General features: G+C 69.9%; 47 protein-coding genes and 6 pseudogenes. 31 read left to right on the top strand and 22 right to left on the bottom strand.

Translation table 11 applies throughout. The features are described from left to right. Positions 1-56 precede the first annotated feature (56 nt). Positions 57-713 carry a TetR/AcrR family transcriptional regulator gene (locus tag ABZ027_RS25485; protein WP_356772148.1) on the top strand — a complete coding sequence of 219 codons (657 nt, stop codon included), beginning with the start codon at positions 57-59 and terminating at the stop codon, positions 711-713. A gap of 29 nt (positions 714-742) precedes the next feature. Here the strand turns inward: ABZ027_RS25485 and ABZ027_RS25480 are convergent, their stop codons facing one another. Next, a complete protein-coding gene (locus ABZ027_RS25480; RefSeq protein ID WP_356772146.1) occupies positions 743-1,756 on the bottom strand; it encodes an NADP-dependent oxidoreductase in 1,014 nt (337 codons plus the stop codon). A gap of 157 nt (positions 1,757-1,913) precedes the next feature. Here ABZ027_RS25480 and ABZ027_RS25475 point away from each other — a divergent pair, with 157 nt between their 5' ends. Further along, entirely contained in the window at positions 1,914-2,423 is a 510-nt protein-coding gene (locus tag ABZ027_RS25475) for a helix-turn-helix domain-containing protein (RefSeq protein ID WP_356772144.1), read from the top strand. Between the two features lie 375 nt (positions 2,424-2,798). On the opposite strand, the gene ABZ027_RS25470 is transcribed toward ABZ027_RS25475, so the two are convergent. The 4 genes from ABZ027_RS25470 to ABZ027_RS25455 all read right to left on the bottom strand — a co-directional run bounded on the left by ABZ027_RS25470 (position 2,799) and on the right by ABZ027_RS25455 (position 5,983). Further along, entirely contained in the window at positions 2,799-3,995 is a 1,197-nt protein-coding gene (locus ABZ027_RS25470) for an SfnB family sulfur acquisition oxidoreductase (protein ID WP_356772142.1), read from the bottom strand. Further along, complete coding sequence (gene ssuE / locus ABZ027_RS25465) at positions 3,992-4,549, bottom strand: NADPH-dependent FMN reductase (protein WP_356772140.1); 558 nt, start codon at positions 4,547-4,549, stop codon at positions 3,992-3,994. Before ssuE ends, ABZ027_RS25470 begins: the two co-directional genes overlap by 4 nt. A gap of 41 nt (positions 4,550-4,590) precedes the next feature. Next, positions 4,591-5,727, bottom strand: a complete 1,137-nt coding sequence (sfnG, locus tag ABZ027_RS25460) for a dimethylsulfone monooxygenase SfnG (RefSeq protein WP_356772138.1) — start codon at positions 5,725-5,727, stop codon at positions 4,591-4,593. A 175-nt stretch (positions 5,728-5,902) separates the two neighbouring features. After that, entirely contained in the window at positions 5,903-5,983 is an 81-nt protein-coding gene (locus ABZ027_RS25455) for a putative leader peptide (RefSeq protein WP_351225063.1), read from the bottom strand. Between the two features lie 137 nt (positions 5,984-6,120). On the opposite strand from ABZ027_RS25455, the gene ABZ027_RS25450 reads away from it, so the two are divergent. Both ABZ027_RS25450 and ABZ027_RS25445 read left to right on the top strand, forming a co-directional pair. Then, positions 6,121-7,047 carry a LysR family transcriptional regulator gene (locus ABZ027_RS25450; RefSeq protein ID WP_356772136.1) on the top strand — a complete coding sequence of 309 codons (927 nt, stop codon included), beginning with the start codon at positions 6,121-6,123 and terminating at the stop codon, positions 7,045-7,047. A 16-nt stretch (positions 7,048-7,063) separates the two neighbouring features. Continuing rightward, positions 7,064-7,246, top strand: coding sequence for an AAA family ATPase (locus tag ABZ027_RS25445; protein WP_356772263.1), 183 nt, complete (start codon positions 7,064-7,066; stop codon positions 7,244-7,246). Between the two features lie 624 nt (positions 7,247-7,870). On the opposite strand, the gene ABZ027_RS25440 is transcribed toward ABZ027_RS25445, so the two are convergent. Then, entirely contained in the window at positions 7,871-8,842 is a 972-nt protein-coding gene (locus tag ABZ027_RS25440; RefSeq protein WP_356772134.1) for a TauD/TfdA family dioxygenase, read from the bottom strand. 378 nt (positions 8,843-9,220) lie between these two features. Here ABZ027_RS25440 and ABZ027_RS25435 point away from each other — a divergent pair, with 378 nt between their 5' ends. The 11 genes and pseudogenes from ABZ027_RS25435 (at position 9,221) to ABZ027_RS25385 (ending at position 19,122) form a co-directional block, all read left to right on the top strand. Further along, positions 9,221-10,450 carry an ROK family transcriptional regulator gene (locus tag ABZ027_RS25435; protein ID WP_356772132.1) on the top strand — a complete coding sequence of 410 codons (1,230 nt, stop codon included), beginning with the start codon at positions 9,221-9,223 and terminating at the stop codon, positions 10,448-10,450. Between the two features lie 61 nt (positions 10,451-10,511). Beyond that, the gene (locus tag ABZ027_RS25430; RefSeq protein ID WP_356772261.1) at positions 10,512-10,595 is read left to right on the top strand and encodes a putative leader peptide; all 84 of its coding nucleotides are present in this window, start codon (positions 10,512-10,514) and stop codon (positions 10,593-10,595) included. Positions 10,596-10,744: 149 nt separating this feature from the next. Beyond that, positions 10,745-12,334, top strand: coding sequence for an ABC transporter substrate-binding protein (locus ABZ027_RS25425; protein WP_356772130.1), 1,590 nt, complete (start codon positions 10,745-10,747; stop codon positions 12,332-12,334). 2 nt (positions 12,335-12,336) lie between these two features. Next, positions 12,337-13,281, top strand: a complete 945-nt coding sequence (locus tag ABZ027_RS25420; RefSeq protein WP_356772128.1) for an ABC transporter permease — start codon at positions 12,337-12,339, stop codon at positions 13,279-13,281. An 8-nt stretch (positions 13,282-13,289) separates the two neighbouring features. Continuing rightward, entirely contained in the window at positions 13,290-14,144 is an 855-nt protein-coding gene (locus ABZ027_RS25415) for an ABC transporter permease (RefSeq protein ID WP_356772126.1), read from the top strand. Continuing rightward, entirely contained in the window at positions 14,141-15,943 is a 1,803-nt protein-coding gene (locus ABZ027_RS25410; protein WP_356772124.1) for an ABC transporter ATP-binding protein, read from the top strand. The genes ABZ027_RS25415 and ABZ027_RS25410 overlap by 4 nt, the downstream gene beginning before the upstream one ends. Positions 15,944-16,062: 119 nt before the next feature. Beyond that, positions 16,063-16,677: pseudogene (locus ABZ027_RS25405) on the top strand (SUMF1/EgtB/PvdO family nonheme iron enzyme); the annotation flags it as partial. Position 16,678: 1 nt separating this feature from the next. After that, a pseudogene (locus ABZ027_RS25400) lies at positions 16,679-16,909 on the top strand (sulfatase-like hydrolase/transferase); the annotation flags it as partial. A 2-nt stretch (positions 16,910-16,911) separates the two neighbouring features. Beyond that, positions 16,912-17,322 (top strand): annotated as a pseudogene (locus ABZ027_RS25395) (LLM class flavin-dependent oxidoreductase); the annotation flags it as partial. Positions 17,323-17,401: 79 nt separating this feature from the next. Then, positions 17,402-18,226 carry a DUF1684 domain-containing protein gene (locus ABZ027_RS25390; RefSeq protein ID WP_356772122.1) on the top strand — a complete coding sequence of 275 codons (825 nt, stop codon included), beginning with the start codon at positions 17,402-17,404 and terminating at the stop codon, positions 18,224-18,226. Between the two features lie 302 nt (positions 18,227-18,528). After that, on the top strand, positions 18,529-19,122 hold the full coding sequence (locus ABZ027_RS25385; RefSeq protein WP_356772120.1) for a CGNR zinc finger domain-containing protein: 594 nt from the start codon (positions 18,529-18,531) through the stop codon (positions 19,120-19,122). Between the two features lie 37 nt (positions 19,123-19,159). Here ABZ027_RS25385 and ABZ027_RS25380 read toward each other — a convergent pair whose 3' ends face one another. Beyond that, the gene (locus ABZ027_RS25380; protein WP_356772118.1) at positions 19,160-20,008 is read right to left on the bottom strand and encodes an MBL fold metallo-hydrolase; all 849 of its coding nucleotides are present in this window, start codon (positions 20,006-20,008) and stop codon (positions 19,160-19,162) included. A gap of 221 nt (positions 20,009-20,229) precedes the next feature. Between ABZ027_RS25380 and ABZ027_RS25375 the strand changes: the two genes are divergently transcribed. From ABZ027_RS25375 to ABZ027_RS25365, 3 genes and pseudogenes are all read left to right on the top strand, one after another. Then, positions 20,230-21,405 carry an alpha/beta hydrolase gene (locus tag ABZ027_RS25375; RefSeq protein WP_356772116.1) on the top strand — a complete coding sequence of 392 codons (1,176 nt, stop codon included), beginning with the start codon at positions 20,230-20,232 and terminating at the stop codon, positions 21,403-21,405. A gap of 2 nt (positions 21,406-21,407) precedes the next feature. Next, positions 21,408-22,325: an alpha/beta hydrolase gene (locus tag ABZ027_RS25370; RefSeq protein WP_356772114.1), complete on the top strand. Its 918-nt coding sequence runs from the start codon at positions 21,408-21,410 to the stop codon at positions 22,323-22,325. 98 nt (positions 22,326-22,423) lie between these two features. Next, positions 22,424-22,639, top strand: a pseudogene (locus tag ABZ027_RS25365) (transposase); the annotation flags it as partial. A 792-nt stretch (positions 22,640-23,431) separates the two neighbouring features. Here the strand turns inward: ABZ027_RS25365 and ABZ027_RS25360 are convergent. Further along, positions 23,432-24,817 (bottom strand): MFS transporter, encoded by a 1,386-nt coding sequence (locus ABZ027_RS25360; RefSeq protein ID WP_356772259.1) that lies wholly within the window; start codon positions 24,815-24,817, stop codon positions 23,432-23,434. A 50-nt stretch (positions 24,818-24,867) separates the two neighbouring features. Then, positions 24,868-25,326, bottom strand: coding sequence for a MarR family transcriptional regulator (locus ABZ027_RS25355; protein ID WP_356772112.1), 459 nt, complete (start codon positions 25,324-25,326; stop codon positions 24,868-24,870). Here ABZ027_RS25355 and nadC point away from each other — a divergent pair. Beyond that, positions 25,325-26,293, top strand: coding sequence for a carboxylating nicotinate-nucleotide diphosphorylase (nadC, locus tag ABZ027_RS25350; protein ID WP_356772110.1), 969 nt, complete (start codon positions 25,325-25,327; stop codon positions 26,291-26,293). The genes ABZ027_RS25355 and nadC overlap by 2 nt on opposite strands. 283 nt (positions 26,294-26,576) lie before the next feature. Beyond that, positions 26,577-26,870: a DUF1330 domain-containing protein gene (locus ABZ027_RS25345; RefSeq protein ID WP_356772108.1), complete on the top strand. Its 294-nt coding sequence runs from the start codon at positions 26,577-26,579 to the stop codon at positions 26,868-26,870. Positions 26,871-26,955: 85 nt separating this feature from the next. Here the strand turns inward: ABZ027_RS25345 and ABZ027_RS25340 are convergent. The 3 genes and pseudogenes from ABZ027_RS25340 to ABZ027_RS25330 all read right to left on the bottom strand — a co-directional run. Next, a pseudogene (locus ABZ027_RS25340) lies at positions 26,956-27,000 on the bottom strand (hypothetical protein); the annotation flags it as partial. Between the two features lie 382 nt (positions 27,001-27,382). Further along, complete coding sequence (locus tag ABZ027_RS25335) at positions 27,383-28,192, bottom strand: SDR family oxidoreductase (protein WP_356772106.1); 810 nt, start codon at positions 28,190-28,192, stop codon at positions 27,383-27,385. Between the two features lie 196 nt (positions 28,193-28,388). Then, entirely contained in the window at positions 28,389-29,810 is a 1,422-nt protein-coding gene (locus tag ABZ027_RS25330; RefSeq protein ID WP_356772104.1) for an aldehyde dehydrogenase family protein, read from the bottom strand. A 158-nt stretch (positions 29,811-29,968) separates the two neighbouring features. Here ABZ027_RS25330 and ABZ027_RS25325 point away from each other — a divergent pair, with 158 nt between their 5' ends. Together ABZ027_RS25325 and ABZ027_RS25320 are read left to right on the top strand one after the other, a co-directional pair. Beyond that, on the top strand, positions 29,969-30,586 hold the full coding sequence (locus ABZ027_RS25325) for a TetR/AcrR family transcriptional regulator (RefSeq protein ID WP_356772102.1): 618 nt from the start codon (positions 29,969-29,971) through the stop codon (positions 30,584-30,586). A 240-nt stretch (positions 30,587-30,826) separates the two neighbouring features. After that, complete coding sequence (locus ABZ027_RS25320) at positions 30,827-31,276, top strand: nuclear transport factor 2 family protein (protein ID WP_356772100.1); 450 nt, start codon at positions 30,827-30,829, stop codon at positions 31,274-31,276. On the opposite strand, the gene ABZ027_RS25315 is transcribed toward ABZ027_RS25320, so the two are convergent. Then, positions 31,249-31,860 carry a CGNR zinc finger domain-containing protein gene (locus ABZ027_RS25315; RefSeq protein WP_356772099.1) on the bottom strand — a complete coding sequence of 204 codons (612 nt, stop codon included), beginning with the start codon at positions 31,858-31,860 and terminating at the stop codon, positions 31,249-31,251. The genes ABZ027_RS25320 and ABZ027_RS25315 overlap by 28 nt on opposite strands. A 541-nt stretch (positions 31,861-32,401) precedes the next feature. Here ABZ027_RS25315 and ABZ027_RS25310 point away from each other — a divergent pair. Then, a complete protein-coding gene (locus ABZ027_RS25310) occupies positions 32,402-33,190 on the top strand; it encodes an enoyl-CoA hydratase/isomerase family protein (protein ID WP_356772097.1) in 789 nt (262 codons plus the stop codon). A 50-nt stretch (positions 33,191-33,240) separates the two neighbouring features. Then, entirely contained in the window at positions 33,241-33,957 is a 717-nt protein-coding gene (locus ABZ027_RS25305; RefSeq protein ID WP_356772095.1) for a flavin reductase family protein, read from the top strand. A gap of 266 nt (positions 33,958-34,223) precedes the next feature. Here the strand turns inward: ABZ027_RS25305 and ABZ027_RS25300 are convergent, their stop codons facing one another. The 3 genes from ABZ027_RS25300 to ABZ027_RS25290 all read right to left on the bottom strand — a co-directional run bounded on the left by ABZ027_RS25300 (position 34,224) and on the right by ABZ027_RS25290 (position 37,160). Next, the gene (locus ABZ027_RS25300) at positions 34,224-34,793 is read right to left on the bottom strand and encodes a TetR/AcrR family transcriptional regulator (RefSeq protein WP_356772093.1); all 570 of its coding nucleotides are present in this window, start codon (positions 34,791-34,793) and stop codon (positions 34,224-34,226) included. 226 nt (positions 34,794-35,019) lie between these two features. After that, entirely contained in the window at positions 35,020-36,318 is a 1,299-nt protein-coding gene (locus ABZ027_RS25295) for an SNG1 family protein (protein ID WP_356772091.1), read from the bottom strand. Positions 36,319-36,536: 218 nt separating this feature from the next. Next, positions 36,537-37,160, bottom strand: coding sequence for a TetR/AcrR family transcriptional regulator (locus tag ABZ027_RS25290; protein WP_356772089.1), 624 nt, complete (start codon positions 37,158-37,160; stop codon positions 36,537-36,539). A 541-nt stretch (positions 37,161-37,701) separates the two neighbouring features. Between ABZ027_RS25290 and car the strand changes: the two genes are divergently transcribed. Then, complete coding sequence (car, locus tag ABZ027_RS25285; RefSeq protein ID WP_356772087.1) at positions 37,702-41,199, top strand: carboxylic acid reductase; 3,498 nt, start codon at positions 37,702-37,704, stop codon at positions 41,197-41,199. Between the two features lie 118 nt (positions 41,200-41,317). On the opposite strand, the gene ABZ027_RS25280 is transcribed toward car, so the two are convergent. The 5 genes and pseudogenes from ABZ027_RS25280 to ABZ027_RS25260 form a co-directional block, all read right to left on the bottom strand. Then, positions 41,318-41,875: an XRE family transcriptional regulator gene (locus ABZ027_RS25280; protein ID WP_356772085.1), complete on the bottom strand. Its 558-nt coding sequence runs from the start codon at positions 41,873-41,875 to the stop codon at positions 41,318-41,320. Positions 41,876-41,887: 12 nt separating this feature from the next. Next, positions 41,888-44,131, bottom strand: coding sequence for a helix-turn-helix transcriptional regulator (locus ABZ027_RS25275; RefSeq protein ID WP_356772084.1), 2,244 nt, complete (start codon positions 44,129-44,131; stop codon positions 41,888-41,890). Between the two features lie 174 nt (positions 44,132-44,305). Beyond that, positions 44,306-44,746, bottom strand: a complete 441-nt coding sequence (locus ABZ027_RS25270; protein WP_356772082.1) for a VOC family protein — start codon at positions 44,744-44,746, stop codon at positions 44,306-44,308. Between the two features lie 63 nt (positions 44,747-44,809). Then, positions 44,810-44,941, bottom strand: a pseudogene (locus ABZ027_RS25265) (IS30 family transposase); the annotation flags it as partial. Positions 44,942-44,983: 42 nt separating this feature from the next. Further along, entirely contained in the window at positions 44,984-45,871 is an 888-nt protein-coding gene (locus ABZ027_RS25260) for an NAD(P)-binding domain-containing protein (protein ID WP_356772080.1), read from the bottom strand. Between the two features lie 52 nt (positions 45,872-45,923). Between ABZ027_RS25260 and ABZ027_RS25255 the strand changes: the two genes are divergently transcribed. From ABZ027_RS25255 to ABZ027_RS25245, 3 genes are all read left to right on the top strand, one after another. Continuing rightward, positions 45,924-46,274, top strand: a complete 351-nt coding sequence (locus ABZ027_RS25255; RefSeq protein ID WP_356772078.1) for a helix-turn-helix domain-containing protein — start codon at positions 45,924-45,926, stop codon at positions 46,272-46,274. A 639-nt stretch (positions 46,275-46,913) separates the two neighbouring features. Continuing rightward, the gene (locus tag ABZ027_RS25250) at positions 46,914-47,606 is read left to right on the top strand and encodes a response regulator transcription factor (RefSeq protein WP_356772076.1); all 693 of its coding nucleotides are present in this window, start codon (positions 46,914-46,916) and stop codon (positions 47,604-47,606) included. Further along, positions 47,603-49,051, top strand: a complete 1,449-nt coding sequence (locus ABZ027_RS25245) for a HAMP domain-containing sensor histidine kinase (RefSeq protein ID WP_356772074.1) — start codon at positions 47,603-47,605, stop codon at positions 49,049-49,051. Before ABZ027_RS25250 ends, ABZ027_RS25245 begins: the two co-directional genes overlap by 4 nt. A gap of 558 nt (positions 49,052-49,609) precedes the next feature. Here ABZ027_RS25245 and ABZ027_RS25240 read toward each other — a convergent pair. Continuing rightward, positions 49,610-51,760: an MMPL family transporter gene (locus ABZ027_RS25240; RefSeq protein WP_356772072.1), complete on the bottom strand. Its 2,151-nt coding sequence runs from the start codon at positions 51,758-51,760 to the stop codon at positions 49,610-49,612. Positions 51,761-52,275: 515 nt separating this feature from the next. Here ABZ027_RS25240 and ABZ027_RS25235 point away from each other — a divergent pair. The 3 genes from ABZ027_RS25235 to uidA are packed head-to-tail and all read left to right on the top strand — an operon-like array spanning position 52,276 to position 56,184. Beyond that, entirely contained in the window at positions 52,276-53,478 is a 1,203-nt protein-coding gene (locus ABZ027_RS25235) for a family 1 glycosylhydrolase (protein WP_356772070.1), read from the top strand. 27 nt (positions 53,479-53,505) lie between these two features. Then, the gene (locus tag ABZ027_RS25230; RefSeq protein WP_356772068.1) at positions 53,506-54,321 is read left to right on the top strand and encodes a glucose 1-dehydrogenase; all 816 of its coding nucleotides are present in this window, start codon (positions 53,506-53,508) and stop codon (positions 54,319-54,321) included. 51 nt (positions 54,322-54,372) lie between these two features. Continuing rightward, positions 54,373-56,184: a beta-glucuronidase gene (gene uidA / locus ABZ027_RS25225; protein ID WP_356772066.1), complete on the top strand. Its 1,812-nt coding sequence runs from the start codon at positions 54,373-54,375 to the stop codon at positions 56,182-56,184. Positions 56,185-56,372 lie beyond the last annotated feature (188 nt).

Below are 56,372 nucleotides of genomic sequence, written 5' to 3'. Positions count from 1 at the left end.
TACAGTGAGGGAGCCGGATCAAGGGCGAGCGGTCCTTCCGGCGAGTGAAGGAGCGTGTGATGCGATATGGGAGCGAGCACAAGCAGGCGACCAGGCGGCGGATCATCGAGACAGCCGGTCGCCGGTTCAAGCAACACGGCATCGACGGTTCGGGCATCTCGGCGCTGATGAAGGACGCAGGCCTGACCAACGGCGCCTTCTACACGCACTTCACTTCCAAGGACGACCTCGTCGCCACCGCCGTCGCCGACCAACTGCAGGCACAGAACGCGGACATCGTCGCGCACGCCGCCCCCGGTCGTGCCGGGGTCGAGCAGATCGTGCGTTGGTATCTGTCCCCACAGCATCGAGACAGCCCGGATGACGGTTGCCCCTCCGCCGCCCTGCTCGACGAGATAGGGCGCTGCACGGACCCGATCAAGCAGGCGTACACCGACGGCGCGCTCATGGTCACCGACGGCATCGCCGCCCGCCTCGCACCGGACGATCCGCTGTCGGTCCGCACCAAGACGCTCAGTGCATACGCCATGATGGCCGGGACGCTGCAGCTCTCCCGAGCCCTCGCGGACAGGCAGCTCGCCGATGAGCTCCTCGAGCAGGGCATCCACAACGCATTCGGACTGTTGGGCGTCGACATGAGCACGGGGGCAGTGAACGGACTGAAGTTTCCCCGTGATCTTGGACTCGCCTGTTATGCCGCGAGGGCGTGTTGATGCCGCTGCCTGGACAGGCGGGCTTGGTCTCAGCCGTTCTCGGGCACCATCGAGACCACGACCTTGCCGGCCTTGGTGCGGCCCTGCTCGACGAACGCCATCGCCTCGAGCGTCTGGTCGAAGGGGAAGGTGCTGTCGATGACAGGGCGGAGTTTCCCGCTGTCGTAGAGGGCGCCGAGTTTGCGCAGCTGGGAGCCGTTGGCCTGCATGAAGAAGAACTCGTAGCGCACGCCCAGCGCCTTGGCCCGCTTGCGGATCTTGCGGCTGAGGGTGTTCATGACCAGGCCCAGGACGGAGGGGGCGCCGAGCTGCTTGGCGAAAGCGGCGTCGGGCGGGCCGACGACACTGATGGCCAGGCCGCCGGGCTTCAGCACGGTCAGCGACTTCTCGAGGTTCGCCCCGCCCACGGAGTCCAGCACCAGGTCGTAGCCGGACAGGACCTGTGAGAAGTCTTCCTTGGTGTAGTCGACGACGAGGTCGGCGCCGAGGCTCCTGACCAGGTCCTCGGCCCTGGTGTTCGCGGTCGTCGCCACCGTGGCACCGAGGTGCTTGGCGAGCTGGATGACCGTCGACCCGAGGCCGCCGGCTCCGGCGTGGACGAGCACCTTCTGCCCCGGCTTCACGTGCGCCCGCTCGACGAGGATCTGCCAGGCGGCCAGGGCCACCAGCGGCACTGCGGCTGCCTCCTCCAGGGACAGTGAGGCCGGCTTGGGCGCGACATCCTCCGCGTCGATCGCGATGAACTCCGCGAAGCCCCCCACTCGCAGGTCGCGCGGACGGGCGTAGACCTCGTCACCGACCTCGAAGCCGCGTACGGCGGAGCCGACCTGTGTCACGACACCCGCCACGTCGTGGCCGAGCACAAACGGGCGCTTGTACTTCAGGAGCTGCTTGAACTCCCCGTTGCGGACCATCTTGTCCAGCGGGTTGATGCTGGCGGCGCTCACTCTGACCAGGACGTCACGGTCTCCGACGGTGGGCTCGGGTACGTCTGCGGCGCGGGCGCCGTCCTTGCCGTACTTCTCGACGACGAATGCCTTCATGTCGGCCGCCTTTGCGCGTGGGTGTCTCGGTGTCGGAGTGATTCTTCGGGCGGGTCCCCTGCGCGCCTGTTTCTCGCTGCGCCCGGGTTGATGTGCCGACCATGACGCTACTTGCTGAGTATAGGAAAGTAAACTTAGCTGAGGTTAGGATCCCCCCATGGATGCAACGACCGAAGCTCTGCAGGACGCCGGCGTGGACCCCCGTCTCGACCGGGACACGTCGAACTGCTCGATCGCCCGGACCCTTGAGGTCGTGGGCGAGAAGTGGACGATCCTGATCCTGCGCGAGGTCTGGTACGGCTCGTCCCGTTTCGGTGAGTTCGAACGCGTCCTGGGTTGCCCTCGCAACCTCCTCGCGGCGCGGCTGCGGATGCTCGTGGAGGAAGGGATCCTGGCCACCGAGACCTACAAGGAGCCGGGATCGCGGAGTCGGCCGAAGTACGTGATCACGCCCAAGGGCGTGGATCTGGTCCCGGCCGTGATGGGGCTCCTGCAGTGGGGTGACCGCTACCGCGCCGACCCGGAGGGCCCGGCCATGCTGTCCCGGCACCGTGGATGCGGCGCGCACGTCGACGCCCGGATCCGCTGCGACCGGGGCCACGCCGTACAGCCGGAAGACATCGAGAGCGTCCCCGGCCCGGCCTTTCGTCTCAGGCCCGCCGAGTGAACTGAGCGCGGTGGCGCCAGGAGCTCGTGATGGGCTCAGTCTGCCGAGGTGCGCCGGCCCCGTCTGGCCCGGGCCCGGTGGAGACGGTCTTTGCGCGGTCGCCTCAGCGGGACGTCGAGCACCAGCGGCGGCCCGGGTGCGGGTCCTGAACGCCGCAGGTCGGCGTGAGCGCGCCGACGCGAAGCCCAGGTCTTCGGCGGCGCGGGCGGTCTGGCTCAGGTGGGCGACCGTCGGCGGCCGGTCGCGCCCGGACTCGGTGGCGGGGGTGCCGTGGCCGCCGACGACGGCATGTCGGTTGTCTCCGTTGGTCGGCGGGAACCCGTGGAAGCTGAGGGACAGGCGGGGCTCCGGTCAGAGGGTGTTCCTCGGCGCTCGTCAGAGGAGGCCGTGCCGGGGCGGCCTGGTGCCGTTCAGGACGTAGCGGCCGATGTGCTGGACCTTCCAGCGGGCCGGGTCGTGCAGCGTGTGGGTGCGCGCGTCGCGCCAGTGACGGTGCAGGCCCAGGGAGTCGAGCGCGGAGCGGGTGCCGGCCACCTCGAAGAGGGCGCTGCCTACCTCCACGGCGGCCTCTGCCGCCGTCACCTTGGCCGCGGCCACCGCGATCGAGGCCTCGGCGACCGAGTGGTCGGTCAGGTCGGCGCGGGCGGCGTCCACGGACCTCGCCGCGGCGGTGAGCAGCGCGTCGGCGGCTCGTACCCGGATCGCCAGTTCGCCGAACCGCTGGATCAGCAGCGGGTCCTCGGCTGCGGTCTCGTGTCCCTCGTCGACACTCTCGAACCAGGGGCGGCTCTTCGTGCGAACGAACTCCACCGCCTCGGTCAGCGCTCCGGAGGCGAGTCCGGCGTCGATGGCCGCGTGCAGCAACTGGGCGACGGCTCCATGGAGTTGCGGGCCGTGGAAGGTGAGGTGGTGCGGCACGACCCGGTCGGCCGGGACGGGCACCGACTCCAGGCGGACGGTTCCGCTGGCGGTGGTGCGCTGTCCCATGCCGTCCCAGTCGTCGACGACGGTGAGGCCGGGTGCGTCCCGCGGGACGTACGCCACGTGCAGGGTGTCGTCCTCGGTGCGGGCAAGAACAGGGATCCAGTGGGCGAACAGCGCGCCGGTGGAGTAGTTCTTGACGCCGTCGAGGACGTACGACCCGTCCGGGCGCAGTGTGAGCCGCGTGCGGATGTCCTGGACGTGCTGGGTGCCCGCCTCGGACTGGGCGTTGCCGAACCGCTTGCCCCGCAGCACCTCTCCCAGGAAGAACTCCTGTTGTTCGCGCGTACCCTGTTTGCGCAGCACGTTGACGTACACGAAGTGGCTCTGCGGGATCTGGGCGAGGCTGGCGTCGGCGGCGGCGAGCAGCCGGAAGATCTCGGCGAGCGTGTCCGCACCGACGTCCGCGCCGCCGAACTCGGCGGGCACGGTCACCGCGAGCAGCCCGGAGGCGGACAGCCGCTCCAGCTCCGCGCGGGGGAGCCTGCGCCGAGCGTCCCGCTCGGCGGCGCCCTTGCGGAAGCCGGCGGCCAGCTCGGCGGCGACGGCAAGAGCCTCGGCGTCATCCGCGACGACGTGCGCGACGCTCATCCGGCGGCCGCCAGCAGCGTCGTACGGCCGCCCAGCGCTGCCGAGAACTGATCCGTGACCTGTGCCAGAGCGTCGGCAGAGCCCGGCGCGACAGTCAGCGTGCCGTCCTCGCCCACCGTGATGTCCTTGTCCAGCGTGAACCAACCCTGCGTGATGTGCGCAGCGCCCATGGAGGCAAGGACCGGACGCAGTGCGTAGTCGATGGCCAGCACGTGGGCGACGCTGCCCCCGGTGGCCAGAGGGAGGACGGTCTTGCCCGCGAGGGCGTACTGCGGCAGCAGGTCGAGCAGGGACTTCATCAGACCGGAGTAGGCGGCCTTGTAGACGGGGGTACCGATCACCACCCCGTCCGCCTGCTCGAACAGGGCGGTGGCGCGGACGATCGCCGGGTGGGCGAAGTCGGCCCCGAGCAGCGCCTCGGCGGGGAGCGTACGCACGTCCAGCGGGATCACCTGGTGACCCTGCGCGAGGAGCCGCTCGTCCAGGTGGCGCAGCAGCCGAGCGGTACGTGAGGCGGCGGAGGGGCTCCCGGAGACGGACAGGACGGTGGCCATGGGAGGGCCTTTCGGTTCGTCGTTTCGTGTGCGGGCGGCGGTCAGGCGTGGGAGGTGACGGGCTCGGCCCGGGCTTCCTGTGCCTCCAGTTCGCGCACCAGGGGCAGCACCCGCTTGCCGAAGTACTCGACCTCCTCCAGGTAGTGCAGGAAGCCGAGGAGGAAGAGGTCGACGCCGAGCCGCTTGTAGGCGACGATCCGCTCGGCGATCTGCTCGGGAGTGCCGATCAGCCCCGTACGGAAGCCGTCGTTGTACTGGACGAGGTCCTCGAAACTGGAGTCCTGCCACATGCCCTTGCCGTCGCCGGTGGACGGGCCGGCCTGCTGGACGGCGTCGCGGAAACCGTGGACGGCCTGGGTGTCGGCGTGGGCGACGATCTCGCGGAGCGTCTCGTGGGCCTCCGCCTCGGTGTCGCGGGCGATGAGGAAGCCGTTGAGGCCGAACTTCGGCGGCGTGCGGCCTGCTTGGGCTGCGGAGGCCCGGACGTCGTTGATCTGCTCGGTGACGCCGTCGAAGTCCTTGCCGTTGCTGAAGTACCAGTCGGAGACGCGGCCCGCCATGGCTCGGGCGGCGGTGGAGTTGCCGCCCTGGAAGATCTCCGGGTGTGGACGCTCTGGGGTGTTGAGCGGCTTGGGCTTGAGGGAGAAGTCACGCAACCGGTAGAAGTCACCGGCGAGTTCGGCGTGGTCCTCGGTCCAGATCTTTCGGAGGGCGCGGATGAACTCCTCCGAGCGCCGGTAGCGTTCGTCGTGCTCCAGCCAGGGCTCGCCCAGCGCGGTGAACTCGCCCTTGAACCAGCCACTGACGACGTTGACGGCGAAGCGGCCGTGCGACAGGTGATCAGCGGTGGCGCCGAGTTTGGCGAGCACACCCGGGTGCCACAGGCCGGGGTGCACGGCGGCGATGACCTTGAGCCGCTGCGTGGCGAGCAGCAGGGCGAGGCTGAAACTGGTCGACTCGTGCTGGTACTCGGCGCCGTAGCTGGCCATGTAGCGGACCTGGCTGAGGGCGTAGTCGAAGCCGTTGTTCTCGGCGAGGACGGCGAGTTCGCGGTTGTAGTCGTAGCCCCAGTCGGTGCGCTGCTCGATGGTGCTGGTGACCAGGCCGCCACTGACGTTGGGGACCCAGTAGGCGAAGCGGACGGGATCGGATCCACGGGACACGGGGGACTCGGACATGGAGACTCCTGGGCAGAAGAATGCTGCGCGGGCAGGACGAATGAGTTCCGCTGAATTCAGGCGCGCTGGAGCGGCGTTTCCGGGAAATCCCTCGTCACGACGGACAGGGGCCGGGAACGGATTCACGGAAAGAAGTCACAGAGGGAGCGAGTGGGAGGGTTTCCCTCGGGTGCGCTCAGACCCGACAGCGACAGAAGGCGCTGGAGACACGCGCAAGGTCGACGTGGCGTCGCCGCGTGAGGTCCTGTCGCTTCATGCCACCGATCGAACCAGGGAGGAGTCCGGCCGGTCAAGAATGCCCGGAGGTGATTCCACATGCTGAGAGTCGGTATTCACGAGGTTGTGACAGGGATTCCCTTGAGCCGGTCCCCGGGAGGGCGCAGTCTCCTGTTCGTGCGCATCGAACAGCTCGAATACATCACTGCCGTCACACGGCTCGGCTCGCTGCGGCGCGCCGCCGAGGAGTTGCATCTGTCCCAGCCGGCGCTCAGCGAGACCGTACGCAATCTGGAGCGCGAGCTCGGCGTCGACCTGTTGGAGCGCAAGCGGTCCGGGGCGAAGATGAGCGACGAGGGACGGGAGTTGCTGCCGCACATCATGAGCGTGCTGGACGCGGTGGACCGGCTGCGCGGCGCTGCCGGCGACCAGCACCGCATCAGCCGCATGGTCCGGCTCGGCACGGTGAACACGGCCACTGTGCCGCTGGTCATCCCGACCGTGCGCGAGTTCCAGGCCTCGCATCCGGTCACGCAGGTGGAGTTGGTCGGCGCGCAGCAGGCCGACATCCACCGCGGGCTGCTGGAGGGTGCGTTCGATCTGGGATTGGTGAACTACCTCCGGGGTGACGACCTGCCGCCCGGCTTCGAGACGACGGAGCTGCTCTGCGGCCGGCCGGTGGTGTGCGTGCGTCCGGACAGTCCGTTGGCGGCCCTGGACGCGGTGGACGCGGACAGCCTCCTGACCGAGCCGCTGGTCGTGATGCGGTCCGGCTATGTCATGCACCGTTTCGTGCACCGGCTGCTCCGGGGCCGGGCACCGTCCTTCTCGTATTCCACGGACGGCGCGGAGATGGGCAAGCTGATGGTCGCCGAGGGCCTGGGGGCCACGGTGCTGCCGGACTTCAGCGTCGTCGGCGACCCTCTGGAACGACGGGGCGCGATCACCATGCGGCCGCTCGCGGGCGATGCGACCGACGTGCTGCTGGTCCTGCAGCGCCGCCATTCCGGCTCCGTTCCGCGGGCGGTCCGCGACCTGCACGAGCTCTTCGTGCGCAACGCCCAGGCGTACGGCGCCTCTTGGCGACGGCCGACGGAGGGATGATCCTGTGCTCATCGTCATGGGCGGCCTGCCCGGCGCCGGCAAGACCACGCTCGCCCGTCTCCTGGCGGCCCGGATCGGTGCGGTCCGTCTGCGGGTCGACACCATCGAGCAGGCGATCGTCCGTTCCGGGCCGGCCCGGCACCCGGCCCGAAGGACGCGCCATCCGGTATCTCCAGGTCGAGCCCGGCCACCGCCGTGAAGCCGTCCTCGTACGTCTTGCGCAGGCCCTCGACCCGCAGCGCGGGCGGACTCCCGCCGCTTCGGGAAGTGGAAGCGGCGGAAGGGAGCGGGAACCAGGCGATGATCGTGTCCGCCACCTGTTCGGGTGTGCCGACGAACTCGAAGTGACCGCGGCCGCCCCCGAGCCGGGAGATGACCTGCCGGACCGTCAGCCGCTCACGCACCGCGAGATCGATGATCAGGTCGGAACGGCTCCGCGAGCCCTCCAGCTTCGGCCTCGCCAGGATGAACTTTGGCAGCGGCTGGTCGAGTTCGAAGTCCGACGGCTCGGTCTTGAACACCGCGGCCAGCTGACGCAGCCCGTACTCCGGGACGCGCAGCTTCGTCGAACTGCCGGGCAAGCGCCCGGGCTTCCTCCTCGGTGGAGCCGCTGTGCGGGACGACAGATCGATGTGGCGCCGCCGAGTGAGGTCCACGCGCGGGTTCACAAGACGGGAGTTCAGCAGAGGCCCGCCACGTCGGTCAATAAACCGCCGGACAGGTCTTGCATTGCAGACACGCCGCGAGGGGCACGCACGCTGGGCAGGGCTGATCGCCCGTTCCAGGTGCGTGCCCCTCGCGGGGGATCCGTTCGAAGCGCGTTTCAGGCCTGGGCGACCGCCCCGTCGGTGGATGCTCCGGAGGCGACCCCGTACACCGGCTCCGGTACGGACTCGGGGGTGAGCAGCACCGAGCGGCCGCCGTCGACGCCCACCGGTACGGTCCCGTCGATGGTGACGCGGCGCAGGGTTCGCTCGTGGTCGTCGGAGTCGTCCACGCCGTAGTGCTGGGTGGCGCGGTTGTCCCAGAGGGCGACGTCTCCCACGCGCCACTGCCAGCGGACGGTGTTCTCCGGACGTTCGATGTGCGACTGGAAGACGTTGATGAGGGCACGTGAGTCATTGCCGCGCAGACCGGCGAGCCGCTGCACGAAGTTGCCGAGCAGCAGGACCCGTTCGCCGGTCTCCGGGTGGACGCGCACCACGGGGTGCTCGGTCTCGAACTTGGTCGAGGTGAACACCTTCCGGAACCGGCTCTGTTCGGTCGACGGTGCGTCGGGGCGTACGGCGGCATAGTCGTAGTCGTTGGTGTGGACGGCTTGCAGGTTCTCGGCCAACAGCTTGAGGGCGTCGGGGAGTTCGGCGTAGGCGGCGGCGGTGTTGGCCCACAGGGTGTTGCCGCCGTAGGACGGGACGACCTCGGCGCGCAGGATGGAGAAGGCTGGGTAGGCGGGCACGAAGGTGACGTCGGTGTGCCACTGGTTGGCGCGGCCGCCGTGGTCGTTGTCGACGGCGAAGGCGTACTTGCCGTCGGCGGCGGGCACGGTGGGGTGGGCGACGGGCTCGCCGAGCAGACGGCCGAACGCCTCGTGGCTGTCGGCGTCGAGGTGGTGCTGGTCGCGGAAGAAGACGACCTTGTGTTCCAGGGCCGCGGCGCGGATCGCGGCGACGGTGGGCTCGTCGAGGTCGCCGCCGAGGCGGACACCGGTGATCAGGGCGCCGATCCGGCCGCCGATCTTCTCGACGGTGAGGGTGGTGTTCTCCGGGGCGGGCGCGGCGGTTGCGGTGGACGTCATGAGGGGGCCCCTTCGGCGGTGGCTGTTGGTTGCTTGTTAATTGCTGTCGGAGAGGAAGGAATTTCTCGCTGAGGAAAACCCGGCCGAACCCCGGCGGCAGGAGAGTGGGGGGATGCCGCCGTCAGCGGCAGGGACACGCGGCCGGGGCGGGGTACCACCCCAGGCCGGCCGGGAGCCGGGGAACGAGAGGATGCCGCGCGGTCATGTCCACGAGCTTGGGCACACACCGTCGGGCCGGTCAAGGCTCCCCGGGACCGCTTCACGAGGCTGCAACACACCGGTCACAGCCGCCGTGGCCCTGGCCACTACCGGTCGCCAAAGCACCTTGCCGCACGGCATGTTGGATCCGCCCATCAGCGCACAGCAGGAAGGACCGCGATGTCGACCACCACTCCCCCGGGTACACGCACGTCCGGTGACGGTCGCCGTGACGCCAACGCCGCGTCGGTGCTGCGAGCCGTGCTCGACCACGGTCCGGTCGCCCGCAGCGGTATCGCCCGGCTGTCCGGGCTGAGCCCGGCGGCCGTCTCCCGGCAGTGCACCGACCTGACCCGCCTCGGCCTGGTGCGGGAGGTGCCGCACCTGGTCGCGGCGAGCGGGGTGGGCAGGCCGCAGATCCCGATCGACCTCGACACCGAGGAGACCGGGCCTCTCGTCGCGGGGGTGCACATCGGGGTCCCGCGGACGGCCTTCGGGCTGACGGACCTGCGCGGCACCCTCCTGGTCCGGCGCGACTTCCGGTACGACGGTGTACCGGCCGCCGAGCTTGCGGACCACATCGGCCGGGGGCTGACCGCGTTCATCGCGGAGCACACGCCGGCCGGCCGCAGGGTCGTCGGGGTGGGCGCCGCCATCGGCGGCTGGGTGGACCCGACGACGGCGACCGTCGTGCGGCATGACGCGCTCGGCTGGCACCAGCGGCCCCTCGGAGCGGAGCTGCGGCGGCACACCGGACTGCCCGTCCGTGTCGACAACCACGCCCGCGCCGTCGCCCGGTCCGAGCTGCTGTTCGGACGGCCCGCGGCCCGGCGCTCCCTGCTCCACCTGTTCGTCGGCAACGTGGTGGACGCCGCTCTCTCGGTCGCAGGCGTGGTGCACAGCGGACCGGGCTCGGGCGCCGGAGACGTGGCGCATCTGCCGGTTCCGGACAGCTCCACGCCGTGCCCGTGCGGCCGTACCGGCTGCCTGGAGGCGACGGTGTCCGACACGGTGCTCACCCGGCGCGCCGTGGAGCTCGGCATCGTCCCCGAGCCGCTCATCGGCCTGGTCGTCGATGCCGCGGCGGCCGGTGACCGGCGTGCCGACGCGCTGCTGCGGGAGCGGGCGAACGCGGTCGGCCGGGCGACGGCGCTGCTCCTCGACGTCCTCAACCCCGACCTGGTGGTGATCACCGAACAGTCGAGCCTGCTGCACTCCGCGTACCTGGACGAGATCCGGGCGGCGGCGATCGACCGTTCACACGTCTGCGACGACCCCGAGCGCATCCAGGTCCCACATGCTGGACCGGCTGTCCTTCTCGTGGCGGCCGCCACGATCGTCCTGAACCCCCTGTTCAGCAGCCCGCTGCAAGCTTTCGGCAATACGGCCGCAATGCTCCCGACAGACTGACAATTTCCCTGCGCCAGGCCGCTGTTGACCCTCGTGGACAACCGCTGTCATTCTGCTCCGCATGACCCCGGACCTGCGCCTCGCATCCCGCCGGCACGTCGACCTCCGTCGACAGGCCAGCGCGATCTGTGCTGTCTGTTGTTGATTCACCGCTGAATTCCCGGCCCCCTTCTTCTGCCCGAGTTCCCCTCGTCGGCCGTTTTTCATCCGCAGTGCCGCTCGAGCAGCGGCTGTCTGCGCGTTCTCACGCGGACCATTACTTCCTTCCGCAGCGAAAAGAACAGGTCTTCCACCATGCCCATCCCCCCACCCCTGCCTCCGGACCTCCCCTCCCGGCGCGCAGCGCTGCGCGCCGCCGGTACCGGCGCCCTGCTGCTCGGAGCGAGCGGTGTGCTGGCGGGTTGCCGCTCGGCCGTCTCCGCGGACGAGAAGGCATCGGCCGGGCCCCGGCGCGGCGGCAGCCTCACCATCGCGATCAATCAGGACGTCACGCCCGCCCTGCTCTTCACGCAGAGCGGCGAGTCGCTGCACAACCGGCTGATCTACAACACGCTCACCCGCTACGACGACCAGCTCAAACCCCGGCCGGAGCTGGCCACTTCCTGGCAGTACGCCGCCGACGGCAAGAGCATCACGCTCAAGCTTCGTGACGACGTGACCTACCACGACGGTCGCGCCTTCACCGCGGACGACGTCATCTTCGCCGTGCGGAACCTCCTGAAGCCGGAGCGCTCGGCCCAACTCGCCTCCACCGCCAAGACGGTGACCGGCTTCGAGAAGCGCGGCGACCACGAGCTCGTGCTCAAACTCGCGCACCCGGTGAGCAATCTCTTCGATCTCTTCGAATTCATGATCATCACCGACCGGCACACCGTCGACCAGGCTGTGAAGGGCACGAAGCTCAACGGCACGGGCCCGTTCAAGTTCGTCAAGTGGAGCCCGGGGGCGGGCCTGAGTTTGACCCGCAACGACAAGTACTGGCTCCCCGACCGCCCTTACCTCGACAAGGTCGAACTGCGCGTCTACACCCAGCCCGACGCCCTGCTCTCCGCCCTCCGCTCCGGCCAGGCGCAGCTGTCGTACCAGGTGCCGGGTAAGCAACTGGCCACACTCAAGGGCAACTCGGCCTTCGACATCAAGGAGTACGACACCGGCAGCGGCGCCGTGTACGTCGGCGCCTCCGTCACCACGGCGCCGGCAAACAACAAGGACTTCCGGCAGGCCGTCGCGTGGGCGGTGGACCGCGACCGGATCGTCTCCCAGGCCCTCGGCGGCTATGGCCTCCCCTCCGCCGCGCCCTGGCCCAAGTCCTCACCCGCCTACAGCGAGGCCAACCGCACCCACTACACGCACGACCCGGCCACGGCGCGCGAACTGCTGAAGTCCTCCGGCTTCTCGACGAGGCAGACCGTGCCGCTGGGGCATCCGACCACGCCGCTGCACGTCGCCATAGCCGAGATCGTGCAGTACGACCTCAAGCAGATCGGCATCAGGACGGAACTTGAGCCCTCCGACCCGGCCGCGTTCCAGAAGAAGCTGATTTCCGGCACGATGCCGACGCTGTGGATCAACAGCCACAGCTTCTCGCAGGTGCACCCCGCGACGCTGGCCGTCAGCGCGTACCCCTTCAACCAGGCCAGGAACACCTCGCACTTCAGCTCCCCGGAGTACACGGAGGCCGTCCAGGCGGCCTGGCGTCGCAAGGACGCCGACGGGGCCGGGGCGAACGCCCTCTACCAGAAGGTCTCCGACCTGCTGCTCGACGAGGCGTTCATCATCGACCTCGCCGTCCTGGACTCGGTGCAGGTCGCGGCCAGCAAGCTGCACGGACCCGACCTCACCCCGTTCAGCTATCTCAACCTCGACCACGCCTACCTGGACTGATCATGCGCGGCTACCTCGTCAAGAAGATCCCGTCCGCACTCCTGGTCCTGCTGCTCGCCTCCTTCCTGATCTTCGGCATCCTGCGCCTGGTCCCCGGCGACGCGGCCGAGACCCTCGCCGGGCCCGACGCCACGACGGCGACGGTCGAGGCGATCCGTCACCAACTCGGCTTGGACCAACCCCTGTTCACCCAGTACGCCAGTTGGATCGGCGACCTGGTTCGCGGTGACCTCGGGCCGTCGTACGCCATCGGCGGCCAGGTCGCCGACCTCATCGGCAGCGGCCTCGGCGCGACCGCCGAACTCACCGTCGGCGCCCTGTTCTTCACCGTCGTCATCGGCCTCGCCCTGGGCGTGCTCGGGGCCACCTCACGGCGCCGCGCCGTCCAGACGGTCGTACGAGCGCTCACCACCGCCGCCCTTGCAGTGCCGCCGTTCGTGACCGGCGTGATCCTCGTGCTGGTCTTCGCGGTGGGACTGGGCGTGCTGCCGTCCGGAGGCCGGATCGGGCTCCTCGAAGCACCCGACCTGGAACTGCAGTACCTGCTGCTGCCCTCGCTGTGCCTGGCCCTGCCCAGCGCGGCCGTGCTCGGCCGCTACCTCAAGGACGGCCTGGAACGCGCCCTCGCCGAGGACTACATCCGCACCGCCACCGCGTCCGGCGTCCCCGCGCGCAGGCTGTTGTGGCGGCACGCGCTCCCGGGCGCCCTGCCGCCCGTCGTCACGCTGCTCGGCATGCAGACCGGCCAACTCCTCGGCGGCGCCGTCCTGGTGGAGGCGATCTTCGCCTGGCCGGGCCTCGGCCAGCTCGCCGAACAGGCACTCAACCGTCGCGACTACCCCGTCGTACAGGATCTGCTGCTGCTCCTCGTGTCGGTCTTCGTCCTGGTGCAACTGCTGACGGACGTCCTGTACGCCCTGCTCGACCCGCGCATCCGGTGGGAGTGACCGCCGCCATGACCACGCTCTCCTTCGCACACGTCCGCAGGCGGGCCGCCCGCCACCCCTACGTAACCGCCCTCGCCACCACCCGCGGCCGCATCGGTCTCGTGCTGGTCGGGCTGGTGGTCCTCGCCGGACTGCTGGCGCCCCTGCTGGTCTCCCAGGACCCGACCGACCAGAGCGGCGGAGCGCTCCTCGCGCCCGGCAGCCCCGGGCACCTCCTGGGGACCGACGACCTGGGCCGCGATTCTCTGAGCCGGCTTCTGTACGGCACCCGTGCCGACCTGGAGGTGATCGCGCTCGGAGTGCCGCTGGGCGCCCTGCTGGGCTGCGCGCTCGCACTGCTCGCCGCGGTGCATCCGGTACTGGACACGGTGGTGCAGCGACTCTTCGACCTGGTGCTGGCCTTCCCCGGGCTGATCCTGGCGCTCGCCATCACAGCCGTGCTGGGACCGGGCCGGCTGCCTGTGATCGTAGTGATCGCGCTGGCCGAAGTCCCGGTGTTCGGACGCCAGTTGCGCGCAGGCATCCTCGTCCAGCGCGAGCGCGAGTACGCCGTCGCCGCGCGCGTCGGCGGCACCGGCCGGGCCAGGCTGCTGCTGCGGCACATCCTGCCGAACACGGCCGATCCTCTGGTGGTGCAGATCGCCGTCTCCCTCACCATCGCCGTCTTCCTCGAGGGCGCGATGAGCTTCCTCGGCGTCGGGATCCGGCCGCCGGAACCGACGCTCGGAAGCATGCTCAGTCAGGCCCTGCCCTACCTCGCCCAGGCCCCGTACTTCGCCGCCGGGCCGCTGCTCACCGTCACCCTGCTAGTCCTCGGTTTCTCGCTGCTGTCCGAGGCCCTGAACCGGGAGATACGCCGATGACCTTGTTGGATGTGCGCGGACTCAGCGTCGGCTTCCGCACACCGGACGGACGGACCGTACACGCCGTACGAGACGTCGACTTCACCCTCCGGCGCGGCGAAACCCTCGCCGTGGTCGGCGAGTCCGGCTCCGGCAAGTCCACCACGGCGCTGGCCCTGACGCGGATGCTGCCGGGGACGGGACGGATCACCGCGGGGTCGGTGCGGCTGGACGGCACCGAGCTGACGACGGCCGACGAGGAGGAGCTGCGCGCGGTGCGCGGCGCCCGGATCGGGATGATCTTCCAGGACCCGATGACCTCCCTCAACCCCGTCCTGTCCGTCCGCACCCAGCTGGACGAGGTGCTGCGCGCCCACGGCCACGGCGACCGCGCGGCCCGCCGGGAGCGCGCCGCGGAGCTCCTCGGGCTGGTCGGCATCCCGGACCCGCGGCGCCGGCTGGACGACCACCCGCACCGGTTCTCCGGCGGCCAGCGTCAGCGCATCCTCATCGCGATGGCCCTCGCGAACGAACCCGACGTCCTGCTCGCCGACGAACCGACCACGGCCCTGGACGCCACGGTCCAGGAGCAGATCCTCCAGCTCCTGGCCAAGCTCAACGAGGAGACCGGGACGGCCCTGCTCCTCATCACCCACAACATGGGCGTGGTCGCCCGTTCCTGCGCACGCGTGCTGGTGATGTACGGCGGGACGGTCGTCGAGGACGGCCCCACGGAGGACATCCTCACCCGGCCCCGCCACCCCTACACCGCCGGGCTGCTGGCCGCCGTACCCCGGCTGTCGTCTCCCTCCGGCACCCGGCTGACCGGCATCCCGGGCACACCGCCCGACCTGTCGCTGCCGCTCGCCGGGTGCGCGTTCGCGGCGCGGTGCGCGCTGGCGGACGAGCGGTGCGGCCGCGAAACGCCGCCCCTGGAAGCGGGAGTGGCGTGCTGGCATGCCGGCGACCAGTTGCCGGTCGCGGCGGCCGAGCCCGCCGCCGAGCGAGCCCCGGCCGTCACGGACGCGCCGGTGCTGGAGGTCGCCGACCTGCGCAAGGAGTTCCGCGGGCGGCGCCGCAGCCGCCTGGTCGCTGTCGACGGGGTGTCGCTGAAGCTCCACGCGGGCGAAACCCTCGGAATCGTCGGCGAGTCCGGCTCCGGCAAATCCACTCTGGCCCGCCTGCTGGCCCACGCCCACCCCGCCGACGGCGGCACGATCAGTCTCCGCGGGGAGGTTGTGACCCGCCCCTCCCGTGCGGCCCTGCGCACGCTGCGCCGGCAGGTGCAGATGGTCTTCCAGGACCCCTATGCCTCCCTCAACCCCCGCATGACGGTGGGCGACATCGTCGGCGAGCCGCTCCTCGTGCACGGGCTGCGTCCGGACCGGGCGGCGCGCGAGGCACGGGTCGCCGAACTCCTGGAGCTCGTCGGGCTGGATGCGGCCGCCGCCGACCGTCACCCACGCGCCTTCTCCGGAGGCCAGCGCCAGCGCATCGGCATCGCCCGCGCGCTGGCCCCGGAGCCGTCCGTCCTGCTGTGCGACGAGCCGGTCTCGGCGCTGGACGTCTCGGTGCAGGCGCAGATCGTCAACCTGCTGGCCGACCTGCAGCACGACCTCGGTCTCGCGCTGCTGTTCATCGCCCATGACCTGGCGGTCGTACGGCAGGTCAGTCACCGCATCGCGGTGATGCACCGGGGCCGGATCGTCGAGACGGGCCCCGTCGACGAGCTGTGCGAGAACCCGCAACACCCTTACACCAGCGCCCTGTTGGCCGCCGCGCCCGACCCCGTCCCGAGTCCTTCCCTGAACACCGCATGAGCGAACTCCCCATCGCCGCACCCGGACGCCACGAGACGGCCCCCGCTCCTCCCCTGCCGGCCGGCCACAGAGGAGCTCACGCCACGCCGCTCGTCGAACTGCCCGGTGGAGCCTTCCTCATGGGCGACGCCTTCGACGAGGGCTATCGGGGCGACCACGAGGGCCCGGCGGGCGAAGTGACGCTCGCCCCCTTCGCCATCTCCTCGACCGCCGTCACCAACGCCGAGTTCGCCGCCTTCGTCGACGCCACCGGTCACGTCACCGACGCCGAGCGGTTCGGCGACTCCTTCGTGTTCCACCTGTTGGTGCGTCCGGAGGCCCGCGTCCTCGGCCAGGTCGCCCAGGCGCCTTGGTGGTCGAGTGTGCGAGGAGCCACCTGGCGCACCCCGGAAGGCCCCGGTTCGGGCATCGACGACCGCGCCGACCACCCCGTCGTGCACGTCTCCCACGCGGACGCCCTGGCGTACTGCGCCTGGGCCGGTGCTCGGCTGCCGAGCGAGGCCGAGTGGGAGTACGCGGCCCGTGGCGGCCTGGAGGGCAGGCGTTACCCCTGGAGCGACGACCTCATACCTGGCGGCCGGGAGCGCTGCAACTCCTGGCACGGCGAGTTCCCACACCGCTCCGACCGGCCCGGCGGTCGCACCGGCACCGTCCCCGTAGCGGCGTACGAGCCGAACGGCTTCGGCCTGTACAACACCTGCGGGAACGTATGGGAGTGGCGTGCCGACTGCTTCGATCGGCGACCCGCGCAGCCTGGTGCACCACTCGCGCGGCTGGGCGACGGCGTCGAACACCCCGTTCCGGCTGTACAAGCGGCACACGTACGCGGGTGGGGCCCGGGTCCCGTTCCTGATCTCCTGGCCACGGGGCCTGCGCCGCCCCCCTGGCGACGACGGCATCCGCCACCAGTACCAGTACGTGACCGATCTGGCGCCAACCCTGTTGGAACTGGCCGGAGTCGAGCGCCTCTGCGGGCGAGCGGCGAGTTGGCCGACGGGATCCTGCCCTATCTGGCGGGACCGCGCCCTGGCGGACCACATCGTGCCCGCCCTGACCGCCGCGGCCGACGCCGCGGGCCGCCCCGCGCCCCGGATCGTGGCCCTGGTGCCCGGCGTGGTCACGGACGACGTCGACGCGGCGCGGGCCAAGGCCATCGAGAACCTTGCCTGCTACGAACAGATCCCGTCCTACGCACGGGTCATCGAACTCTCCGACGGGCCGCCGACCTGGCCGTGATCGGCGACGAGAAGACAGTCGAGGCCGAGGTACGCCGTTACCGCGACGCCGGCGCCACCGAGGTCGTGTTCTCGGTCACCGAGATCGCGGGAGAATCCGATCGCCGACGCACCTGGCGACTCCTCGGCGAACTGGCCGGCTGAGTACACCGTCGACTCACCAACCCCCTGCATCCCCCACATCCCCTACCCGAAGGCACTTCCGACACAAAGGAGATTCCCCATGACCACCGAGGCCACCACCACGGACCTCCATGCCTTCACCGAGACCTGGCTGGAGTGGTACCGCGCCCAGGAGGCCCGGCTCGCCGCCCCGCACGGGTTCCTGGCGATCACCGGCCTGCACTGGCTCGACGACCGACCCCAGCGCTTCCCGGACGCGCCCGGCGCGTGGCGCACCGGCCCCGAAGGCGTCGTTGTAGACCTCGACGAGGGCGAGGAACTGGTCGTCGACGGGACGCCGGTGCGCGGCGAGCACCGCTTCGGCGTGCTTCCAGAGCGCGGCGGCGTCGACGCCGTCTGGGGAGACGCCGTCATCGAGGTCGCCAAGCGCGGCGGCCAGGACATCGTGCGCCCCCGGCATCCGGACGCGCCGCTGCGCACGGCTTTCACCGGGACGCCCTCCTACGCCCCCGACCCGCGCTGGGCCGCAACAGGCCGCTACATCCCCTTCGACACTCCGCGGCCGACCACCGTGGGTGCCGCGGTCGAGGGCCTTGAGCACGTCTACGACGCTCCGGGCCGGGTCGAGTTCGAGCTGGACGGGCAGGAGTTGTCGCTGACCGCGTTTCCCGGCCATGGTCCGGGCCGGCTGATGGTGCTGTTCACCGACGCGACCTCCGGGGTCACCACCTACGCCGCCAACCGCTCCCTCGCCCTCGATCCGCCCGCCGCCGACGGTACGGTCGTCCTGGACTTCAACCGTGCCACCAACCTGCCGTGCGCCTACACGGACCTGGCCACCTGCCCGCTGCCCCCGGCCGAGAACCGCCTCCCGGTGGCGATCGAGGCGGGCCAGAAGATCCCCCGCGAGCGCGGCGGGTCCTGAGGCCGGACGCGGTCTCGCTGAGACCCCCTTGCTTGGCGTCCCTTTGCGGCACCATGGGCGTCTCGCGCAGGGGTGGACGAGCGTGAAGTGCGGCGCCCCTCGACCAGCCGCCCACAGGTGAGGGTCGAGCGCCGAGTGCGGCCGGGGCAGGGGTATCCATCGCCTGGCTGGCCGGGTCATACGGTCACCGCGCGATGCCGGGCACTCGCGGTGCGTCGAACGCATGGCGTCGCCGTTAGGGTCTTTTCGGCGGTAATTCCGTTCTCCTCGTCAATGAAGACTGGAGCTAATAAACTATGCCTATGTCTGAACTCGCGAGCGAACGCTACACCGACCGCATCGCCACCGGGCCGCTCATCCTCGTCCAGGAGGTTTTGAACACCCGTGCCGCCGGCAAGCCCGCGCTCGAGGACCTGCTCTCGACGCCGGGTTCTGCGATCTCGTGGCTCTCCAGCGCACTGGCGGAATGGAGTCGACGTACCGGGGCGGAGGCGCCGGCGATCGAGGTCGATGAACCGGGGCTGGTGCGGCTTCAGCAGCTACGCGCGTCGCTGCAGCTGACGGTGTCGGGTGCGGTGCGCGACGCTCCGGTCCGATCCGCGCCGAAGGGGGTGAGCGGTGCGCTCGAGGTGCGGATCGACGCCGAGGGCGTCTTCTCGCTGGCGCCGCGCGGCAAGGACGTCGGGTGGGTCGTCGCGGCCGTGCTCAACGAGATCACGAACGCCCAACTGACGGGTGCGTGGCGTCGTTTGAAGATGTGCCGCAACCGGGTCTGCTCGGTTGCGTTCTACGACGGCACGAACCCCAACAACGGCGTCTGGCATGACGTGCGCATCTGCGGTAACGCCGTGAACCTGCGGGCCTCGCGGCAGCGTCGGGCGGCCGCGCGCGCGTAGCGCGCCGCCCGACCGACGCTGCCGACGCGCTGCCTGCTCAGCCTTTCGCTGCCCGGCAGGAGCCCCACAGTGCACCGGGATTGATGCGCGACGGGTGACGCTCCAGCATGTACTCGTAGAGCTCGAGAGTGCTGCCGGTGCGACGCACCCCGCTGTCGAAATCAAGGATGTAGCGGCGGGTCTCCTCTATGTGACGGGGATCGTCGTCAGCGGCCGGATCCTTGTGGCCCGCGACGATCGCGGTCGGCGCTAGCGCCTCGACCGTGTCGAGAGCCCTCAGCCACTCGGCTCGCCCGTCCGCGTCCGAGGCCGCCAGCATGAGGTGCACGTTGTTGTAGATCACGTCGCCCGCGACGACCAGCCCCAGGTCGGGCACGTGCAGGCAGGTGGTGTTGTCGCTGTCGGTGTGCCCCAGGCGGACCGGGCGGACCTCCGCCCCTGCGACGCTCAGGACCTCGCCCTCGAGGGGTTCGGCGAGGACGAGTCGCTCAGGGATCTGCTCGGGGAACCAGGCGCGCCAGACCGCCTTGAGGACCTCGGGCGAGGACTGGTAGGCCATGTCCTCGACGACCTCGGGCAGCGCGAAGGCGCGCGCACCGGGGTACTGCTGCAGAACGGCTCCGAGACCGAACCAGTGGTCCCCGTGGCCGTGCGTCACGTACACACTCGTCACCGGGGCGTCACGCTCACTGAGCCACCGCAGCAGGCCCTCCGACTGCGCGATCGTGAAGAGCGGATCCACCAGCAGCGCCTCTCCCCCGTTTGAGATGAGCGTGCTCGACGTCGGTGACCAGGAACGCTCGCCCTGATCGGGCGGCACGTCGGAGTTGGTGGTCGGCATGCCGTCCGCGATGTGCACGGCGTAGGTCAAGGCGTTCGACGTCATGGGTGGACTCCTCTGATTCTCGGGTGGTCGCTTCCGCTCTGGGCCTGGAACGCGGAGGGAGTCGGAAGGACCGGTCCTCATCCCGTCGATCACAGAGCGATGACATTGACGTAAGCATAGACCCTATGCTTACGTCATAGAGCTCGCGTCGGCCGAGGATCTCGAGAGCAACTGCCTCCGATTCGTCGCCGCAAGAGAGCGATCGTCAAAGGAGACACGAGATGAACAGCCCAGCGACGAAGGCGCCGACCGCGGTGCTGGTCCACGGATACCTGGACGACGGCGCCATCTGGAACAGCGTTCGCACCGTCCTCGACGAGCGGTCGGTCCCCTCGATCGCGTTCGAGCTCGCCGGCATGGGTGCGCGCGCCTCGGATCAGGGGCCGTTCACGCTCGCCCGTTGGGCCGACGACCTCGAGAGCGTCGTGCGCACGACGGAAGGCCCCGTCGTACTCGTCGGGCACAGCATGGGAGGCCAGATCGCCGAACTCGTCGCCGCCCGCTTGGCCGAGCAGGTGCGCTCGCTCGTCCTGATCAATCCGATCCCGCTGGCGGGCACTCACCTGCCCCCCGAGCAGATCACCCCCTTCCAGGCACCGGATCTCGGGCTCGACGCACAGCGCGCCTTCCGCGGCGCGCTCGCCACCGCGTTCCCGGCCGAGGAGAGTGACCGGCTCGCCCAAGTGGCGCTGCACGTCGCCCCGTCGACGATCGCCGACACGGCGACGGCATGGAACAACGGCCACCCCGACGGACAGCAGCCCAGCAAGTACCACGGGAGCGTCACCGTCCTGCGCGGCGTGAACGACCCCTTCGTCACGGAGGAGATCGTCTCCGCGTATGTGGCGCCTCGCTTCTCCGGCGCCACCTCGCAGGCGATCGCCGGCGCAGGTCACTGGGCGCACGCCGAGAACCCGGCGGCGGTCGCCGCCGTCCTCCTTACGGTCGTCGAGGAGACCGCGTCGAACCCCGCCGACGGGCGCCCGGCCAAGGCCTGGACGAGTGCGTTCGAGCAGCGCACCGAGGAGTCCTTCGCGGCGGCCCTCTCGCCGAACGTGCGGATGGAGGCGAGCGCGCTCGCCAAGCCGCTGGAGCGCAAGGAGCAGGTCGAGGCCCTCATGGCCGCGGTGAGCTCACTGTACGAACGGCTCGAGTTCGTCCGGAAGGTGCAGGACGGTCCGCGGACGTATCTGGAGTGGGAGGCCAGCGCGTTCGGTGGCTTCGAGATGAAGGGGATCACGATCCTCACGCGTGATGACGAGGGGCTCATCACGGAGATCGCCATCCACCACCGCCCTCTCGGCGCCGTGGTGCAGATCAACCAGAAGGCCGGGGGACCCCTCATCGAGGCCGGCCTCATCCCCGCTGAGTACTTCAACTTCACGGAAGGCGAATGACCATGACAGAGCGCATCGACGTGGAGTTCACGGCGGACGGGGGCGTGACTCTGCGGGGCTGGCTCTACCTGCCGGAAGCCGAGGGCCCGCGCCCCGCGATCACGATGGCGCACGGATTCGGCGCCAACCGGGAGATGGGCCTCGACCGGTACGCGCGCACATTCGCGGACGCCGGGTTCGTGGTACTCGTCCACGATCACCGCACGTTCGGTGCGAGCGACGGCGAGCCCCGCAACGACGTCGACCCGTGGCGGCAGATCGCGGACTGGCGCCGCGCGATCAGCTTCCTGGAAGCCCGGCCCGAGGTCGACGCGGACCGCATCGGGGTGTGGGGTACGAGCTTCGCGGGCGGTCATGCGATCGTGCTCGGTGCTACCGAAGTGCGGATCAAGTGCGTGGTGTCGCAGGTGCCCACCATCAGCGGATTCGAGCAGTGGCAGCGCAAGGTCCCGCCAGAGCGCATCGCCGCCTTCGAACTCGCCCAGGCCGACGAAGAACGTGCCCAGGCCGCCGGCGGTGAACTGCGGTACCAGACCTCCATCGGCGACGATCCTGCCGACCCGGCCCTGTACAGCAGCCCGGATGCAGTGCGCTTCTACCGTGACCTGGTTCCGCCGGGTCGCTCGAACAACACGGTGACGATGCGCTCCAGCCGGGCCGCGCGGCTGTACGAGCCGGGCGGCTGGATCACCCGAATCTCACCGAAGCCGCTCATGATGATCGTCGAGACCGGCGAGACGGTGATCCCGACCGACCTCCAACTGACCGCTTTCGAGCGGGCGTTGCCCCCGAAGGAGCTGGTGCTGCTGCCCGGCGGGCACTTCGACGCCTACAAGGTGCACTTCGAGGAGTCCAGCGGCGCCGCGCTGTCGTGGTTCCGCACTCACCTCGACCCGGTCGCGGCCTCGACCGGCTCGTGAAATGGAGGCGGTTCCAACTGATGCTGGAACCGCCTTTCCAGGCGGGTGACTGCCACCTCGCTCCCTGGCGGAGCGCTCGGGACCGTGGCAGTCACGTTCGTCTGCGCTCGGACCGGGTGACGCGCCGGCCGACACCGCCGCGTGTCTACGACTCCAAGGGCGGCCGACCGCCCAAGCACGGCGGCGAGTTCGTCTTCGGCGACCCCGGCGCCTGGGGCGAAGAGCAGGCTACGACCGTCACCGACACCCGCCTCTACGGAAAGGCCACCGCGCAGGCGTGGGGCCAGCTGCGCCCGCGTCTGACCCGACGCGCAGTAGGAACCGACAGTTCACGACACCTACGACCACCGATGCGCCTCGTGCCAGGCAAAATGAGCGGCATGGTCAACGAGGGGAACATCAGCTGCACGCTGCCGCGGGGGGCGACAGGCTTCTTCCGGCCGAAGGACGGCCCGCTCCCAGAGACTGACCTGCGGGCGTTCCGCGCCGCTCTGTATGCCGCTGCCCGCGTCGCCGGAGGCGAAGTGGGCGAGGTGGAGGAACAGGCACACCCCCGGACTTTCCATACCGCAACGATCGTCACACGCGCAGGCGAGAACATAGTCCTGTGTCACGCTCATCACCCCTGGATCGCCTTCGCCCAGACGCGTCGGGACTGGTATGGAGAGGAGTTCCTCGCACCGCCGCCGTGGGCTCACGCTTTCACCGACGCGGGCTTCGTGGTCCTTGGTTGTGAACAACTCGCCACACCGCTCTCCAACGTGGACACCTCAGTGCTCACACAGGGCGAGTGGCGTGACGTGCGCTTCTACGGCGTCACCACGTTGGGTGGAGTGCTCTTCAACGCGTGGGACTGACATCCACACGGGAGGCCGCGATCGACGCGGGCCCCTCATGTCCAGATCCGTCAATCGCGCCGATGTTGGTTCGCACAGCCATGCCTCTGTGGTTCGTTCCGGCATGGTTGAGGCAGGCCGCGCATGCTGCCGGCCGAGTCAGGTCCACCTGTTTCTCTCGTCTCAGCAGGCCATGGGCGCTGGCGATCGTCGATATGTCTCCTCGGCGCCGACCAGGGCGACGGGGCCGCCGCCCTTCCGGCGAGCCGGTCATCGGCTCGACCGGCCCTGACTCGGCACGCTGGCCGTGGCCGCAATGGGGTTGATCTCGGGCGGGCGTAGGCGGGCGAGAGCGGTGGCGGTCAGGGCGGTGACCGCCATCGCGGCGATGCCGACCAACGCTGCGGTGGTGTAGGCGTGGTCGTTCGGGAAGAGATGACCGGTGTCGGTGCCGGTGGCCAGGACCAGGCCGCCTATCGCGCTGCCCAGGGAGTACCCGACGCTGCGGACGACATAGTTGAAGCTCATCGCGCTCGACGTCTCGCTCTTGGGCGTGACGGCCAGGATGACGCCGGGCATCGCGGCCGAGAAGCTGCCGACGCCGAAGCCCAGCACACCCATCGCGACGAGCAGCTCGGCCAGGTTCGACCGAACCACGGCGAAGAGGACGAACCCGATGACGGCGCTGCCGGCCAGGATCACCGGTGCGTCGATCAGCGTCCGAACCCGGGGCGTGAGCTTGCCGGCGACGAACCCCAGCACCGAGAACGGGACGAGGACCAGCCCGGCGACGAAGGTGGTCAGCCCGAAGCCGTAGCCGGCGCTGTGCGGCGTCTGCGCGTACCGCGTGATGAGCGTGAGCAGGAGGTACATGCCGCTCCCGCCGACGAACATGGCGATGTTCGCTCCGGCGACCGCAGGGTGCCGTACCGCCCGGACATCGACCAGGGGCGCCTTGCTGCGCAGCTCGGAGGCGGTCCAGACGCACAGCAGGAGCACGGCGACGACGGCGAGGATCACCGCCACGGCGAGGTGACGGCTCCACAGGCTCCGCTGGCCGGCCAGGAACAGGACGAGGAACAGCCCGCCCGACAGGACGAGCGCGCCCGCCACGTTCACGTGGGCGGAGCGGCCTTCGGGAGCCACGGGTAGGGAACGCCACGCGGTCAGGAAGGCGACAGCGGTGACGAACAGACCGAAGCCGTAGGCAGCCCGTACGCCGCCGATCTCGGCGAGAAGCGCGGTGAGCGGGTAGCCGACGCCGGCACCGATGATCGAGACCACCGAGATCAGGGCGATCGCCGCCGTGCTGCGCTCCTCGGGAAGGTGGTCCCGGGCCACGCCCATCATCAGCGCCGTCAGACCGAGCCCGATGCCTTGGGCCGCCCTGCCGATGAGCAGCCCCGCGAACGGCAGCGGCAGCACGGTCAGCGCACTGCCGACGACGACGATCGCCAGCGTGGCGAGGATCGTGGCCCGTCGGTGCGGGCCGGCACCGAGCCGGCCGAGGACGGGCGTGGCGACGGCGCCGCTCAGCAGTGCGACGGTCAGCGTCCACTGCGCGCTGTCGAGCGAGACGTTGAACGTGGTCGCCACACTGGTGATCAGCGGCGTCCCGAGGCTGGCGACCGCCGCCACGACCAGGGCGATGAACATCAGGGCGGGGACCAGCAGCCGCGCCTCGGAGCGCTTCGGGGTGCGCCCCGTCACCGCTTCTGCCCTTCGCGGTCCTGGCTCTCGAGCTCTGCCAGGTGCGCCAGCGCCGGAAGCGCCGCAACCAGGGCCTCGACCTCGTCGTCGGCGAGTTCGTCGACCAGCCGCGCGAACGCATCGACGCCCGCCTGGCGCCGCGTCTGAACGTACGACGCGCCGGCCTCGGTCAGACACACCAGCGTGACCCGCTTGTCGGACGCGTCGCCCCTCCGCTCGACCAGTCCGGATTCCTCCAACACCCGGACCAGAACAGTCATCGCGGGCTGGGTGACACCCTCGATCACGGCCAGATCGGTGATCCGTCGCGGGCCGATCCTGTGCAGGGTGGCCAGGGTGGCGGCGGACGTGATGCTCATATCGCGCGGAAGGCGTCGCACAGCCCTGGTGGCCAGCCCGTAGAGGGCCGACCCGATCGCAGTGGAAGCGTCACGAGTGGCGTCTTGACGGCTCATGCGTGAAGCATACAATGTTTATATGAATGCTTTATGCATCTCGTGTCCCGAACGCCGTACCCCATCCCCGCACCCGGCGTACCAGGCGGCGGTCGCCGTCGGCGCCATGGCGGACGCCGTGCGCCGGGCCCTCACCGAAGACCGCGCCGAGGACGACATCACCACCCGCTGGGCGGTGCCGGACGGCACCCGCGCCCATGCGCGCGTCGTCGCCCGCCAAGACGGCGTGATCGCCGGCACGGCGATCCCAGCCGAGGTCTATCGGCAGCTCGGCAGCGACGTCGTCGTCACCGAGCACGTTCAGGACGGCGACCGCGTCCACACCGGGCAGGACCTGCTCACGCTGGCAGGACCCGCACAAGAGATCATCACCGGTGAGCGGACAGCTTTGAACTTCCTGCAACGCATGTCCGGCATCGCCACCGCCGCCGCGGCGTTCGCGGAGGCGGTGACCGGGCTTCCGGTACGGATCCTGGACACCCGCAAAACAGCGCCCGGGCTTCGAGCGCTCGACAAGGGCGCGGTCGCCGCAGGCGGAGTGCGCAACCACCGGCTCGACCTCGCGGCGATGGTCCTGCTCAAGGAGAACCACATCGCCGCGGCGGGCGGAGTGAGCGCCGCGATCGCCGCAGTGCACGCGTGTAACACGCGGGGCGTCGCCGTCGAGGTGGAGGTCGAGTCGACAGCCCAGGCCATCGAGGCGCTCCACTCGGGAGTCGAGTGGATCATGTTGGACAATATGCCCATCGAAGACATGCGGCACATCGTGACACTGCGAGGGTCGGAAGGACCCCGACTCGAGGCGTCTGGATCCATCACGCTGGACACGGTCAGGGACGTCGCGGAGACCGGAGTCGACGCGATATCCGTCGGTGCCATCACCCACAGCGCGCCGGCGTTCGACCTGAGTCTGCTGCTGACGCCGACGGCACCAGCGGATGACGGACACCCGGCGAGGTTCGGATGAGGCCGTGTCTCCTCCTGCGCGGACGGGCTGGAATGCCCGCCATGGCCGAGCCCGTCGACCGGGAGGCGTTCGTTGCCGTCTCCGGCACGTTCCCCCGTCGCCGAAGGCGTCCGGGGCGCTGAGGAAGTCTTCGCCGGGACGCGAACCGGCAGCCGCAGGTGGCGGACCCGAACCAGGCCGCATCAGTACGTCCTCACAAATGCCCGGTGCTCCGTCGCCGGGATCGAGCAATCTGAGCGCCAATTCGAAGTCGGACATGTCCGGCCGAACACAGGAGGTTTCCATGGCCAAGGGCTACTGGGTCAGTGTCTACCGCGCCATTTCCGACCCTGAGAGGCTGGCTGCCTACGACAAGTTGGCCGGTCCGGCCGTCCAAGCCGGGGGCGGGCGGGTTCTGTCCCGTGGCGCCCGAGTCGTCGCCCACGACGCCGGAAACACGCAACGCGTCATTTTGATCGAGTTCGACAGCTTCGAACAAGCCGTCGCAGCATACGAGAGCGAGGCTTACCAGAAGGCGCTGGTGGTCCTCTCCGACAGCGTCGAGCGCGACTTCCGCATAATCGAAGGCATCGACTGACCCACGGGCTCGGCCATCGCTGAGCATCCGTCACCCCCTCGTGGCCGAGTACCGACGGAAGGGGCGTGGGGTACCGCTCGTCGCGCACGATCGCGTCGGTGGGACAGACGCCGGTGGCGACCAGACGCACCTGCACCTCATCGGGGGCGGGACTCGTGGATCTCGACGCTCTCGATGACGCGCGGCTGTTCCTTGGCGGTCGCAACGGCTGCCTTCACCTTCACGGTGGTGCCTTTCTGTACACGATTCCCCTGCCCGATCGGCTCGGTGACGGGCACAGCGAGCCATGGGTAGGGGGTGGGTGCGCACCGTGTTCGCGCGGGCTGGTGCTGTGTGACGATCGGTCGGCGTCGCCTGCGGTCAGGTCGAGGTCCCGCCGCCGAAGCAGAAGCTGGGGCCCTTGAACGTCGCCAGCACGGCGTGCCGGGAAGGGCGATGGATGATGTCCAGCGCCGCCCGGAGGGCGTCGTTGATGGCATCGTCAATGCGATGTGACGGTGGTCTGGAGAGTGTCAGTGGCCAGGCCCGCTCGAGCGCATCTGCCACCGGGTCATCGCGCCGAACGCCAGAACGGTGCCTCGGCGCGTGGCGAAGCGCGAGACGAGGGTGCCCAGCCAGTTGAATGTGCCGGAGACGACGCTGGGCGGCGGGTTGCGCCGGTCCAGTGCGCGCAGTGCGGTGGTGACCACCTGGCGCGGGGTCTGCATCCGGACACCGCGGGCCATGTCGTCGGAGCCGAGCGCGTCGAAGAACTCGGTGCGGGTCGGGCCCGGGGAGAGAGCGAGCACGCGCAGCCCCGTCCCTCGCGATTCCTGCCACAGCGCCTCGGTGAAACTCAGCACGAAGGCCTTGCTCGCCCCGTAGACGGCGGCGTTCGGCCACGGCTGGTACCCGAGGGTGCTGGCGACGTTGACCAGGACACCGGTCAGCTGGTCGATGAAGGCCCTGGTGACATCGACCAGGGTGGCCACGTTCAGGCCGATCTCCTGCTGGACGCGCTCCGGGTCCTCCTGGCGGAACGGGCTATGGGTGCCGAAGCCGGCGTTGTTGACGAGGCTGGTGACGGTGATCCCGCGCCGGGCCACCTCCCTGGCCAGTGCTTCGCCCGCAGCCGGCACGGTGAGGTCGAAAGGCACCGCGGTGGCGGTGACCTGGTACTTCGCCGACAGTTCGTCGGCCAGGGCCTCCAGCCGGTCCGCGCGGCGGGCGACCAGCACGAGGTTCGAGCCCCGCTCGGCGAGCCGGCGGGCGAACTCCGCGCCGAGGCCGGCACTCGCCCCGGTGATCAATGTGGTCTGGGTGCGGTAGTCAATTGCGTTCATGGCGGTCGGGAATCGGCGTCCTCGCGGGTACCTCTCCCCTTCTCCTTTCAATCCTTGTGGCGGTCGGCGACCGTCATCTGGTGCCGAGGCAGACCCAAAGGCCCGTCTCGGCGATGGTCGTGACGACGAGGGTCGTCATCCCTGGCTGCTGGGCGGATCACGTCGACCGCGCCCTCGTGCTCGTCGCCGATCCGGCTCACGTGATGCGTCGCAGGATGCGGTCCTTGCGGCGGGTGTAGGGCGGATAGGCCACGCGCAGCGTGTCAGCCTGGAGCGGCTTGTCGAGGACGGACTTGATGTGACTGAAGGTGTCCAGGGAGTACGAGCCGTGGTAGCGGCCCATGCCGCTCTCACCGACACCGCCGAAGGGCAGGTCTGGCACGCCGAGCTGGGCGGTCGGGACACCGAAGGCCAGGCCGCCGGAGGAGGTCTCCGCGGTCAGGCGCCGCTTGGAACGCTTCGACGCGGTGAAGGCGTACAGGGCCAGCGGCTTGTCCCGTCCGGTGATGAAGGCGATGGCCGCGTCCAGGTCGGGGACCCGGACGATGGGCAGGATGGGGCCGAAGATCTCGTCGCGCATCACCGGGGAGTCGGGGTCGATGTCGGCCAGCACGGTGGGCGCGATGTAGCGGGCTTCCCGGTCGTGGTCGCCGCCGACGACGGTCCGGCCGTCGTTCAGCAGGCCGGCCAGCCGGTCGAAGTGGCGCTCGTTGATGATGTGGCCGTAGTCGTTGCTGTGGGCCGGATCGGTGCCGTACATCTCGCGGATCGCATCGCGCAGGTGCGCCTCTATCTCGGTGCCCGCCTCACCTATCGCGAGGACGTAGTCGGGTGCGACGCAGGTCTGGCCCGCGTTCATGAACTTGCCCCAGGCGATGCGGCGGGCGGCCGTCGCGAGGTCGGCGCCCGGTTCGACCACGGCGGGGCTCTTGCCGCCCAGCTCCAGGGTGACGGGAGTGAGATGGCGGGCCGCGGCGGCCATGACGATACGCCCCACCGAGCCGTTGCCGGTGTAGAAGATGTGGTCGAAGCGCTGTTCCAGCAGCGCGGTCGTCTCCGCCACGCCCCCCTCGACGACGGCGACGGCCTGCGGGTCCAGGACCCGGGGCAGCCAATGGGCGAGCAGGGCCGAGGTCGCGGGGGCGACCTCGCTGGGCTTGAGGACCACGCTGTTGCCGGCGGCCAGGGCGCCAATGACCGGCGCGAGCGCCAGATTGACCGGGTAGTTCCAGGGGCTGATGACCAGCACGACGCCCAGCGGCTCACGCACGGTCCAGGCCCGGGACGGCGCGAGCGACAGCGGCACGGAGACCCTGGCCGGACGCAGCCACCGGTCTAGATGACGCAGGGTGTGGTCGATCTTCCTGACGAGGAAGCCGATCTCCATCATGTGCGACTCGGTCGCGCTCTTGCCGAGGTCGGTCTGCAGCGCCTGCGCGAACAGGTCCTCATGCTCCGTCAGCAGACGTCTCAGCGCCTGCAGTTGCTCCTTGCGCCAGGTCACGGGCTTGGTATGGCCGGTATTGAACGTGGCCCGCAGTCGCGCGACGGTCTCGGCCGCACGGGCCACCTCAGGTGCGATGTCCGGCTGACCGCCGGCGGGTGCGTTGGTGTTCATACCCACACCATATACGAAACGAAAGATTTTCGTTTCGTTTGTTTGTATACTAGGCGTGTGACCTACCCCACCATTACTCAGCGTTTCGTACGGCAGCCCGACCACCCACTGGGCTCCGCCGCATCTACGTCCCGCCCGATCCGCTCGGGAACCGCCCGATGACCGGGGCACAGGCACGCCGGGGACGCCCCCGCGACGCCTCCCGCGACCGGGCGCTGCTGGATGCGACGATGGCCGTTCTGACCGAGAGCGGTTACCGCGCGCTCACCACCGCCGCCGTCGCGTCCCGTGCGGGAGTGTCCACCGCCACCCTCTACCGCCGCTGGCCGTCCAAGGAGGTCATGGTCGTCGATGCAGCCGCCGCCTACGCCCAGGAACTCACGACACACACCGACACCGGCACGCTCGAAGGCGACCTCCGCGCCCTGCTCCGGGACAAAGCGGCGTCCTTGACCGGGAGAGAAGGAGGGGTGTTGCAGACCTTGATCGGCGAGGCCCCGCACAACACCCCGCTCGCCGAGGCCCTCACGAACGCTTTCGTGCTGCCCATCCGCCGGCGCATGGAAGAGATCACGCAACGTGCGGTGGAGCGAGGCGAGATCCCACCGGTGGAGCACGCCGACCTGCTCGGCGACCTGGTCCTCGGTCCCATGGTCAGCAGGTTCTTCCTCACCCCGCTGCCGCCGGACGAGGTGGACGCGGCAACCGCGGCGGAGACCGCCGACCGCCTGCTGCCCTTCCTCCTGCGCGCCATCGGGTACGAGGAACGCGTCTGAGCGAAGGCGGCCCCCGAACGTGTCCGGGAAGGGCGAGTTCATCGGGCCGCCTTCCGAGCAGCCAAGCCGCCAGGAATCAGCGAAAGCCCGAATGACGCAATGAGGTTAATTCTTTTAGTTAGGTCACTCAAACCCATGTGGCCTTCGCCATACCCTCACCCTCTGGCGCATTGAGGCAACCTCTGAGGGAATCGTGAAGTGAGCAAATGGCTTACAGTTGTTTCAGAGATGAGGCCTCACATGTCACAGTCAGCAGGCAACACCGCAGCCGGCGTCCCCCAGGTGGACTGGACGGAGGCATTCGACGCGCGGTCTCAGGCGGCCTTCAATCAGGCCTTCGCCCCGGACGTCGTCCTGGAGGCGACACTGCTCACCCGCCCGATCGAGGGCCACGAACGGGTCGCACGGGCGATGACGGTGATGAGCAACATCTACGAGTCCCTGGAGTTCACCCACCAGGCGACCAGCGGCCGGCGCACCTACCTGGAGTGGACCGCGCAGGCCCTCGGCGGACTGCGGCTGAAGGGCGTGACCGTTCTCGTCCGCGACGAACAGGGCCGTATCACGACGGTGGCCATCCACCACCGCTTCCTCAACGAGAGCCTCCTGCTCTCCGAACACGCCGGGAAGCAGCTCCTCGACGTCCTCGGCCCGGACTTCTTCTACGACCCGGCCGTCCGCACGCGCTGACGTGCCCGGTGAGCTCGTAGATTCTCCGGATTGCCGCAGGTCCTGGTGGAGTGCCACACGCCGCTGCTGTTGCGTGAGCGGTCGAAGAACGCCGTCGCGCAACGGGCGTTGCGGCAGATCTTGAGCCGGCGCCAGGTGTCCGCCTGCTGGGCCTGGAACATCTCAAGGAGCACCAGGGCGGCCACGTACCGCCACCCCTGTCCGCGCGGCTCCAGGACGACGCGTCCGCCGCGGTCCATCCGCAAGGCCGCCGCCGCGACATGAACGGCAGGCGCCAGGTCAGCGTCGTCGCCGCGTGGGCCGTCGCCGTCCGGTGAGGTCAGAAACCGCCTCAACTCGGCACGCAGACCGCGCAGTTCCTCGAGATCGTTCTCGGTGAGGCGCACTTGCGCGGCGGTCTGCGCCGTCTCCTGGGCCCAGCACTCCAGAGCCTGGTCCACCCATGCCTGCGCTTCGGCGAGGTCGCCCAGAAGATCGGCTGCCCGGGGGCGGCCGGCGGAGATGGTGTTGAGCAGGTCGTGCACCAGCGCCAGCCCGAGCGGTGCGGGATCGACCTCGTACCGCGTGGATGCGGACCACGCCATGGCCCTGCCCCCTTCACTCGTCGCCGTTGTGCCGACATGACCGTAGCCATGTGGCCACTGCCTCAGGGTACGGCACACCCGCCCGCTTGAACTGAAATGAGCTATAGGCTTACAGTCCTTTCAGTTGGATCGGCAACGCAGCCGCACGAAAGGTGTCGATCATGAGCTCGTCAGCCCCCGCAGCCCCCAAGACGCCCCTTGCACTCCGGAGCGGGAGAGCGGTGGCGGCACCGGTGTCGCGGCACACCTCGATGCCTGTTTGACCTCCCCTCGCTGACGGCCCGGGCCTGACCCGCTCTCCGCACACCGACCCGTGCTGATGACGTCGCCAACGACGACCACCTCACCCTGCCGGCCTCGCGTCGGCGCCCTACGAACAGCTATGGAACCCGAGCGGCTGACGCTCATCCGTAGGGGCCACTTCGCCTCGTACAGCACGTAGTTCCCCACCGCGGCGCAATCTGCCCGGGGGCTGATTCCACGAGCGCCTCTTCCGATGAGCCGCGAGCCCGCCCGCACTGTCCCGAGCCAAGGAAATACCATGCCCGTTCTCACTCACTCCATCGCTGGCGATGTCGCCACGATCGTCCTCGACAACCCCCCGCAGAACCGCTTGGCACCCGAGTTCGCCCAAGAGCTCAGCGAAGCCGTCGACGCCATCACGCGCAGCCAGGCCCGCGCCGTCGTGCTGCGGGCCGAGGGACCCGACTTCAGCTACGGTGGCGACTTCCGGCCCTGGCTCGACGCCGACCGCACCAGCCTGCGAGCCGACTTCGACCAGATCATGGCCGTGATCAACCGGTTCGAACAGCTCCCCGTCCCGGTCGTGGCAGCGGTGCAGGGGCTGTGCTTCGGCGGCGGGTTCGAACTCGCGCTGCGCGCCGACATCATCCTCGCCGCCGAGAGCGCCCGCTTCGGCCATCCCGAGCAGTCGCTCGGCATCGTCACCCTCCTGGGTGGGATCCACCGCGTGGCCGAACGGGCCGGCCGGGCCCGCGCCTTCGAATGGGCACTGACCTCCGAGCAGGTACCCGCCTCGGTCATGGCCGAGGCCGGGGTCATCAACCGCGTCGTCCCCGACGACGAACTGCGCACCGAAGCCGAGGCCTTCGCCCAGAAGATCGCCCAGGGGCCCACCCGGGCGCACGTCGTACACAAGGCGTTGCTGCGCGCCTGGGCCACAGGCGGCATCCCGTCCGCCGACCAGCAGCTGTTCGACCTCGCCGTCCCTCTCTTCGAGACCGAGGACGTCAAGGACGGCCTGGCCTCCGCCGCCAAGGCCCTCACAGAGGGCCGACCCCGGCCCGTTCTCCCCTTCAAGGGCCGCTGATCCCCCCAACTCCCCCACTCCCCCACTCGCTGCCAACCAGAGGACGCCACATGATCATCGACTCCGCGGACCTGGACGAGAAGTCCGCCTACAAGCTGCTCATCGGCAGCGTCATCCCCCGCCCCATCGCCTGGGTGAGCACCCTCTCCACCGAGGGCGTGGGCAACCTGGCCCCCATCTCCTTCTTCACAGTCGTCGGGCGCAAGCCGCCCCGGATCTCGCTGTCGATGCAGCCGCGCTCGGACGGCGCCACGCTCAAGGACAGCTTCGTCAACATCCGTGACACCGGCGAGTTCGTCTCCAACATCGCCACCCTGCCGCAGATCGAGGGGCTGCACCGCAGCGCCTTCGAATTCGAGCCCGACGTCGACGAGTTCGACACGGTCGGGCTGGAGAAGGTGCCGTCCGAGGCCGTTCGTCCGCCGCGTATCAAGGGCGCGCCCATCGCGTTCGAGTGCACCGTCGAGCACATCTTCTCGTCGCCCGACGGACTCAACAACGTCGTCTGGGGCAATGTGGAGCGCTTCTACATCCGGGACGACCTCTATGTGGGCGGCCGGATCGACTTCGGTGCCATCGCTCCGGTGGGACGCCTCGCCGCTGAATACACCCTGGTGAACAACACGTTCGTGCCACCGCTCGACCCCGAGGTGATCAAGGAGCACTCCGGGCGCCGGATGGAACGCCTGGACCAGAAGGACACGTACTACTCACCGATCGACACGCCCCACTGGTCGCCGTCCGGTTCCACCACCACCCTCGACTGACCGTGGGGTGGGGCCGGGCGGCCCTGCCTGCGGGAATCGGCTCGCCGATTGACCGAGGTCTCGCCGTACTTCGCGGGACCTCACGCGTTCTCGATGAGGCAGCACATGGCACGGAAGCCGTGCACCTGGCGCTGGGCGCCGATGCCGACCGGAGCGCACGTTTCTTCGCCTGCGGCATGCTCGGGAACACTCGCACCGCCATCGGGCTCCTGCCGGGAGCGGGGAAGTAGCCAGGAGGCAAGGAAGCCTTGCGGGAAGGCGAGGTGTCAGCGCACGCCAGCCGCGTCGAGCAGGGTGATCACGGTGGGGGCGATGAGTCCCGTCATCGTGTCGGCCCCGATCCCCGCGCGGGCGCTGGCGCCGTCGAAGACCAGGATCAGCTGCCGGGCCAGCAGGTCGGGGCCGCTCGCGCCGCCCTGATCTGCCTCGGCGCGGAAGAAGGCCGCCAGTTTCGCCTTGATCCGGTGCGCCACCTGGCTCGCAGAGTGACTCTGGTCCTTCAGCTCGATCTGCACAGCCAGGTACGGGCAGCCTCGGAAGTCGGGTGCGCCCGCCTGCGACTCCAACTGCTCGAAGACGTGCAGGATCCGTTCGCGGGCAGAGCGGCCGTCGGCCGCCGGGGGCAGGAGAGCGGCCACGAAGGGGGCAGTGCGCTCCTTCAGGCTTGCCGCCAGCAGATCGTCCTTGCTCTCGAAGAGCTGGTACATGGAGCGCTTCGACACCCCCGCCGCCTTGCACAGGGCCTCGACGCCGACGTTGACACCGTCTCGGTAGGTGAGCGTGGCCGCTGCCTCCAGCAGGCGCTCTCTGGAGCTTGATTTGACTTCGGTGGTCATATCGCGAGGTTAACTCGAATCGGACGAAATGAAAACCGATCGGTTTCCAGGGGGTTCGGGAGCCGTCCGGGCACCTGGAGTCCGCTCAGAAGCTCGGCGACGGCCTTGAGGGAAAGACCGTCGCCGAGCCCTGATGGTGTCGCCCTCCCCTCGTCCGCACGGGGGCGACACACACGGGGCCACTCCGCACAACGGCCCCGTCCTGGGAGATGCTGAAGGGCTTTGACTACACCGTGGTGGCGTTCTTCTCGGGCTCCGTCTCGACCGGGATGCGGTGCAACCCCTTGCGGTCGTACCAGCCCAGCACGCCGAAACCGAACAGTGCTGCCGCCACCAGGCCGGCCGCCATCATCACCCAGCCCCGGGTCAGTCCCGCGTCGCCCTGCGCGTCGAAGTAGAGGATCGAGCGGATGCCGCCGGTGATCTGCCGCAGCGGCTCGAACTCCGCGAGGAATCGGTAGAAGCCGGGCAGCGCCTGGATCGGCGTGGTGGCGTTGGCCGTCGGCACCGCCATTCCGATGAAGACCAGCGTGGCCACCAGCATGCCTGGCGTGCCGAAGACAGCGAGGAGGGTGAGCGCGCCGATCCCGGAGACCGCGACGGCGCACACCGAGTACAGCCACAGCAGCGGCAGGTGGGAGGCGTCCATGCCCATGATGCCGACCGCGCCGACCATGACCAGGGTGCCCATCAGCAGGGACAGTCCGGCCATGAGGGTGCTGCTGATGGCGAGGGTCTGCACCCGGGTCGCCCGGATCAGCGGGCGGTGCAGGCGCAGTGGGCCCATGTCGTTGTGGGTGTAGCCGAGGGCGTGGTCGACCTGGCCGCTGATGACGTTGGCGGAGAGCATGCCGCACACCACGAGGGTGAGCGCGTAGTAGAACGCCGTCAGGCCCAGGCCGCTGTGTGAGTCGAGGGGGTGGCCGTCCTTCACCGTGACGGCAGCCGGGTCGGCGAGCAGGACGCGGGCCGCGGCGGGCAGTTTCGCCTGCTGGGCGCCGGTCTGTGCGGTCAGCTCCTTGCCCACGTGCAGCGAGGCGTTGTCGGCCGCCTGCGTCGTCGCGACCCGCGCCAGACTGGAGCCCAGGCTGCCGGCCGCCTGGTTGGTCAGCACCGTCAGCGCCGGGCGGACCGGGGTCCCGGTGGGCGCGGTGCCGGTCAGTGCGGTGACGGAGGACGTGAAGTCGCCGGGCACGACGAGCGCGCCGTACAGCTTGCCCTTGCCGAGTTCCTCCTTCATCTCCCGCTCGTCCATCACCTTCCAGTCGATCTTGTCCCCTCCCGCGGTGGACTTCCTGATCGAGTCGGTGATCTGGGCCCCCAGGTTGACCTGCCTGCCGCCGACCGCGGCTCCCTTGTCGGCGTTGACCAGGCCGACGGGCAGCTTCTTCATGTGGCCGGCCGGGTCGATGTTGGCGCCGACGTACAGCACGGCGAACAGCAGCGCGAGAACGCCGGTGATGACGCCGCTGGCGATCCACAGGGGTTTCGCGCGCAGCACGCGGAAGGGGTGAATTCCATTCATGACTTACTCCGGCCTGGACAACACAGCTACATCGGGAGGAGACCGGACGGCACCATCGCAGGCCGGGGGCTTTCTGCCTCAAAACCGTTCAGCTCGGCTCGCGGCGACCGGGTGGGGACGAGCCCCCGCCGACGCCCCAGACAACGGAAACCGTCCGGTTTCCCGTCATCGTAAACCGATCGGTTTCCAAATGCCAAGTCGAGTTGGCCCCTCCTCGGCTAGTGGTCGGCGAGAACGGGCCACAGGGCCGCGACGATCCGGTCCGCGAGACCAGGGTCCCGGTCGCCGGTGCGCAGGTAGGACGAGTAGATGCTGCCGGTCATCATGTCGGCGATGACCAGCACGTCCATGTCCGGGCGCAGGACGCCTTCCTCATGCAGCCGCCGCAATGTGTCGATCAGGGGCTGCATCCGGGGACCGATCGCGTGGCGCCGTACCAGCTCCAGGAGACCGGAATTGTGCTCGGTCTCGGTCAGAACATGCCCGATCACCGTCATACCCCGGCCCGGAGGGGCGTACGGAACCGCGTACCGCAGCGCCCTCCCCAGCGCGTCGGCGGGCGGAAGGTCCTCCAGCGGGCCGATCGGGTCGCGCTCCCGCTCCTCCTGGAAGTTGAAGTCCAGGGCATCCACGACGAGGTCGTGCTTGTTCGCCCAACGCCGGTACACGGTGGGCCTGGTGACGCCCGCGTCGGCGGCGATGTCACCGATCGTCATGCGAGCGTAGCCGTCCGATACGAACCGCTTGACGGTCGCCCGCAGGATCGCCTTCTCCACGGACGGGTCACGCGGCCTGCCGGGGCCCTTGCCCCCCGGGGCTCTCTTCTCGTCGTTCTCGGCCATGCTCTACACCTACCTTGCCATTACTTTACTTGACAGCCATGTAACGATATTAAGATCGTTGCTGCGTACACGGAGATCCGAGCCCAAGGAGGAACGGTGCCAGGTCCCCCCACGGACACGGTCGTTGAACATACCGCTCCGTGTGGCGCCGACGCGGTCCGCGCGACGCGTCGGCCGTCGCCGTCCCACGTGGCGTCGGGCACGGCCACCGACGAGCACTGCGGGAGACCAGTACTCCCAAGGGGGCCGTTCATCCGCACATAGAGGGAAACGCCCCGCATCCCACCGCCACGCGGGCGGACCCGCGGACGTTGGCCGTCGATCCGGTACGCCCCGCAAGGGTGCGGGCCTTGTCGCTGGGACACCTGGCCCTTGCGCCGCCCCCTGACTCGAGACATTCCCTGCCCGTCGGCATGCGCGCACTCCGACGGGCCGCACCCGCGCGGCGGACCGCCCCGGCAGAGTCCTCCCGGCACCCGGGATGCCGTCCGGCACCGCCCCGCTCCCCCATCCCCCCCTGACGGAAAGTCGGTGAGAACCGGTGTCTTCACCATCCGAGGTTGGTTCGCTCGCGAACGACAAGCAGTTGCACGAGACGCTCCCGCTGGAGTCGCTCAGCGCGGCCGTACGCGAGTGCACGGAGGGTCTGGCACGAGCCGTGGCCCTGATCATGGAGGGGTACGCCGAACGCCCGGCCCTCGGTGAAAGGGCCCGGGAAACGGTGACCGACCCGGTGACCGGCCGGACCTCCCTGCGGCTGCTGCCGCGGTTCACGCAGATCACGTACGCCGAACTGTGGGAACGGGCCGGCGCGATCGCGGCCGAGTGGTGCCAGGACACCCGGCACCCCGTCCGGCCGGGGGACTTCGTCGCGGTCTGCGGCTTCACCGGCGTCGACTACACGACGCTGGACCTGGCCTGCCTGCGGCTGGGCGCGGTGACCGTGCCGTTGCCGGCGAACGCACCCCTCGCCCGGCTGGAGCCGATCGTCGGGGAGACCGGGCCGCGCGTCCTGGCGACCAGTATGGAAACCCTGGACACAGCGGTCGAGTTGGTGCTGTCCAGCGCCTCGAAGCCGCGGCTCGTGGTGTTCGACCACCACCCCGAGGTCGACGAGGAGCGGGAGAGGTTCGAGGCCGCGCGGCGGCGACTGGCCGAGGCGGGCCTCACCGCCGTCGACTCCCTCGCCGCGGTGACCGACCGTGGCCGCGGCCTGCCGCCGGTGCCCTTGTTCCAGCCGGATCCCGGTGAGGACCCGATGCGGCTGCTGATCTACACCTCCGGCAGCACGGGCACGCCGAAGGGCGCCATCTACACCGAGAGCATGCTCCACCGGCTCTGGGTGAGTCTGCCGTTGCCCACCGACCTTCCCTCCGTCGGCATCAACTTCATGCCCATGAACCATGTGTTCGGCCGGGCGAACCTGTACTCCACCCTCGGCAGGGGCGGAATCTCGTACTTCACCGCCCGAAGCGACATGTCCACCCTCTTCGAGGACATGGGGCTCGCCCGGCCGACCCAGCTTCTGCTGGTGCCGCGGATCTGCGACATGCTGCACCAGGAGTACCAGAACGAACTGGGCCGCCGCGCACCGGAGTTCAGCGACCGCGAAGCTCTCGACGCGGCGGTGAAGACGGACCTGCGGGAACGGTTCGTGGGCGGCCGTGTGCGCACCCTCGTGTGCGCCAGCGCGCCCGTCTCCCAGGAGCTGAAGCGTTTCGTCGAGTCGTGCCTGAAGCTGCCCCTGCACGACGGCTACGGGTCCACCGAGAGCGGCGTCGTGGTGTTCGACTCACGCGTGCAGCGGCCTCCCGTGATCGACTACAAGCTCGTCGACGTCCCCGAACTCGGCTACTTCACCACGGACTCCCCCTATCCCCGGGGCGAGTTGCTGATCAAGACGGAGTCCGTCACGCCCGGGTACTACAAGCGGCCCGAGACGACGGCCGAGGTGTTCGACGCGGACGGCTTCTACCGGACGGGCGACGTCATGGCCGAGACCGGCCCCGACCAACTCGTCTACGTCGACCGACGCAACCACGTACTGAAGCTCTCCCAGGGCGAGTTCGTCGCGGTCTCCCGCCTGGAGAGCGTCTTCGTCACCGGCCCGCTGGTGCGGCAGATCTACGTCTACGGCAACAGCGAGCGCGCCCACCTGCTGGCCGTCGTCGTCCCCACCGAGGAGGTCCTCGCCCGGTCCGCGAGCCACGACGAGCTGAAGCGGTCGCTGAGCGAGTCGCTCCAGCACGCCGCACGCCAGGCCGGACTACAACCGTACGAGATCCCCCGCGACTTCCTCGTCGAGCCCGAGGCGTTCACCGCGGAGAACGGTCTGCTGTCGCAGATCCACAAGAACCTGCGTCCGCAGCTCAAGGCGCGCTACGCGGACCGCCTCGAAGACCTCTACGAGGAGCTGGCGAGCGGTCGTGAGGACACCCTGCGTTCGCTGCGCGAGGCGGGGCCCGGCCAGCCGGTGTTCGAGGCCCTCCGCCGCGGACTCGTCGCGCTGCTGGGCTGCTCCGAGGCGGAACTGCACGAGAACGCGCGCTTCGCCGACCTGGGGATCGACTCGCTGTCGGCGATGTCCTTCTCCCGGCTGCTGCGGGACGTCTTCGAGGTGGAGGTGCCGGTCGGGCTGCTGCTCAGCCCGGCGAACGACCTGCGGGCCGTCGCGGACCACGTCGAGGCCGCGCGGGCCTCGGGCACGCGGCGGCCGACCTTCGCTTCGGTCCACGGCGCCGACAGCATCGAGGCGCGTGCCGCCGACCTCACGCTGGAACGGTTCGTCGACGCCGAGACGCTGAGGGGGGCCGATCGGCTGCGGCGTCCGACGGGCCAGGTGGCCCCGCGGACCGTGCTGCTGACGGGGGCCACCGGGTATCTGGGCCGGTTCATGTGCCTGGACTGGCTGGAGCGGCTGGCCAAGACCGGCGGAAGGCTGGTCTGCGTCGTACGGGGCCGTGACGCCGAGGACGCCGGGCGCCGCCTGGAGGACGCCTTCTCCGGTGGCGACGCCGACCTGCTGAGCCGCTACCGCGCGCTGGCGGCCGGTCATGCGGAGGTGCTTGCCGGGGACATCGGCGAGGAACGGCTCGGCCTGGACCCGGCCACCTGGAAGCGGCTGGCGGAGGACGTCGACCTCATCCTCCATCCCGCGGCCCTGGTCAACCACGTCCTGCCCTACGACCAGCTGTTCGGCCCCAACGTCGTCGGCACCGCCGAGCTGATCCGCCTCGCCCTCACCGGGAGGATGAAGCCGTTCGTCTACCTGTCCACCGTCGGCGTGACCGCCGGGTCCGACGTGGCGCGGTTCGCCGAGATCACCGACATCCGCACGCTGAGCCCCGTGCGCATGCTCGGCGACGGCTACGCCACCGGCTACTCGACCAGCAAATGGGCGGGCGAGGTCCTGCTGCGCGAGGCGCATGACGCCTACGGTCTGCCGGTGACGGTGTTCCGGTCGGACATGATCCTCGCCCACACCCGCCACACGGGTCAGCTGAACGTGCCCGACATGTTCACCCGCCTGCTCTTCAGCATCCTGACCACCGGCATCGCCCCGCAGTCCTTCTACCGCACCGACGACCAGGGCGGCCGGCGGCGGGCGCACTACGACGGGCTGCCCGTCGACTTCGTCGCCCAGGCCGTCGACACCCTCGGCGCACGCAACAGGGCCCGCCACCGTACGTACAACGTCGTCAACCCCCACGACGACGGGATCTCATTGGACACCTTCGTCGACTGGCTGGTGGAGGACGGCCACACGATCCGGCGCGTGGCGGACTACGACGAGTGGTTCACCCGGTTCGAAACCGCCCTGCGAGCGCTGCCGGAGACGCGACGCCGGCACTCCCTGCTGCCGCTGCTGCACGCCTTCGAGAAGCCGGGGAAACCGACGCTCGGCTCGGCCATTCCGGCCGACCGCTTCACGGACGCCGTCCGCGAGGCCGGGATCGGCAAGGACTGGACCGTCCCCCACCTGTCCGCCGACCTCATCACCAAGTACGCGAGCGACCTGCGCGGACTCGGCCTCCTCTGACACGGCCATCGCCGCCGGGACGGAACGCCGCGGAGCAGTACGCTCCCCGGCAGCAGCCCCCGGCGACGATCGCCAACACTTCACCCATCGCTCCGTACGGTTCGCGGACTTTCGACATCTACAGGTCGAACTCGAGGTGCTCGATGTCCGTGAACCGGACCTCTTCCAGGCTGCCGGCGCGGCGGCCGCCGTCCTGGAAGTAGACCTCCTTGAGTGCTTCGGCGGCGATCTCCTTGAGCTGCTGGTCGCTGGCGCCGGCCTCCTGGGCATCGAAGAGGCGGGCGGCGTGGACGGGCGGCAGCGCGACGGTCAGGTGCCGGATGCGGTCCTGGTCCGTCGACCCGATCGGCGCGGTGTAGCCGAGCCGGGCGCGGGTGTCGATGACGAGGCCGCCTGTGGTCGCCGCCTTCAGCCGGGCCCTGGCCCGGATCTGCGGCTGCCAGCGGGCCTTCACCTCGCGCTCCAGGCGCGCGGCGAGGTCCGGGCGGGGCTTTTTGATCTGGTCCTTGACGTACCGCTCGACGGTGCGCTGGGAGATCCGCAGCATCTGGGCGACCGCCTTGGTGCCCTTGAGCTGCTTGACCAGGTACCGCATCTGCGCGGGCGCGCTCTTGGGCGCCGGGCGGGTGAACGCCTTCTGCACCGCGGCTTCCAGACCGTCCCCGAACAGGCTCATCGTCGCCTTCTCCTACTCTCCGTTGTCGACGTCGGTGACGGTGCCGTCCTTGATGTACCGGGCGAGGTTGAGCTCCGGGGCGTTGAACCGCTCGCGGACCTCCTCGCCCCACAGCACGCTCTGGGTGCCCTCCCACTTCACCAGCCCGGGGTTCACACCGAGCTTGAAGCCACCCGGCAGCGGCTTGCCGTCCCGGTAGGGCAGGAAGTCCAGCGGGCTGGTGCCGCCCGCCGCGTAGACGACGCAGTCGGACAGGACCGCGACCGGGTACTGCCCGGTGAATGCCGCGTGCTTGACGATCTTGCGGTGCAGGTTGACGCGGGTGCGGGAGATGACGGCCGCGCGGATGTCGGGCCGCCAGGTGGGGCGGGAGAGGGCCCGCCACGGCTCGCCGGGCCGCCAGCCCTCGCCGCGGGGTCGCTCGCGCAGCTTGCCCAGGCCGCCCTTCACCGTCGCCTTGACCGCGGAGACGACGATCGCCAGTTCCGGGTCACGGCTCTGGTAGCCGTCCATCGCGGCGAGGAAGTCGGCCGGCGACAGGTCGGCGTCGACGCCGAGGTCGGCCATGGTGGCGAGGTAGGCGTCGCGCAGCCTGTTGTACCAGCCGTCCAGGTAGCGGCCGTTCTCGTAGCGGACGTACGCCTCGATCGGGCGCACCTCGTAGCCGAGCTCCACCGCGTAGGCGACGGTGGGCGTGGCGTACCAGGCCGGCCCCTCCGGCCGCTCGCCCTTCGGCGTGAACGGGCTGGGCAGCAGACTCGCGTCCAGGTCCGCCCACTTGTCCTTGCCGACCTTCACGCGGGACAGGTCGACGTGGGACAGGTCGACCAGCCACGAGCCGGGCAGCTTCGGGTCGAACACCGGCGCCCTGACGTGCGTGGGCGCACCGAGACCGACGACCAGGCCGTTGGCGCCGGCTGCGAAGGCCATGTTCACGTCGATGCCGACCAGGTGCCGCCGGGTGCACTCGGCATCGGTCATCGGCCGCGCCCAGTCGTACGCCTCCTCGAACAGCTTCTCGCTGGGTCCGCGGACGTGGAAGCGCGGCAGGTCCTTGAGGAGCGGATGTCCGTCGGGGGCCTCGCACGGCGCGCAGTCCACCGGATCCTTCCCGAGCGAACCGGGGTTGTGCTCGGAGTGCCGCTTGCCGTCGGCGTCGGGCTCCGAGGCCCGGGTCGGCGGGTGCAGGGCGGTCATCAGCTCCAGGCCGGTCACGGCGGTGGAGCCGCGTGGGGTCATCACCCGGGACGCGTACACGCCCAGCACGCGGGCGAGTTCCGCCGGCGGCAGCTGCCCCGTGTCGCCCCAGTGGCGGGTGTCCAGCGCGTTCCATGACGGAATGCACAGCTGCACGCAGGCCCGCTCCGAACCGGCGGCGGGGCGGTAGATCCGGGCCCACGGCCCGAACCCGCGCTTGGTCAGCTTCCATTCTGCTCGGGCCAGTTGCTTGATGACCTTGTGGCCCTCCGGGATCCGCCCGGCGAGCCGCTCCTCCTCGGTGAGGGCGACGGGGAGGCCGTAGCGCTCCAGCGCGGCCTTGGTGAGCACAAGCAGCGGGTCGGCGTCCTTGCCCGGGCCGGACAGCTTCGGCTGACCGAGCTTCGCCTCGCGCAGCGTCCAGTCCACCAAGGACGGGATCGACTTGGCGGGCACGTCCAGGACCAGACCGCCGGTGCAGTACGCGAGGACCTGGCCGTCCTCGACGTCGATAACGGCGAGCGGTCCGTTCTCGAACCGCGGGTCGGTGCCGCCCGCCGGGGTGTTGGCCGGGGCCCCCTTCCGCGCGGCCGGGCGGCGCGACGTCGATGTGCTCCTGGTGGTGTGCGCCGAGCGCGCCGCGGCCTGCTCGGTAGTGGTGGGAACGGAGGCGGGGGTGGCCTGGATGTTCTCGTTTTCGGTCGTGGCCGCAACCTCGGGGGCTGGGGCTGTGGACAGAGCCCGCTCCTCCGGGGAGGGCCGGCCGGTGAACGTGGCAGCCGACACTTCGGCCGGGGCTGCGGCGGACGCGGGCGCGGGGTAGAGCTCCGCGAGCCTGTTCAGCAACCTCGCGTACGCCTCACGTTCGGGGCCGCGCGGCTCGGTCGTCTTCTTGACCGACTCCCAGCCGGACACCGTCGCCCGGCGCACCTTCAGTGCGGCGGCCACGTTGTCCAGCGTCAGGCCGTGCGCGGTGCGCAGCCGCTTGCGCTCCTCGGCGGGCGGCAGCGGAGCGCGGGACGCGACCAGCGCGTCGACCGCGTCGAACAACTCGGACATCCAACACCTCCTGACCGGCACCCTATCCCATACACCGTACAAATCGCGTACGTTTTGCGTACGCGACACCTGAACCCATCACGGCCCCGGCACCCAACTCCTTGGACCGCGAAAACACGGTTCACTGCCCGGACTTGAGTGAGACACACCGGCGAATGCCGTCTCAGTCACGTCTCACTGAACGGCTGGCGGCGGCTCCTCGCCGAAGACCCACGGCGCCAACACCAGCAGCCAGCCATCCGGGTCCTCGAACGTGACCGCACCGCGCTCCGGCCAGTACGGGTTCGCGGCGGGAACCGGGCTGTGCCCGCGTTCGGTGAGCCGGCGGGACGCGGCGGCGACGGCCTCGGGGCCGCGGAGGTAGAGCACCAGCTGGTTTTCCGGATGCGGCTCGGGGATGCGGGGCGGGATGCCGTGTTGCAGCAGTTCCATATGTACCGGGGCGCCGGGCAGGCCGAGAACGACCCCGTCGTAGCCGTGGTGGCCGCGCCACTCGGCGAGTATCGGCAGGCCGACGACGTCGCGGTAGAAGACTAGTACTTCGTCGTACTTCGCGGTCGGCCGAGCGAAGCGAACGGCACCAACATCGAGATGAGCAGGCCAAGAGTGAGACATGGGCGTGATGCTCGCACCCGCCCTCGAGGAAAGACATCGGGCATTGGACCTACGACCCGCTGCCTACACCCGAGCACGAACGACTTTGGCCAGACACTCGGCTGGGGTTTCCCAGCCGAGCGTCTCGCGTGGGGGGCCAGTGAGTTCGGCGGCGACCGCGTCCAGGTCCCTGCGGATGTGCCGGGTCAGGTCAGTACGCTGCTGCCGCGGCCGGGGCCCGGCCGCCTGCCCGCTTCCTCAGCGGCGCCCCAGCACCTCGGCCATGCGGATGAACCCGTCCGTGCCGTGACCCAGGCCGATGACGCGGCGGGCCATGCCCTCTGCCGCGCGCATCAGGCCCGCGTCGATGCCATGCCCTTCAGAGGTCTGCACGATGTGGGCCATGGACGAGGCCGCCGAGGTGATCGGGTTGTCCTCGCCAGAGAAGTCGCCGCTCTCCACACCCTCCGCGGCCTGCTCGAAGAGTGGCGGGATGATCGCGCCTATGCCCTTGGCGAATGGAGCCAGCTCCTGTGCGGTGACTCCTTCAGCCTTGGCCACCGCCAGGGCATGGGCGTAACCCGCCATGGCGGTCCAGAAGATATCCAGCAGCGCGATGTCGTAGGCGGCTGCCCGGCCGATCTCCTCGCCAAGATGGGTGTGGGTGCCGCCCAGCACCTCAAGGACAGGGAGATGCTTGCGGTAGAGCTCCTCGGGACCGCTGTGGATGAAGACCGCAGCAGGCGTTCCGATGGTCGTGGTCGGTGTCATGATGGCGCCGTCCAGGTAGTGAATGCCGTGACCGGCCGCCCAGGCCGCCGCGTCGCGGGCCCTGGCCGGGGTGTCGGCGGTCAGGTTCACCACCGTGCGGCCCTTGAGCGCGTCGGTCACCGCATCGCGCCGCAGAATGGCGTCCACAGCGTCGTAGTTCACCACGCAGGCCACGGTCAACCCGCTCGCGGCGACCGCCTCTTCGGCGGATCGGGCGCCGACTGCGCCTCGCTCGACCAGGTCGCGGTTCCTGCCCGGTGTCCGGTTCCACACCGTCGTCCGCAGGCCGGCATCCAGGAACGCTCCGGCCAAAGCTCGGCCCATCGGCCCGAGACCCAGCACGGTGACGGCAGACTGTTGAGAGTGTGAAGACATGTTTGTTCAGCCTTTGCAGAAGTATCGGAATTAAGTGATGAAAGGGGCTCACGTGACGCGAAGCCGCGCCAGGGACACGAACGTCTGCGGGGTGACCGCCGCGATTGCCGTGATCGACGGCAAGTGGAAGACCGTTCTGCTGTGGCTGTTGGAATCCGGTCCGTGGCGCCCCGGGGAGCTGCGGCGTCGACTGCCGGGCCTCAGCGAGAAGGTACTGACTCAGTCGCTCCGCGAGATGGAGGCTGACGGACTGGTGCACCGGGCGGTGCATGACGAGCTACCGCTGAAGACGGTGTACTCGCTCACCCCGTTCGGCCGCGAACTCTCGGAGGCCCTGGGGCCCGTCTCGGATTGGGGACACCGCCGCCTGGAGAAGCTCGCCCAGGCACAGTCGGCCTCCTGACGCATGGTCACACCCGCCTCACTCGGAAACGGCGCCCCTCACGACGCCGTGTGACCAGGTTCCGCTCTGCCCCGCAGCACCGACAAGTACCCACAAAAAAGTGGGTATTGAGGGCTGTGGTCTCTGAACGCCGGGGCGTTCACGGAGGGGACTCGCGGCCGGGACGGGGAGCACCGAACGCACCCGCTCACCGGCCCGTGCGGGCATGGGTGGCTCCAGTTACGACATCAGCGATTCCGCTGACGGCTTTCCGGTGGTGAGAAGCTGTCCCGGCTTCCCTGTTTCGGACGGCTGTCCAAACGCCGCTGACGTAGTCCAGGCCGGTTCTGTCCATTCACACGTGAGCAGTGCCTGATGTGGAGCAGAATCGACGGATGATCAGAAGACCACGCCCGCCCCGTTCGGGCTCGACGCGTCCGACGCGCTGCGGAGACTTACACTCGCGACTGCGCAGGAGGGCCCCGGCTGGGAGACTGCTCCATGGTGAGTCCGATGCCCATGGACCTGGCCGGAACAGGGAGGCGGGACAGCTTCTGATCTTTAAGCCAAGAGCGGTCCCCAGCGACGCTCTAAGCCTGGTCTCAGGTTGAGCGGGGACAATGGGCGGCAAAAGCATCGACTGGACGGGGGCGGGCCGGCGTGCGGATCATGATCGCGGATGATGAAGCAGCCATCCGTGAGTCGCTGGAGCGGGTGCTTCAGGTCGAGGGTTACGACACCAGCACCGTCGCCAACGGTCTCGCCGTGCTCGACGGGGTCGATGGGGCCGGCGGTGACACGCTGGATCTGCTGATCCTCGACGTGATGATGCCCCGCCTCGGCGGGTTGGAGACCTGCCGGCGGTTGCGGGCCGCGGGTCGGGATCTGCCGGTGCTGATGCTGACCGCCCGTGACCAGGTCTCCGACCGGGTCACGGGGCTGGACGCGGGCGCCGACGACTACCTGCCCAAGCCGTTCGCCACCGAGGAGTTGCTGGCCCGGGTGCGGGCCCTGCTGCGCCGGCGCACGCCGACCGACGAGGAGTCGCAGATCCTGTCGTTCGCCGACGTCCGGCTCGATCCCGACAGGTTCGAGGCGTGGCGGGGCGGGCGACCGCTGCGCCTGACCCGGACCGAGTTCTCCCTCCTGCAGGTCCTCATGCGCAACGCGACCCGGGTCCTGACCCGCGACGCGCTGTTCGAGGCGATCTGGGGCTTCGACATGAGCGCCACCGCCAACAACCTCCAGGTGTACGTCAGTTACCTGCGCCGCAAGTTGGAGGCCGAAGGTGAACCGCGATTGATCTACACGCTGCGCGGCTTGGGATACACGTTGCGGGAGACTCCTCCGTGAGCAGGCTCGCCGGCCGGGAACCGCGCCGGCTGACCCGATGGTGGCGCCGGCGGTCCCTGCGGACCAGGCTGACGGTGATCGCGGCGACGGCCATCGCGGTCAGCGTGTTCGTGGCCTTCCAGGTGGCCAGCGAGTTGATGGACTGGGAGCTGCGGGACACCGCCGAGAATCAGCTACGCGCCGACTCCCACGTCCTGGCGACGGACGCGCAGCGCGCCGGTCTGGCACAGGTCCAGCTACCGCCGTATCCCGGATCCGGTCGGCTGGTGCGGGTCATCCTGTCCGACGGCTCGACCCGGACGCCGGCCGGCCAACCCGCGCTGCCGCCCGTCAGCGAGAGCGCCGGGCGCGTGGCGCAGGGCGCGTCGGCCGACCTGATGGAGTCGAACGACACCGAGGAGGGCTACCTCGTCTACACGCTGCGGGCGGGCGACGGCGCGGTCCAGGTGGCGCAGGTCGCCGATGACACCCCGATCAACCAGTTCGGGTTCGGCATGTTGCTGATCGGCCTGTTCTGCATGGTCGGCGGCGCCCTTGTCGGGCGGACCGTGGCACGGACCGGGCTGGCACCGATCGACCGGCTGACCGCCGCCGCGGTGCGTGTCGCGCACACCCGGGATCTCGACGCCGACATCCCGGATGAGGGCGGTGGGGAGATCCGGCGCCTGATCCGGTCGATCAACGACATGCTCGCCGCGCTCCGGGACTCCCGGCGGGCCCAGCGGCTGCTCGCCGAGGACGCCGCCCACGAGCTCAAGACCCCGCTCACGAGTCTGCGCCTCAACGTCGAGCTGCTGATCCGGCTCGATCGGCGCGGCACCCTGGACAGCGCACTGCCGGCGGAGAGCCGGACCCGGCTGCTCAACGATCTCGGCGCCCAGGTGGCCGAGTTGAGCACTCTTGCCGCCGAGCTGACCGACCTGGCGCGCGGTGACGTCAGCGACGAGAACACCGAGCTGCTCGACCTCGCCGACGTGGTGGGGGCCGCCGCGACCCGGGCGCGTTCCCGCGTGCCCGACGTCGAGGTCGCGCTCGACGTGACCTCCGTGTGGGTGAGCGGGCGTCCCGCCGCGCTCCAGCGGGCGGTGCTCAACCTCATCGACAACGCCGGCAAGTGGTCCCCCGCGGACCAGCCGGTCGAGGTCCGGCTCCGTGCCGAGGGCGCGTCGGCGGTACTCGAGGTCGACGACGCCGGGCCGGGCATCGACGCCGCCGACGTACCGCGGGTGTTCGACCGGTTCTACCGTGCCGACAGCGCCCGGGCGTTGCCGGGATCCGGTCTGGGGCTGTCGATCGTGCAGCGGGTCGTCGACGCCCACGGCGGCCGGGCCACCGTCGCCCGCTCCGCACGCGGTGGCGCGCTGCTTCGGGTCGGCCTTCCGGCCGTGGCCCCGCCCGCCCCGATCGCGCGGCTCACCGCCGGGGAGGACACCGCGGTGGGCTGACCGCCCCGGCGGCGCGGCGCAGGACAAGGGCGTGTTTCGAAAGTCCAGGGCGGTGCCCGCGGTGTCCGGTGCGTGCCCTGGGGGTCCCCCGGCCGGAGGCTGGGGGAGTGCCGGATGAAGGCCCTCGATGGGGCCCCCGCTCATGGGGCCCCCGCTCATGGGGGTCCCCCCGCTCATGGGTCCCCCCGCTCATGGGGGTCCCCCCGCTCGAGCGAAGCCGAGAGTGGGGGAGAAGCTAATCGGGTCCTTGGCCGGTGCGGCGAGGGTGCGTGCCGGGCGCCGCGGGTGCTGTGCGGGGCTTTCGAAACACCCCGGAGGGACGGCGGCCCTCGGGCATGGCCCCGCGCGGCTCACCGTCGGGGCAGGACACCTCGATGCGCCGACCCCAGCCCCCGCCGCACGGCGCAGGACAAGCGGCCCACCACCAGCAGGACACCGCGACACGCCGGCCCCAGCCCCGGCGCGTGGCGCAGGGCCAAAAGGCGGCGGCCGTCGGGCCCATGAAAAGATCCGGGACGGGCCTGGGGCCCGTCCCGGATCTCGTCCGTGCCGCCGCGCTCACCGTTGCAGCGCGGGCTCCTCGTCGTCGGCGCGCGACTGTTGACGGTCCGGCAGCTCCGCCGCTGGACGGGACAGCCGGCTCGGCCACCAGATCTGCCGGCCGATCAGCAGGGTGAGGGCGGGCACCAGGACCGACCGCACCAGCAGGGCGTCGAGCAGCACGCCGAAGGCGACCAGGAACCCGACCTCGACCAGCATCACCAGCGGAAGCGTGACGAGGACCGCGAACGTGGCCGCCAGGACCAGGCCTGCCGAGGTGATGACGCCACCGGTGGCGGAGAGTGCTTTGAGCATGCCCTCTCTGGTGCCGAGGCGCACGGTCTCCTCCCTGGCCCGGCTGGCCAGGAAGATGTTGTAGTCGACGCCGAGCGCCACCAGGAACAGGAATGCCAGCAGCGGCACCGAATTGTCGATGCCCTTGAACCCGAGAATCGTGTCGAAGACGAACACGCTGCCGCCGAAGGCCGCGGCGAATGAGACGATCACGGTGGCCATCAGGGCCAGCGGGGCCAGGATCGCGCGCAGTAGCAGCCCGAGGACGATCAGGACGACGACGAGCACCAGCGGGATCACCAGCTTCTCGTCCCTCTTGGTGGTCACCTCGGTGTCGAGGTTCTCCGCACTCGGCCCGCCGACGATCGCCTCCGCCCCGCTCACCGCGTGCACGGCGGTGCGCACCCGCTTGATCGTGTCGTACTCCGCGACGGTGTCCGGCGCGTCCTTCGGGAACACGGAGATGTTGGCCCAGCCACCGCTGGTCTGCTCCGGGACGGCCTGGGCCACACCGCGAGTGTCCTTGACGATGTCGAGCACCCGCTCCTGGTGCGCCGGCCGCGTGAAGATCGTTAGCGGCTGGCCGCCGAGCTCCGGAAAGTGCTGGCGGAGAACGCTGAAGCCGGTGACCGACTCCGGCGCGGACAGGAACTGGTCCTGCTCCCGCAGGTTGCCGGTGTTGCCCGCCAGCCCGAGGGCGAGCACGCCGAGGACTCCGAGCGAGCCGAGCGTCGCCACCCACCGGCGGCGGCTGATGGCGGTGCCGAGCCGTCCCCACAACCCCGGCTTCTCCTCCACGGCCGTGCTGACCCGCGGGACGGCCGGCCAGAAGATCCGCCTGCCGAGCACCACGAGCACCGCCGGGAACAGCGTCAGCATGGCCACCAGCGCGCACAGGATGCCGGCCGCGCCGATCGGGCCCAACCCGCTGGTGCTGTTCAGGTCGGCGACGAGCAGGCAGAGCAGGCCGGCGACCACGGTGGCCGCGGACGCGACGATGGCCGGCGCCGCGCCGCGCAGCGCGTGGACCATCGCGACTCGGACGTTCTCATGGTGGTGCAGTGCCTCCCGATATCGAGCGATGAGCAACAGCGCGTAGTCCGTGCCGACGCCGAACACCAGGATCGTCAGCAGCGCCGAGTTCTGGTCGTTGACCACGATGCCGAAGCCCTTGACGAGCAGGTAGACGGTCGCCATCGCGGTCAGTGCGGCCGCGCCCACGGCCACCAGCGGGATGAGCCACAACACCGGGCTGCGGTAGGTGAGGATGAGCAGGAGCGTGACGACGACGATGGTGGTGAGCAAGACCTGCACGTCGATGCCGTCGAAGACGGCGTCCATGTCGCCGTCGATCGCGGCCGGGCCGGTCACGTCGAGTTCCAGGCCGTCCGGGCGGTCCTTCGCGGCGTCACGTAACGGGCCGACGATGTCCTCCGGTGCGCCGTAGGTCGTGCTCACATCGAGGGTGAACATCATCGCCTTGCCGTCGGTGGAGGGACTCGTCGGTGGGCCCTCGTCGTCGCCGTCGGCCGGGGCCGCCACCTTCGGCGGGTACCGCTTGGAAAGGGTGTTGTAGTGGCGCTCGACCGTCGCGCGGTCGGCGTTGGTCATGTTGCCGGCGCGGTGGTACACGAAGACGAACGTGTTGTCGTCACCGTCGGGGAGACTGTCCTCCAGTACCGCGACCTTGGTGGACTCGGCGCTGGCCGGCAGGGTGTCCACGGCGCTGTCGGTGGTGACCGAACTCAACTTTCCGCTCAGCGGCACCATGAACACCGCCAGTGCCAACCACAAGCCAATCACCAACCACGGCACCCACCGGCCTGCCAACCGACCGACCGGCGCTTCCCCGGACGGCGCTATGTTGCCTGCCATCACTAGCCTCCTACACACAGGTTGCATCGCTCATCTGATGCCTACTTCCTAACGAGCGAACCTGAGACCACCGTTAGAGCCGGTGAAGCAACCGGCCCCGGCCGGAGGCACTCGGGCAGGTGCCGGCGGGCGCCCGGTCCTGTATCCGGCGGCGTGACATGGTGGCTGGACTACGACGTTGATCTGCCGGTGTTGGAAGGCCTGGCTGGTGGCGACCACCCTGCGGATGACACCGGTCGTCGAGTCGGTGGCGATTCCTTCGTGCCCCAGTTCCTCGACGCCCGACCACGCCGGCCACCCACGGGACAAGAGCCGCCCCGCAAATGTAACGCTCAGGTTACGAAACCGCCTTACGGCCTTCCTTCCTCCGCGATCCCGGTTTACGTTCCAGCGAAAACCAACCACATGGTAAGTGTTGATGCCCGGACACAGCCGCTGCCCGGGCATGCACAGACGCCCCGGCTGCCCGACCGCCGACGGTTCGTCACTCGTGGTACTCAGGAAGGCAGTCGACGATGACCGAACTCGCTCCCGGATTCCTCTGGGGCGCCTCCACGGCACCGCACCAGATCGAAGGCAACAACCTCAACAGCGACTTCTGGGCCAACGAGGGACTCATCCCGGGCATGGAGCGCAGCGGCGACGCCTGCGACAGCTACCACCGCTACCGCGAGGACATGCGGCTCCTCGCGGACGCCGGCCTGAACGCCTACCGCTTCGGCGTCGAATGGGCCCGCATCGAACCCGTCCCCGGCCTCGTCTCGCGCGCCGAACTCGCCCACTACCGGCGCATGATCGAGACGGCCTTCGAGCTCGGCCTGACCCCGGTCGTGACCCTGCACCACTTCACCAGCCCGCTCTGGTTCGCCCAGGAGGGCGGCTGGCTCGGCGACCGGGCCGTCGACAGGTTCCGGACCTACGCCGCAACGGTCGCCTCGATCCTCGACGGCGTCGAGTGGGTCGTCACCATGAACGAGCCGAACATGCTGGCCATCATGGTCGGCATGGCGCAGGCCATGCGGAACCAGCAGGCGGCCGGGGAGTGGCAGAGCCCCACCCTCGACAACGAGGGCCCCCGTCCGGCGCTGCCGGCGCCCGACGCGTCCATCGGCGCACGGCTCGTCGAGGCGCACCACGCCGCGCGGGAGGTGCTGCGTGAGCACACCGGCGCCAAGGTCGGCTGGACGGTCGCCAACCGTGCCTTCGTGGCGCGTCCGGGCGCGGAGGAGAAGAAGCGGGAACTGGAGCGCACCTGGGAGGACCTCTACCTGGAGGGGGCGCGCGGTGACGACTTCGTGGGCGTGCAGTCGTACTCCAGCCAGTGGGTCGGCGCGGACGGCATCGAGCCCTACCCTCCGCACCCGGACAACACGCTGGTGGGAAGCGCCTACCGGCCCGACTCCCTGGGGATCGCGGTACGGCACACCGCCGAGGTCACCGGCCAACTGCCGATCCTGGTCACCGAGAACGGCATCGCCACCGGAGACGACACCCGTCGTATCGCCTACACCGGCGAGGCCCTGGAACACCTCGGCAAGGCGATCGCCGACGGGGTGGACGTCCGCGGCTATCTGCACTGGAGCCTGCTCGACAACTACGAATGGGGCCACTGGGCGCCGACGTTCGGCCTGGTCGAGGTCGACCGCGAGACGTTCGAGCGCCGCCCCAAACCCTCTCTGGCCTGGCTGGGCGAGACCGCCCGCCGCGGCCGGATCTGACCAGCTCGCCACACGGAGGACAACATCGTGCAGGTTTCCGCACCCGACGTCTCGTCGAAGTCCCTGGCCGAACTCGTCTCACTGTCCGGACGCCGTGCCGTCGTGACCGGCGCGGGCCGGGGGCTGGGCCGGGCCGTCGCCGAGCGTCTCGCAGAGGCGGGAGCGGACGTGCTCGTCGCGGACGTCCGGGACGAACTCGCGACCGCCGTCGCCGAAGACCTCGGCGCCCGGGGACAGGGCCGTGCCCTGGCCGCCCACCTGGACGTCACCGACCCCGACAGCGTGGTGGCCGCCGCCGACCTGGCGGTCCGGGAGCTCGGCGGGATCGACATCTGGGTGAACAACGCCGGGATCTTCCCCAGCGTTTCCGCCCTTGAGATGTCCGGCAAGGCCTTCGACGAGGTGTTCGCCGTCAACACCCGCGGGGTCTTCCTCGGCTCCCGGGAAGCGGCGCGCCGGATGAGCGAGGCCGGGCACGGGGGCGTCATCGTCAACGTCGTCTCCACGGCCGGGTTCCGCGGAACAGCCCCCGGCCTCGCCGCGTACGTCGGCTCCAAGCACGCCGCACGCGGACTCACCAGCCAACTCGCCCTGGAGTTCGCGCCGTTCGGTATCCGCGTCCTGGGCGTCGCGCCGACGTTCGTACCGACCGAGGGAAACCTGGCGGCAGCCGCCGAGGCCGGGGTGGACTCCGAGACGATCATGTCCGTGATGCAGCCGGGCCCGCTGGGCCGGCTCGGCGTGCCCGACGACGTCGCCCGGGTGGTGCTGTTCTGCGCCAGCGACCTCTCGGCCTTCATGACGGGCAGCACGCTCCTCGCGGACGCCGGTGAAACGGCTTGACCGGCGCCGCCCCGACCGCCCCGACCGCCCCGAGCACCCGGTAGGAACCCCATGCTCTCGCCCCGCACCACTCCCACCCGTGATGTCGTCGGTCTTGACGGCCTGTGGCGGTTCGCCATCGGCACCCGGGCCGGTGCCGCCCCCTGGGCGTCACGGCTCGCCCCGCCGCTCGAAGTCCCGGTGCCCGCCAGCTACAACGACCTGTTCGTGGACCCTGAGATCCGTGACCACGTCGGAGTCGTCTGGTACCAGCGCGACGTGCGCGTACCACGTGGCTGGACCGGTGAGCGCGTGATCCTGCGCTTCGGGTCCGTCACGCACGCCGCGCAGGTCTACGTGGACGAACGGCTCGTGGCCGAACACACCGGCGGCTACACACCGTTCGAGGCGGACCTGACCGGCGTCGTCGAGCCCGGTGCCGAGTTCCGGCTGACCGTCGGCGTCGACAACCGGCTGACGAACGTGACCATCCCGCCCGGCACCGTCACCACCGGCCCCGACGGCCGCGAACGGCAGTCGTACCTGCACGACTTCTACAACTACGCCGGCATCGCCCGCCCGGTCCGCCTGTGCAGCACGCCGACGACCTTCGTCGACGACGTCACCGTCGTCACAGGGCGGGACGGCACGGCCGGCACCGTCGGCTACCGCGTGGAGACCGCCGGCGAGCACGCCGACACGGTCACCGTGCGGGTGCGCGCGACGGACGGGGCCGGCCTGACCGTCGCGGAGGGAACAGGCACCGAGGGCGTCCTGCGCGTCGAGGACGTCACGCTCTGGCAGCCGGGCGCGGCCTACCTCTACGACCTCGTCGTGGAGCTGACCGCGGACGGCGAGGTCCTCGACAGCTACACCCAGCCCTTCGGTGTCCGTACGGTCGAGGTCCGGGGCACGCAGTTCCTGATCAACGGCGAGCCGTTCTACTTCACCGGATTCGGCAAGCACGAGGACACGCCCGTCCGGGGCAAGGGCCACGACGACGCCTACCTCGTGCACGACTTCCAGCTCATGGAGTGGACCGGCGCCAACTCCTTCCGCACCTCCCACTACCCCTACGCCGAAGAGGTCCTCGACTTCGCCGACCGTCACGGCGTCGTCGTCATCGACGAGACCGCGGCCGTCGGTCTCAACCTGGGCGTCCAGGGCGGCCTCACCGGCATCCCGCCCACCCCGACCTTCGCCCCGGAGAACTTCGGCGGGACCACACGGGACGTCCACGCCCAGCACCTGCGGGAGCTGATCGAACGGGACAAGAACCACCCGAGCGTGGTGATGTGGTGCCTCGCCAACGAACCCGCCTCCAATGAGGACGGCGCGCGCGAGTACTTCGAGCCTCTGGTCGAACTGGCCCGCAAACTCGACCCGACCCGTCCCCTCACCTACTCCGCCGTCATGTTCGCGACCCCGCAGAACGACCAGATCGGCGACCTGTTCGACGTCCTGAGCATCAACCGCTACTACGGCTGGTACCTGTTCACGGGCGACCTCGCGACCGCCGAGGGATACCTGGAGCAGGACCTGCGCGGGTGGGTCCAGCGCTTCGGCAAGCCCGTCATGATGTCCGAGTACGGTGCCGACACCCAGCCCGGCCTGCACTCCGTCTGGGACGCCCCGTGGAGCGAGGAGTACCAGAGCGACTACCTCGCCATGTACCACCGTGTCTTCGACCGCATCCCCGAGTTCGTCGGCGAACAGGTGTGGAACTTCGCCGACTTCCAGACCTCGGCCGGTATCCACCGCGTCGACGGCAACAAGAAGGGTGTGTTCACCCGCGACCGGAAGCCGAAGTCGGCCGCGTTCGCCCTGCGGCGCCGCTGGCAGGGCCTGGAAGGCCGCAAGCCCGGCCAGACCGCGGCCGACTGACACCTCACCGGTTCGAAGGATGCGGACTCGTCCGCGGCGCGACGACAGGAAGCCGCCGGGTCGGCCGGCCCGCAGCGCCACTTCCCACCGCACACGGCCAGTTGGGCCGTTACGCCCGCACCGGAGTTCCTCCGCATCCGTCCCGCGCATCGTGCCATACGCCTGCTGCCGGCATGTAGCCAGGCACC

Origin of the sequence: Streptomyces sp. NPDC006332, assembly GCF_040612855.1 — a bacterium.
Lineage (GTDB): Bacteria > Actinomycetota > Actinomycetes > Streptomycetales > Streptomycetaceae > Streptomyces.
The sequence above is the reverse complement of the archived record's forward strand: the minus strand, read 5'-3'. Positions and strand labels throughout refer to the sequence as shown.

What these genes read in the sequence shown, in the direction of transcription:
- ABZ027_RS25410 (WP_356772124.1), top strand. Translation starts at nt 14,141, where the DNA reads ATGACCTTGTTGGATGTGCGCGGACTCAGCGTCGGCTTCCGCACACCG.
- ABZ027_RS25310 (WP_356772097.1), top strand. Translation starts at nt 32,402, where the DNA reads ATGCCCGTTCTCACTCACTCCATCGCTGGCGATGTCGCCACGATCGTC.
- ABZ027_RS25240 (WP_356772072.1), bottom strand. Translation starts at nt 51,760, where the DNA reads ATGGCAGGCAACATAGCGCCGTCCGGGGAAGCGCCGGTCGGTCGGTTG.
- ABZ027_RS25315 (WP_356772099.1), bottom strand. Translation starts at nt 31,860, where the DNA reads ATGGCGTGGTCCGCATCCACGCGGTACGAGGTCGATCCCGCACCGCTC.
- ABZ027_RS25320 (WP_356772100.1), top strand. Translation starts at nt 30,827, where the DNA reads ATGTCACAGTCAGCAGGCAACACCGCAGCCGGCGTCCCCCAGGTGGAC.
- ABZ027_RS25290 (WP_356772089.1), bottom strand. Translation starts at nt 37,160, where the DNA reads ATGGCCGAGAACGACGAGAAGAGAGCCCCGGGGGGCAAGGGCCCCGGC.
- ABZ027_RS25370 (WP_356772114.1), top strand. Translation starts at nt 21,408, where the DNA reads ATGACAGAGCGCATCGACGTGGAGTTCACGGCGGACGGGGGCGTGACT.
- ABZ027_RS25420 (WP_356772128.1), top strand. Translation starts at nt 12,337, where the DNA reads ATGCGCGGCTACCTCGTCAAGAAGATCCCGTCCGCACTCCTGGTCCTG.
- nadC (WP_356772110.1), top strand. Translation starts at nt 25,325, where the DNA reads ATGCGTGAAGCATACAATGTTTATATGAATGCTTTATGCATCTCGTGT.
- ABZ027_RS25260 (WP_356772080.1), bottom strand. Translation starts at nt 45,871, where the DNA reads ATGTCTTCACACTCTCAACAGTCTGCCGTCACCGTGCTGGGTCTCGGG.
- ABZ027_RS25480 (WP_356772146.1), bottom strand. Translation starts at nt 1,756, where the DNA reads ATGAAGGCATTCGTCGTCGAGAAGTACGGCAAGGACGGCGCCCGCGCC.
- ABZ027_RS25455 (WP_351225063.1), bottom strand. Translation starts at nt 5,983, where the DNA reads ATGAAGCGACAGGACCTCACGCGGCGACGCCACGTCGACCTTGCGCGT.
- ABZ027_RS25330 (WP_356772104.1), bottom strand. Translation starts at nt 29,810, where the DNA reads ATGAACACCAACGCACCCGCCGGCGGTCAGCCGGACATCGCACCTGAG.
- ABZ027_RS25475 (WP_356772144.1), top strand. Translation starts at nt 1,914, where the DNA reads ATGGATGCAACGACCGAAGCTCTGCAGGACGCCGGCGTGGACCCCCGT.
- ABZ027_RS25415 (WP_356772126.1), top strand. Translation starts at nt 13,290, where the DNA reads ATGACCACGCTCTCCTTCGCACACGTCCGCAGGCGGGCCGCCCGCCAC.
- ABZ027_RS25270 (WP_356772082.1), bottom strand. Translation starts at nt 44,746, where the DNA reads ATGTCTCACTCTTGGCCTGCTCATCTCGATGTTGGTGCCGTTCGCTTC.
- ABZ027_RS25385 (WP_356772120.1), top strand. Translation starts at nt 18,529, where the DNA reads ATGTCTGAACTCGCGAGCGAACGCTACACCGACCGCATCGCCACCGGG.
- ABZ027_RS25325 (WP_356772102.1), top strand. Translation starts at nt 29,969, where the DNA reads ATGACCGGGGCACAGGCACGCCGGGGACGCCCCCGCGACGCCTCCCGC.
- ABZ027_RS25300 (WP_356772093.1), bottom strand. Translation starts at nt 34,793, where the DNA reads ATGACCACCGAAGTCAAATCAAGCTCCAGAGAGCGCCTGCTGGAGGCA.
- ABZ027_RS25235 (WP_356772070.1), top strand. Translation starts at nt 52,276, where the DNA reads ATGACCGAACTCGCTCCCGGATTCCTCTGGGGCGCCTCCACGGCACCG.
- sfnG (WP_356772138.1), bottom strand. Translation starts at nt 5,727, where the DNA reads ATGTCCGAGTCCCCCGTGTCCCGTGGATCCGATCCCGTCCGCTTCGCC.
- ABZ027_RS25470 (WP_356772142.1), bottom strand. Translation starts at nt 3,995, where the DNA reads ATGAGCGTCGCGCACGTCGTCGCGGATGACGCCGAGGCTCTTGCCGTC.
- ABZ027_RS25355 (WP_356772112.1), bottom strand. Translation starts at nt 25,326, where the DNA reads ATGAGCCGTCAAGACGCCACTCGTGACGCTTCCACTGCGATCGGGTCG.
- ABZ027_RS25430 (WP_356772261.1), top strand. Translation starts at nt 10,512, where the DNA reads ATGACCCCGGACCTGCGCCTCGCATCCCGCCGGCACGTCGACCTCCGT.
- ABZ027_RS25375 (WP_356772116.1), top strand. Translation starts at nt 20,230, where the DNA reads ATGAACAGCCCAGCGACGAAGGCGCCGACCGCGGTGCTGGTCCACGGA.
- ABZ027_RS25360 (WP_356772259.1), bottom strand. Translation starts at nt 24,817, where the DNA reads ATGTTCATCGCCCTGGTCGTGGCGGCGGTCGCCAGCCTCGGGACGCCG.
- ABZ027_RS25280 (WP_356772085.1), bottom strand. Translation starts at nt 41,875, where the DNA reads ATGAGCCTGTTCGGGGACGGTCTGGAAGCCGCGGTGCAGAAGGCGTTC.
- ABZ027_RS25335 (WP_356772106.1), bottom strand. Translation starts at nt 28,192, where the DNA reads ATGAACGCAATTGACTACCGCACCCAGACCACATTGATCACCGGGGCG.
- ABZ027_RS25275 (WP_356772084.1), bottom strand. Translation starts at nt 44,131, where the DNA reads ATGTCCGAGTTGTTCGACGCGGTCGACGCGCTGGTCGCGTCCCGCGCT.
- ABZ027_RS25445 (WP_356772263.1), top strand. Translation starts at nt 7,064, where the DNA reads ATGGGCGGCCTGCCCGGCGCCGGCAAGACCACGCTCGCCCGTCTCCTG.
- uidA (WP_356772066.1), top strand. Translation starts at nt 54,373, where the DNA reads ATGCTCTCGCCCCGCACCACTCCCACCCGTGATGTCGTCGGTCTTGAC.
- ABZ027_RS25305 (WP_356772095.1), top strand. Translation starts at nt 33,241, where the DNA reads ATGATCATCGACTCCGCGGACCTGGACGAGAAGTCCGCCTACAAGCTG.
- ABZ027_RS25295 (WP_356772091.1), bottom strand. Translation starts at nt 36,318, where the DNA reads ATGAATGGAATTCACCCCTTCCGCGTGCTGCGCGCGAAACCCCTGTGG.
- ABZ027_RS25390 (WP_356772122.1), top strand. Translation starts at nt 17,402, where the DNA reads ATGACCACCGAGGCCACCACCACGGACCTCCATGCCTTCACCGAGACC.
- ABZ027_RS25345 (WP_356772108.1), top strand. Translation starts at nt 26,577, where the DNA reads ATGGCCAAGGGCTACTGGGTCAGTGTCTACCGCGCCATTTCCGACCCT.
- ABZ027_RS25380 (WP_356772118.1), bottom strand. Translation starts at nt 20,008, where the DNA reads ATGACGTCGAACGCCTTGACCTACGCCGTGCACATCGCGGACGGCATG.
- ABZ027_RS25425 (WP_356772130.1), top strand. Translation starts at nt 10,745, where the DNA reads ATGCCCATCCCCCCACCCCTGCCTCCGGACCTCCCCTCCCGGCGCGCA.
- ABZ027_RS25440 (WP_356772134.1), bottom strand. Translation starts at nt 8,842, where the DNA reads ATGACGTCCACCGCAACCGCCGCGCCCGCCCCGGAGAACACCACCCTC.
- ABZ027_RS25435 (WP_356772132.1), top strand. Translation starts at nt 9,221, where the DNA reads ATGTCGACCACCACTCCCCCGGGTACACGCACGTCCGGTGACGGTCGC.
- ssuE (WP_356772140.1), bottom strand. Translation starts at nt 4,549, where the DNA reads ATGGCCACCGTCCTGTCCGTCTCCGGGAGCCCCTCCGCCGCCTCACGT.